The 57,268-nt window shown below is 70.9% G+C and carries 45 protein-coding genes, 1 tRNA gene and 2 pseudogenes (1 of these 48 running past the window's edge); 22 read left to right on the forward strand and 26 right to left on the reverse strand.

Features of this window, described 5'->3' with window-relative positions; all coding sequences use genetic code 11:
* The 3 genes in view from ACIBCM_RS25190 to ACIBCM_RS25200 are tightly spaced (each overlapping or abutting the next) and all read left to right on the forward strand, a layout consistent with a single transcriptional unit that may run on beyond the window.
* On the forward strand, positions 1-1,129 hold the 3' portion of the coding sequence (locus tag ACIBCM_RS25190) for an ABC transporter substrate-binding protein (RefSeq protein ID WP_399246844.1). It extends 143 nt beyond the left edge of the window; only the last 1,129 of its 1,272 coding nucleotides appear in the window; its start codon lies off the left edge, out of view; it ends in the stop codon at positions 1,127-1,129.
* Entirely contained in the window at positions 1,126-2,085 is a 960-nt protein-coding gene (locus ACIBCM_RS25195) for a carbohydrate ABC transporter permease (RefSeq protein ID WP_399246846.1), read from the forward strand. The genes ACIBCM_RS25190 and ACIBCM_RS25195 overlap by 4 nt, the downstream gene beginning before the upstream one ends.
* Complete coding sequence (locus ACIBCM_RS25200) at positions 2,075-2,917, forward strand: carbohydrate ABC transporter permease (protein WP_399246848.1); 843 nt, start codon at positions 2,075-2,077, stop codon at positions 2,915-2,917. Before ACIBCM_RS25195 ends, ACIBCM_RS25200 begins: the two co-directional genes overlap by 11 nt.
* 733 nt (positions 2,918-3,650) lie before the next feature.
* Here the strand turns inward: ACIBCM_RS25200 and ACIBCM_RS25205 are convergent.
* The 5 genes from ACIBCM_RS25205 to ACIBCM_RS25225 all read right to left on the reverse strand — a co-directional run bounded on the left by ACIBCM_RS25205 (position 3,651) and on the right by ACIBCM_RS25225 (position 9,099).
* Complete coding sequence (locus ACIBCM_RS25205) at positions 3,651-4,067, reverse strand: hypothetical protein (protein WP_399246850.1); 417 nt, start codon at positions 4,065-4,067, stop codon at positions 3,651-3,653.
* Between the two features lie 440 nt (positions 4,068-4,507).
* Positions 4,508-5,041, reverse strand: coding sequence for an isochorismatase family protein (locus ACIBCM_RS25210; protein ID WP_399246852.1), 534 nt, complete (start codon positions 5,039-5,041; stop codon positions 4,508-4,510).
* A 598-nt stretch (positions 5,042-5,639) separates the two neighbouring features.
* Complete coding sequence (locus ACIBCM_RS25215) at positions 5,640-6,248, reverse strand: DJ-1/PfpI family protein (RefSeq protein ID WP_399246854.1); 609 nt, start codon at positions 6,246-6,248, stop codon at positions 5,640-5,642.
* A gap of 644 nt (positions 6,249-6,892) precedes the next feature.
* A complete protein-coding gene (locus tag ACIBCM_RS25220; protein ID WP_399246855.1) occupies positions 6,893-8,203 on the reverse strand; it encodes an FAD-binding oxidoreductase in 1,311 nt (436 codons plus the stop codon).
* Entirely contained in the window at positions 8,200-9,099 is a 900-nt protein-coding gene (locus ACIBCM_RS25225) for an LLM class flavin-dependent oxidoreductase (RefSeq protein WP_399246856.1), read from the reverse strand. Before ACIBCM_RS25225 ends, ACIBCM_RS25220 begins: the two co-directional genes overlap by 4 nt.
* A 64-nt stretch (positions 9,100-9,163) precedes the next feature.
* On the opposite strand from ACIBCM_RS25225, the gene ACIBCM_RS25230 reads away from it, so the two are divergent.
* Complete coding sequence (locus tag ACIBCM_RS25230; RefSeq protein WP_399246858.1) at positions 9,164-9,511, forward strand: winged helix-turn-helix transcriptional regulator; 348 nt, start codon at positions 9,164-9,166, stop codon at positions 9,509-9,511.
* Positions 9,512-10,033: 522 nt separating this feature from the next.
* Here the strand turns inward: ACIBCM_RS25230 and ACIBCM_RS25235 are convergent.
* Together ACIBCM_RS25235 and ACIBCM_RS25240 are read right to left on the reverse strand one after the other, a co-directional pair.
* Complete coding sequence (locus ACIBCM_RS25235; protein ID WP_399246860.1) at positions 10,034-10,864, reverse strand: alpha/beta fold hydrolase; 831 nt, start codon at positions 10,862-10,864, stop codon at positions 10,034-10,036.
* 578 nt (positions 10,865-11,442) lie between these two features.
* The gene (locus tag ACIBCM_RS25240; RefSeq protein WP_399246862.1) at positions 11,443-12,258 is read right to left on the reverse strand and encodes an alpha/beta fold hydrolase; all 816 of its coding nucleotides are present in this window, start codon (positions 12,256-12,258) and stop codon (positions 11,443-11,445) included.
* 245 nt (positions 12,259-12,503) lie between these two features.
* Between ACIBCM_RS25240 and ACIBCM_RS25245 the strand changes: the two genes are divergently transcribed.
* On the forward strand, positions 12,504-13,091 hold the full coding sequence (locus ACIBCM_RS25245) for a CGNR zinc finger domain-containing protein (protein WP_399246864.1): 588 nt from the start codon (positions 12,504-12,506) through the stop codon (positions 13,089-13,091).
* On the opposite strand, the gene ACIBCM_RS25250 is transcribed toward ACIBCM_RS25245, so the two are convergent.
* Positions 13,061-13,282: a hypothetical protein gene (locus tag ACIBCM_RS25250; protein ID WP_399246866.1), complete on the reverse strand. Its 222-nt coding sequence runs from the start codon at positions 13,280-13,282 to the stop codon at positions 13,061-13,063. The genes ACIBCM_RS25245 and ACIBCM_RS25250 overlap by 31 nt on opposite strands.
* Before the next feature lie 109 nt (positions 13,283-13,391).
* A pseudogene (locus ACIBCM_RS25255) lies at positions 13,392-13,709 on the reverse strand (hypothetical protein); the annotation flags it as partial.
* Between the two features lie 576 nt (positions 13,710-14,285).
* On the opposite strand from ACIBCM_RS25255, the gene ACIBCM_RS25260 reads away from it, so the two are divergent.
* The 5 genes and pseudogenes from ACIBCM_RS25260 to ACIBCM_RS25280 all read left to right on the forward strand — a co-directional run bounded on the left by ACIBCM_RS25260 (position 14,286) and on the right by ACIBCM_RS25280 (position 20,954).
* On the forward strand, positions 14,286-15,962 hold the full coding sequence (locus ACIBCM_RS25260) for an FAD-dependent oxidoreductase (protein ID WP_399246868.1): 1,677 nt from the start codon (positions 14,286-14,288) through the stop codon (positions 15,960-15,962).
* Positions 15,959-17,434 carry an ATP-binding protein gene (locus ACIBCM_RS25265; protein ID WP_399246870.1) on the forward strand — a complete coding sequence of 492 codons (1,476 nt, stop codon included), beginning with the start codon at positions 15,959-15,961 and terminating at the stop codon, positions 17,432-17,434. The genes ACIBCM_RS25260 and ACIBCM_RS25265 overlap by 4 nt, the downstream gene beginning before the upstream one ends.
* Positions 17,431-17,784, forward strand: coding sequence for a UBP-type zinc finger domain-containing protein (locus tag ACIBCM_RS25270; RefSeq protein ID WP_399246872.1), 354 nt, complete (start codon positions 17,431-17,433; stop codon positions 17,782-17,784). Before ACIBCM_RS25265 ends, ACIBCM_RS25270 begins: the two co-directional genes overlap by 4 nt.
* Before the next feature lie 378 nt (positions 17,785-18,162).
* A pseudogene (locus tag ACIBCM_RS25275) lies at positions 18,163-18,846 on the forward strand (hypothetical protein); the annotation flags it as partial.
* A gap of 356 nt (positions 18,847-19,202) precedes the next feature.
* Positions 19,203-20,954, forward strand: a complete 1,752-nt coding sequence (locus tag ACIBCM_RS25280) for a protein kinase (protein WP_399246875.1) — start codon at positions 19,203-19,205, stop codon at positions 20,952-20,954.
* Positions 20,955-21,521: 567 nt separating this feature from the next.
* Here the strand turns inward: ACIBCM_RS25280 and ACIBCM_RS25285 are convergent.
* Positions 21,522-21,595, reverse strand: a tRNA-Thr gene (locus tag ACIBCM_RS25285).
* A gap of 175 nt (positions 21,596-21,770) precedes the next feature.
* On the opposite strand from ACIBCM_RS25285, the gene ACIBCM_RS25290 reads away from it, so the two are divergent.
* The 4 genes from ACIBCM_RS25290 to ACIBCM_RS25305 all read left to right on the forward strand — a co-directional run bounded on the left by ACIBCM_RS25290 (position 21,771) and on the right by ACIBCM_RS25305 (position 26,999).
* Entirely contained in the window at positions 21,771-22,907 is a 1,137-nt protein-coding gene (locus ACIBCM_RS25290; protein ID WP_399246877.1) for an ABC transporter ATP-binding protein, read from the forward strand.
* A gap of 357 nt (positions 22,908-23,264) precedes the next feature.
* The gene (locus tag ACIBCM_RS25295) at positions 23,265-23,687 is read left to right on the forward strand and encodes a hypothetical protein (protein WP_399246879.1); all 423 of its coding nucleotides are present in this window, start codon (positions 23,265-23,267) and stop codon (positions 23,685-23,687) included.
* Between the two features lie 75 nt (positions 23,688-23,762).
* Positions 23,763-24,485 carry an NDP-sugar synthase gene (locus tag ACIBCM_RS25300; protein WP_399246881.1) on the forward strand — a complete coding sequence of 241 codons (723 nt, stop codon included), beginning with the start codon at positions 23,763-23,765 and terminating at the stop codon, positions 24,483-24,485.
* Positions 24,486-24,995: 510 nt separating this feature from the next.
* Complete coding sequence (locus ACIBCM_RS25305; RefSeq protein ID WP_399246883.1) at positions 24,996-26,999, forward strand: 1,4-dihydropyridine esterase; 2,004 nt, start codon at positions 24,996-24,998, stop codon at positions 26,997-26,999.
* A gap of 465 nt (positions 27,000-27,464) precedes the next feature.
* Here ACIBCM_RS25305 and ACIBCM_RS25310 read toward each other — a convergent pair whose 3' ends face one another.
* The 7 genes from ACIBCM_RS25310 to ACIBCM_RS25340 form a co-directional block, all read right to left on the reverse strand.
* Positions 27,465-29,123 (reverse strand): DoxX family membrane protein, encoded by a 1,659-nt coding sequence (locus tag ACIBCM_RS25310; RefSeq protein ID WP_399246885.1) that lies wholly within the window; start codon positions 29,121-29,123, stop codon positions 27,465-27,467.
* Between the two features lie 669 nt (positions 29,124-29,792).
* Positions 29,793-30,743, reverse strand: a complete 951-nt coding sequence (gene rlmB / locus ACIBCM_RS25315) for a 23S rRNA (guanosine(2251)-2'-O)-methyltransferase RlmB (RefSeq protein ID WP_399246887.1) — start codon at positions 30,741-30,743, stop codon at positions 29,793-29,795.
* 98 nt (positions 30,744-30,841) lie between these two features.
* Entirely contained in the window at positions 30,842-32,242 is a 1,401-nt protein-coding gene (gene cysS / locus ACIBCM_RS25320) for a cysteine--tRNA ligase (protein ID WP_399246889.1), read from the reverse strand.
* Positions 32,243-32,331: 89 nt separating this feature from the next.
* Complete coding sequence (locus tag ACIBCM_RS25325) at positions 32,332-32,736, reverse strand: PPOX class F420-dependent oxidoreductase (RefSeq protein ID WP_399246891.1); 405 nt, start codon at positions 32,734-32,736, stop codon at positions 32,332-32,334.
* Positions 32,737-33,076: 340 nt separating this feature from the next.
* Positions 33,077-33,601, reverse strand: a complete 525-nt coding sequence (gene ispF / locus ACIBCM_RS25330; protein ID WP_399246893.1) for a 2-C-methyl-D-erythritol 2,4-cyclodiphosphate synthase — start codon at positions 33,599-33,601, stop codon at positions 33,077-33,079.
* The gene (gene ispD, locus ACIBCM_RS25335) at positions 33,591-34,346 is read right to left on the reverse strand and encodes a 2-C-methyl-D-erythritol 4-phosphate cytidylyltransferase (RefSeq protein WP_399246896.1); all 756 of its coding nucleotides are present in this window, start codon (positions 34,344-34,346) and stop codon (positions 33,591-33,593) included. The genes ispF and ispD overlap by 11 nt, the downstream gene beginning before the upstream one ends.
* A 340-nt stretch (positions 34,347-34,686) precedes the next feature.
* Positions 34,687-35,169: a CarD family transcriptional regulator gene (locus ACIBCM_RS25340; protein WP_003953493.1), complete on the reverse strand. Its 483-nt coding sequence runs from the start codon at positions 35,167-35,169 to the stop codon at positions 34,687-34,689.
* An 861-nt stretch (positions 35,170-36,030) separates the two neighbouring features.
* Here ACIBCM_RS25340 and ACIBCM_RS25345 point away from each other — a divergent pair.
* Positions 36,031-36,750 carry a DUF461 domain-containing protein gene (locus ACIBCM_RS25345; RefSeq protein ID WP_399246898.1) on the forward strand — a complete coding sequence of 240 codons (720 nt, stop codon included), beginning with the start codon at positions 36,031-36,033 and terminating at the stop codon, positions 36,748-36,750.
* 401 nt (positions 36,751-37,151) lie between these two features.
* Here the strand turns inward: ACIBCM_RS25345 and ACIBCM_RS25350 are convergent, their stop codons facing one another.
* Both ACIBCM_RS25350 and ACIBCM_RS25355 read right to left on the reverse strand, forming a co-directional pair.
* Positions 37,152-37,832, reverse strand: a complete 681-nt coding sequence (locus ACIBCM_RS25350; RefSeq protein WP_389271287.1) for a response regulator — start codon at positions 37,830-37,832, stop codon at positions 37,152-37,154.
* Positions 37,829-39,355: a sensor histidine kinase gene (locus ACIBCM_RS25355; protein WP_399246900.1), complete on the reverse strand. Its 1,527-nt coding sequence runs from the start codon at positions 39,353-39,355 to the stop codon at positions 37,829-37,831. The genes ACIBCM_RS25350 and ACIBCM_RS25355 overlap by 4 nt, the downstream gene beginning before the upstream one ends.
* A 196-nt stretch (positions 39,356-39,551) precedes the next feature.
* Here ACIBCM_RS25355 and phoU point away from each other — a divergent pair, with 196 nt between their 5' ends.
* Together phoU and ACIBCM_RS25365 are read left to right on the forward strand one after the other, a co-directional pair.
* Positions 39,552-40,229 (forward strand): phosphate signaling complex protein PhoU, encoded by a 678-nt coding sequence (phoU, locus tag ACIBCM_RS25360; protein ID WP_399246902.1) that lies wholly within the window; start codon positions 39,552-39,554, stop codon positions 40,227-40,229.
* A 1,600-nt stretch (positions 40,230-41,829) separates the two neighbouring features.
* Entirely contained in the window at positions 41,830-42,702 is an 873-nt protein-coding gene (locus ACIBCM_RS25365) for a metallophosphoesterase (protein WP_399246904.1), read from the forward strand.
* A 162-nt stretch (positions 42,703-42,864) separates the two neighbouring features.
* Here ACIBCM_RS25365 and ACIBCM_RS25370 read toward each other — a convergent pair whose 3' ends face one another.
* Together ACIBCM_RS25370 and ACIBCM_RS25375 are read right to left on the reverse strand one after the other, a co-directional pair.
* Positions 42,865-43,575, reverse strand: a complete 711-nt coding sequence (locus tag ACIBCM_RS25370) for a type II toxin-antitoxin system Phd/YefM family antitoxin (protein WP_399246906.1) — start codon at positions 43,573-43,575, stop codon at positions 42,865-42,867.
* A 699-nt stretch (positions 43,576-44,274) separates the two neighbouring features.
* The gene (locus ACIBCM_RS25375) at positions 44,275-45,036 is read right to left on the reverse strand and encodes a phosphoglyceromutase (protein ID WP_389271278.1); all 762 of its coding nucleotides are present in this window, start codon (positions 45,034-45,036) and stop codon (positions 44,275-44,277) included.
* 176 nt (positions 45,037-45,212) lie between these two features.
* Between ACIBCM_RS25375 and ACIBCM_RS25380 the strand changes: the two genes are divergently transcribed.
* Entirely contained in the window at positions 45,213-46,622 is a 1,410-nt protein-coding gene (locus ACIBCM_RS25380; RefSeq protein WP_399246909.1) for an MDR family MFS transporter, read from the forward strand.
* Positions 46,623-47,009: 387 nt separating this feature from the next.
* On the opposite strand, the gene ACIBCM_RS25385 is transcribed toward ACIBCM_RS25380, so the two are convergent.
* Together ACIBCM_RS25385 and ACIBCM_RS25390 are read right to left on the reverse strand one after the other, a co-directional pair.
* On the reverse strand, positions 47,010-47,576 hold the full coding sequence (locus ACIBCM_RS25385) for a YbjN domain-containing protein (protein WP_399246911.1): 567 nt from the start codon (positions 47,574-47,576) through the stop codon (positions 47,010-47,012).
* Positions 47,569-48,981 (reverse strand): glycosyltransferase, encoded by a 1,413-nt coding sequence (locus tag ACIBCM_RS25390; RefSeq protein ID WP_399246913.1) that lies wholly within the window; start codon positions 48,979-48,981, stop codon positions 47,569-47,571. Before ACIBCM_RS25390 ends, ACIBCM_RS25385 begins: the two co-directional genes overlap by 8 nt.
* Before the next feature lie 509 nt (positions 48,982-49,490).
* Between ACIBCM_RS25390 and ACIBCM_RS25395 the strand changes: the two genes are divergently transcribed.
* The 4 genes from ACIBCM_RS25395 (at position 49,491) to ACIBCM_RS25410 (ending at position 54,985) form a co-directional block, all read left to right on the forward strand.
* Positions 49,491-50,282, forward strand: coding sequence for a class I SAM-dependent methyltransferase (locus ACIBCM_RS25395; RefSeq protein WP_399246915.1), 792 nt, complete (start codon positions 49,491-49,493; stop codon positions 50,280-50,282).
* A gap of 97 nt (positions 50,283-50,379) precedes the next feature.
* Entirely contained in the window at positions 50,380-50,775 is a 396-nt protein-coding gene (locus ACIBCM_RS25400; protein ID WP_399246917.1) for a hypothetical protein, read from the forward strand.
* A 707-nt stretch (positions 50,776-51,482) separates the two neighbouring features.
* Positions 51,483-52,610 carry an NlpC/P60 family protein gene (locus tag ACIBCM_RS25405; RefSeq protein WP_399246919.1) on the forward strand — a complete coding sequence of 376 codons (1,128 nt, stop codon included), beginning with the start codon at positions 51,483-51,485 and terminating at the stop codon, positions 52,608-52,610.
* Between the two features lie 1,094 nt (positions 52,611-53,704).
* Positions 53,705-54,985 (forward strand): PP2C family protein-serine/threonine phosphatase, encoded by a 1,281-nt coding sequence (locus ACIBCM_RS25410; RefSeq protein WP_399246921.1) that lies wholly within the window; start codon positions 53,705-53,707, stop codon positions 54,983-54,985.
* Positions 54,986-55,262: 277 nt separating this feature from the next.
* On the opposite strand, the gene ACIBCM_RS25415 is transcribed toward ACIBCM_RS25410, so the two are convergent.
* The 3 genes from ACIBCM_RS25415 to ACIBCM_RS25425 form a co-directional block, all read right to left on the reverse strand.
* Entirely contained in the window at positions 55,263-55,604 is a 342-nt protein-coding gene (locus ACIBCM_RS25415) for a DUF2516 family protein (RefSeq protein WP_399246923.1), read from the reverse strand.
* A gap of 115 nt (positions 55,605-55,719) precedes the next feature.
* Positions 55,720-56,556, reverse strand: coding sequence for a hypothetical protein (locus ACIBCM_RS25420; RefSeq protein WP_399246925.1), 837 nt, complete (start codon positions 56,554-56,556; stop codon positions 55,720-55,722).
* 26 nt (positions 56,557-56,582) lie between these two features.
* The gene (locus tag ACIBCM_RS25425) at positions 56,583-57,077 is read right to left on the reverse strand and encodes a helix-turn-helix domain-containing protein (RefSeq protein ID WP_399246927.1); all 495 of its coding nucleotides are present in this window, start codon (positions 57,075-57,077) and stop codon (positions 56,583-56,585) included.
* Positions 57,078-57,268: the final 191 nt, after the last annotated feature.

The following is a 57,268-nucleotide window of genomic DNA, read 5'->3' on the forward strand; positions in this document are numbered from 1 at the left end:
CGAGGACCAGCTCAAGCTCCTCGACTCGATAGCGGCCGCGTACCGGGCCGAGAACCCCGAGATCTCCTCGATCACGTTCGAGAGCCTGCCCTTCGAGGACTACAACACCACCCTGACCACCCAGATCGCCGGCGGCAACGCTCCCGACCTGGCCTGGATGGGGGACCTGTCGAAGGATCTGATCGCCTCCGACGCACTGGTCGGCCTGACCGACAAGCTGAAGGCGACCGACGGCTGGCAGTACGACGACCTGGAGGCCAGCGCGACCAAGGAGTTCACCCGGGACGGCACGCTGTACGCCTACCCGTTCTCGACCTCTCCGTTCGCGCTCTATGTGAACACCGACCTGCTGGCGAAGGCCGGGCAGAAGATCGACCCGAAGAACCTGACCTGGGACAAGGTCGCCGCGGCCGGTGCGGCCGTCAACGCAGCCACCGGAAAGGGCGGTTTCGTCGTCCGGGACTTCGACTACAAGTCGTGGAACATGCTGGCCACGGTATGGACCGGCTTCGGCGCCGCCGCGTGGAGCCCGGACGGCAAGGACTGCACCTTCACCAGCCCCGAGATGCAGCGGGCCTTCACCTTCCTGCACGACTCCGCGTTCAAGACCAAGGCCATGCCCGGCCCCGGTACGACGGCCGACTTCTTCGCCGGTGACTCCGCCTTCACCGTGGCTCAGGTCTCCCGCGCCTCGCTGCTCACCGGCAAGTTCAGGTACGCCCTGCACCCCCTGCCGGCGGGCCCTGCGGGCCGGCAGTCCGTGATCGGCCAGGCCGGAGTGGGCGTACTGACCGCCGGCAATCACCGGGAGCAGGCCACGGACTTCCTCGCCCATCTGACGAATCCCGCGAACTCCGAGAAGCTGGCGCAGTTCTTCCCGCCGCCGCGGAAGTCGCTGCTCACCGGCGCGAAGCTCGCCGCCAACAGCAAGGTGCTGACCGCCGCGCAACTGCAGGAGGCCGTGGTCGACCAGCTGCCGAACGCCGTCACCCTGCCCAACCACACCAATCCGGCCGAGATCGCCCAGAAGGGCAAGACCGCGCTGGACGCGATGTGGAAGCCCGACGCCGACGTCCCCGCCGTGCTGAAGTCGGTCTGCGACGCGATCGAACCGATCCTGGCCAAATGACCATGGCCAGCCCCACGAGGACGGCGGACGTCTCCCGGGCGCCGGCGGGCGCCCGGGAGCCCTCCAGGCCACCTTTCTGGACGACCCGCCGCAGAGATGTGCTCGCCGGCTATCTGTTTGTCGCGCCGCAGCTCGCCGGGGTCGTACTGTTCGTGCTGATCCCGGTCGGACTGGCGATCTGGTACAGCCTGAACGACTGGAACGTCTTCACCGGCAAGCAGACCTTCGTCGGAACCGACAACTACGCGGCCCTGGCGTCCGACCCCCAACTGCCCTCGGTGCTCTGGGCCACCGCCGTCTTCTGCGGCGGGGTCGTGATCCTGAACATCAGCCTGGGCCTGCTGCTCGCCGTACTGCTGAACCGGCGGTTCCGTGGAGCGACGTTCTTCCGCACCCTGTTCTTCTCCCCGGTCGTCGTCTCCGTGGTGGCGTGGACCCTGGTCTGGGGCTTTCTCCTCCAGGACAACGGCGGGATCAACGGTCTTCTCGACGCGGTCGGCATCACGGGACCGAACTGGCTACAGGAGGGCGACACCGCGATGGTGTCGGTCATCGTCACCCAGGTGATCCGCAGCGTCGGCGTCAATATGGTGCTCTTCCTGGCCGCCCTCCAGGGCGTGCCGTCGCACCTGTACGAAGCAGCCCGCCTCGACGGCGCGGGAAGCAGGGTGATCTTCACCCGGATCACCCTGCCGCTCATCTCCCCCACGGTGCTGCTGACCGCGATCATCACCGTCGTCGGCGCCCTCCAGTCGTTCGCGCAGATCGCCGTACTGACCGGTGGAGGCCCCGAGTTGAGCACCACCGTGCTCGTCTACTACGTCTTCCAGCAGGCCTTCGAGTTCAACGACATCGGTTACGGCTCGACGCTGGCCCTGATGCTGCTGTCCTTCGTCATGCTGCTGACCCTGGTGCAGTGGCAGCTGCGCCGGAAGTGGGTGTTCCATGAGCAGTAGGCCGAAAACCGCCCTCCGGCGGGCGCTCCTGGTGACGGCGCTCGGCGTCCTGGCGATCCCGTTCGTGGTGCCGACCATCTGGATGGTGGCGGCTTCGGTGAAGCCGCTGCCCGAGATCTTCAAGGCCCCGCCGTCCCTGTGGACCGACGACCCCACGCTGTCCGCGTACACCGAGGCGTTCAGCTTCCAGCCGTTCGCCCGGCAGTACATGAACAGCGTGTACATCGCCGTTCTGGTCACCCTGATCACCGTGCTGGTCTCCAGCCTCGCCGGATACGCCTTCGCCCGGATCCGCTTCCCCGGCGCCAACGCCCTCTTCCTGGTGGTGCTGGCCGGCCTCCTGGTGCCCAGCGAGGTGACGATCGTCCCCCTGTTCCAGATGTTCAAAGAGGCGGGGATGATCAACTCGCACTGGCCGCTGATCCTGGTCACCGCACTGGCCGCACCCTGCGTCCTGGCCACCTTCATCATGCGGCAGTTCTTCATCGCCCTTCCGGCGGAGCTGGAGGAGGCGGGCCGGCTGGACGGCCTCGGCCGCCTCGCGATCTGGTGGCGGATCTTCCTGCCGCTGGCCAAGCCGGCGGTGTCCGCGGTGGCGATCCTGACCTTCCTCACCTCGTGGAACCTCTATCTGGAACCCACCGTCTATCTCACCTCGCCGGAGCTGTTCACGCTGCCGCAGGCACTCACCCGCTTCACCGACGCCTACGGCGGAGAGATGTGGAACACTCAGCTGGCCGCCGCCACGATGACCGTCCTGCCCGTCCTGATCGTCTTCGTCATCGCCCAGCGCCACTTCGTCGAGGGCCTGGCACACTCGGGCCTCAAGTGAGCCTGAGCTCCGGTTACTTGGGGGGCAACCACGGGCCCTGCCCCGGGATGGGAGGAGGGCACCCACCGCGGTGGTTCCGGGCGGGTGACGGGGCCGGGCGCGCGATCCCGGGGAGCGCGCCGGTCCATGTCCGGCCGGTCCCTTGACACCCCGGGTGATGAACTCGGCCGAATGCCTCAATCGGTCCTGCCCGGGCCGGGGCCGGCTTCCCCCCGACGCCCTGCCGCACGTCGGGGACGTACGCGGTACGAAGGTGACTGCCGCAAGCGGGCTGTCGTCACGGCCCCTCGGGGTGATGGCCACCGTCGGCCGACGTCCAGGACCCGGTGGCCGACGCCCACCTGATCGACCGGACGGCGCGGCTGGATAGGCCGGCCCGGGCGGGTGAGTTGACTCCCGAGACCGCGGGTCGGTGAGATCCCGCCGACGGGAGCCTGCTTCAGCAGACCCGCCTCCGTGGCACGACACAACAAAATGCCCCCGGCCCGCCCCGAAGGGCGGACCGAGGGCACTCTCCACGAACAGCCGCCTCCCCCACACGGCTGCGTACAGCGACACCCTTGGCGCTGCCGTACCCGTCACCGCCGCGGGGTTCGGGCGTCGGGTGTTGCCCGCCCCGCCACCGCACACGGCTGTGCCCGGGTTGTGTTTCCCGCCCCCGTTTCCGGCAGACGCCGCGAGGAGGCCCGGAATTCCTGTCGGGCCCCCTCAGGCGGCGGGGTGTGCCTCGCCGTTACAGGACGGCCACGGTGAACGGCCGGTCGGCAGGGGTGCCGCTGCTGTCGCTGGTGACGACCGTGATGGCACCGGCGCTGTTGCCGCAGTAGGCGTGCGGTGCGCCGATGGCGGTGATCTCTCCGCGGAAGTTGCTGAGCGTGGCGACGATCGCCGCCGTGGAGAGGTCGGCGACGGCACGGCGGTTGACGTTGACGCAGTAGACGCCCCTGGCAGTCGTGCCGGTGCCCCGGGTGACGGAATCGACGTTCCTGGTGTCCAGAAGTGTGGCGTCGGCGGACACCTTCGCGGCGGCGCGGGCATAGGGAGCGTCGATGTCGGCGGCCGTGGCGGTGCCGGACAGGACGGTCAGCGACGTCACGGCGCCGAGGACGAGCGCGAAGGCGCGGCTGGTGTGGGGGGCTGAAGCTCGCATGGTCTTCCTCTTTCCCGGCTGTGGCCGCATCGGAGATGCCGACCCACAGCGGATCAGGATCGGGCCGGGACCGGCGGCCATCGCATCGGCCGTCCGGTGTGGACGTGCCGATCATGGAGCCGGGTGCGCCGCTTCCGCATCCGCACCGTCTACACAGATTGACCAAATCTGTCTGAAAGGTGACGTTTCAATGTGAGAGGGGCCCCGGGGTCTCACCTCCGTAGGAGCCAACGAGACCCGAAATCACCCACCCGTCCCCTCTCGTACGAGCGCATCCCGCTCACCGGAGGGGGCCGCGAAACCCGTGGATTATCCGGGCGCAGGCGGCGACTGCCGGACCGCCCTCACCCCCGCGGCCGACTCCCGCGCCCTCGCCGGCGCGCACGGCGTCGGCACCCTGCTCACCGGTACGCGTCACCGGCCGGGGCGGAGGTCCGCGTTCACGAAAGGAACTCGGGCTTCTCCACCACTCCGGTGGAGACCTGCGCCAACACGTAGTCGGTGAGCAGACCTGACGCGCCGCCGTGCCGTGACAGGATCTCGGTGACCGCCATCCGCTCCGCCGATGTGTAGTCCGGCGACCACTCGCTCAACACGGCGGCCCAGGTGATCGGCCTGGCCCCGGCCAGCGTCATCCGCGTCTTCCCGTCCTCGTGCCCCTCCCGTGAGACACCCGCCGAACAGTCGCTCACGAAGTACACCTCGTACCCGTCCTTGAGCGCGCTGAGGACGGTCTGCGCGAGGCAGACCTCGGTGGACAGTCCCGCCATCACCAGCCTGCGGCGGCCGGTGGCTTCGACCGCGGCCCGTACGCCGGCGTGGGACCAGGCGTTTGTGGACACCCGGTCGATCGGCTCATTGTCCGGGAACACCTCGCTGATCTCCTTGAAGATCGGGTCGGCGAGGATGCTGCCGGTCGCCCCGACCGTCGTGAGGACGGTCGGTACGCCAAGGGCCTTGGCCGTACGCGCCAACGCGGCGACGTTGTTGATCAGTTCGGCCTGCGAGGAGGGCCGGTCATGAGCGCGACGGCGGGCTGGTGGTCGATGAGGACGACGGCCGAGTTCTCGACCGTGAGTTCGTTCGGGTTTCCGGACACGTGGGTCTCCCTCGGTGAGTGCGGCAGCGGATTCGCCTCAAGCCGAGTGTCGCGGGGAGACGCCGACACCACATCGGTCAAGCAACCGCTCTTCCAGCGCACAGGGGCGGCACAGTCATGTGACCGAGTTCCGGAGGACGAGCCCGGTGAGCCTCATCGGTCACAGGGAAACCCACGGCCCACCGCGCATGAGGGCGGGCCGGCCGAACCCCGTCCACGGCCCCGGGGGCGGCCGACCGCCCCGAGCACGGGACGGTGTTCCGGTACACCCTGGCGGACACCCGCGGAGCCCCGCCCGGAAGGGCGTATCGCCGCGCGGCCCGGCGCCACGGCCCGGGTCTCCGGGGCCCTCCGGCACCTCGAACGGGACCCTGCGCACCCGGCGGAGGACCCCCCGCCTCCAGCGTGACCGTCGTGGCCCGGCAGTCCTCGCCGCCTCGCGGCCCCGGCGGCGGACGGAGGCGCCGCCGCCGTCAGCGTGGCGCGAGCGCGCCCGTCCGTACGGCATGCACGCCGCGCTCGACGGTCTCCTGCTGCTCGCCGACCGGAGCCACGTAGTCGAGGACGCCGCGCGCGGCCTCCTCGCCCAGCGTGCGCGTGATCACCCAGGTGGCGAGGTACTGGGACGCCAGACAGCCCCCGGCGGTGGCGACGTTTCCCCGGGCGTGGAACGGCGCGTCCAGCACGGTGACACCGCGGGCCTCGACGAACGGCCGGCTCGTCATGTCCGTACAGGCGGGCATGCCGTCCAGCAGCCCGAGGTGCGCCAGCACCAGTGCGCCGGAGCACTGCGAACCGATCAACTGGCGAGACGGGTCGAGCGGCAGCATGGAGAGCAGCCGGCCCTCGGCGACCACGTCGCGGGTCTTCACCCCGCTGCCGATCAGGACGACGTCCGCCTCGGACACGAACCCCATCGGGCGCTGCCCGGTCACCCGGACGCCGTTCATCGATGTGACCACGGGCGTCGGTGTCGTGATGAAGGCTTCCAGGCCGTCCTTGCGGCACCGGTTGATCAGTGCGGACGCGATAAAGCTGTCCAGCTCGTTGAATCCGTCGAAGGTGACCACGGCTACCTGCATCACAACTCCTTCAAGGACGGCGTCGGATGTCCAGTCTCGACGGGACGCCCACACGGGTCGAGAGCCAATCGCGCCTCGGCGGCCTGCCCGCCCCCGCTTCCGAGTCCGAGTGGCTCACCGCCCCGTCGAGTTCCCCCTTTCCGGCCCGCACGCAGGGGAGGTCGGGCAGTTGACGCACGGTCCCGTATCCGTATCCGTAGGCATGGGGCGTGACATTGACTGCCCCGGTTGGAGACGGTGTCCCGCAGAGACGGTGATGGCCCTGCGTGCCCCGTGGGGCCTCGCTCTCCCGGGGGACGGGCTGCGCTGGCCATGGCTCGTGTGGGTGACCGCCATGGGTCTGTGGGATCCCGGGACGATGTCGGCCACGCGCCAAGCCGTGCTCTGCGACAGTCTCGGACGGTACGCAGAGGCGTCGGAGGCGTCGGACACCTCCACTCGGGACTGTCTCGAACCGGAGAGGGGATCCCGAGCTGTTCAATCGTCGAGTGCATCGAGGCGGCCGCCGGGCCGGGAACACCCGGCCCCGCGCTCGCGGCCCTGGACCGCCTCGCCGGGTCGACCCGGCCGGGCACGACGAACAGCGCACGGGAGTCGTGGTGGCGGGGTGATGCGAAGAGGAGGCGAGGACGGGGGCACGGCGGTCAGGCCGCCGGCTGAGGGCGCAGGACGCCGTCGGGGTCGTAGTGGTTCCACAGGTGGGTGACGCGCGTGCCGGTCGCTCCGGGGTAGGCGCGGGCGAAGGAGGCTTCGTCGGGGGCGCTCTCGAAGTTCACGTAGGCCCCTTCGGTGTGCCGGGCGAGCGGGGCCCAGGCGGCGTCCAGCGTCGCGCGGCCGTCCGGTGCAAACGCCGAGGCGATGACGAGGGTGTTCTGGTGGCGATGTGCGAATGCCGTGGCCGAGGAGGCGGGATCGTGGCTCGCGCCGCCGAGGGAACGCAACTGGATCAGGACCGGATCGGAAGCGGCTGTCGCCGTGGTCAGGGCGCTGGCGGTGTCCGGGGTCATGCCGGTGAACAGTCCGTTGGTGGTGCTGGATCGCATCTGTCCGGTGTTGGGGTGCAGATGGCGTACGGGAACCAGTTCGGTGTAAGGGGTGATGTGGGCCTGCTGGACCATCACGTCACCGATGCCGAGCAGCGGTTCGAGGGTGTCCCGGATGACGGAGGGACTGTCCGAGGCCACGACCGCGGTGACGAACGCGACCGCGGTGGTGCCTTGCGAGGACAGCGTCACCGCCGTCGACAGCTCACGCGGAGACCGCTCCATGACCTCGGCCCAGCGCCGCAGCGTCTCCCCTGCCGGGTCCACCTCGACGACCAGGTGCGCGTGGCCGACGTCCCGCAGTTCCATGGCCTCTATCTCGAAGGCCACCGCGATTCCCGCGCCCCGGCCGGCTCCGCGCATCACCCACAGCAGGTCGGGCTCGTCCTCGGCGTCGGCGCGTACGAGTGTTCCGTCGGGCAGGACGACCTCCACGGCCCGGATATGGTCGACGGTGAGTCCGTACTGCCGGACCAGCCAGCCGACGCCGCCGCCCGTGGCGATGCCGCCGACGCCGACGTTGCCGTGGTCACCCGAGCTGATGGCGAGTCCGTGCGGGGTGAGCGCCTCAGCGACCCGGGCCCAGCGGGCACCCGACTCGACACGGACCAGACGGGAAGCGCGGTCGAGGACGTCGATGCGGTGGAGCGCGCTCAGGTCGATGACGAGCCCGCCGTCGTTGGTCCCGCTGCCGGACAGTCCGTGCCCGCCGCTGCGCACGGCGAGCCGGAGCCCCCTCTCCCGCGCGAGCCGCAACGCCGCCGCGACGTCGCCCGCGGACTCGGGCAGGACGACGGCGGCCGGACGGCCCACGGTGGTGTAGGTGGAGCGCAGCAGCCGGTAGCGCCGGTCGTCGGGCCCGACGACCTTGCCCGTCAGTTCGGCCGGCAGCGTGCCGAGTGCGGCGTTCACCGCCCGCCCCGCAGGGTGTCGACGCGCTCGCGGACCGCGGGCGCGACCTCACCGGCGAACAGTGCCAGCTGCCGCTCGGGGGCGGTGACGGGCCAGAAGACGAAGGTGTCGAAGCCCAGCTCCACCGTCCACTCGGTGAGGGTGTCCACCCACTGCCGCACATCACCCACGAGGCCGGGCCCGTCCCCGCGACCACCGATCACACCAATCACGTTGTAGACGCGCCGCAGCGACCTCGGGTCGCGCCCGGCGTCCACAGCCGCCTCGTCGATGATCCGCTGCCGGGACGGCACCTCCTTCGGCGGGACGTAGATGTTCAGCGGGGAGATCCAGCCGTCGGCGACCCGGCCGGTGAGGGCGAGCATCCTGGGCTTCTGGGCGCCGAGCCAGAGCTCGACGGGCTTCGGGGGTACCGGTCCGGCGCGGTAGCCGTCGACGGAGTGGTAGGGGCTGTGCAGTTGTACTGCGCCTCCGGACAGGGCCGCGCGCAGCAGCCCCAGGGACTCCTCGGCGTACGCCACCATGTCCTGGCCGCGCCGTGCCGGTCCGCCCATCGAGGCGATGGCGTCAGGGATGCCGCCCCCGCCGACGCCGAGCTGGATCCGTCCGTCGGTCAGCACGCCCAGCGACGCGGCGGCCTTGGCGAGCATCACCGGCGGCCGCAGCTGAAGATCGGCGACATCGGTGAGGAAGGAGACGCGTTCGGTGGCCGCGGACAGATGCGAGATCAGGGTCCAGGCGTCCAGATGGCCGGGCTGATAGGGGTGGTCCTGCACGGCGATGTAGTCGAGGCCCGAGTCATCCGCTCTGCGGGCGAGGAGCCGGGTCCCCGGCCAGACCGCGGAGGAAGGGTCGAGGCTCACTCCGAACGAGAGCGAGCGCTTGTCATCGGTCATGTGTCCACGGTGCCCTGGGCCACCTCCATGGCAAAACGAAGAGTAAGGCACTAATCTTCTATAAGTGAAATCCATTCATGACGACACCTGCCCCAGCTTCGAGGGCACCCTGGAGCTGATCGGGCGCCGCTGGACGGGCTCGGTACTTCAGGCCGCCGCCCAGGGAGCCCGGCGCTTCGGCGAGTACCGCGCCCTGATCGAGGGCATCTCCGACCGGCTGCTCTCCCAACGCTTGAAGGAACTCGACGCGGCAGGCCTCATCGAACGCACCGTCATCCCCACCACCCCCGTGCAGACCCGCTATGCACTGACGCCGGACGGCCATGCGCTGATCCAGGCCCTGCTGCCGCTCGCGCGGTGGAGCATGCGACGCACGGGTCCGAGGGGGGCACGACGGGTCCCATCGGCCTGACGTCCCCGCACCGGGCGACCGGTCCGTCCGGCCCGGACCCTGTCCGGAAGGACGGTGAACACGTCTGCGGCATCAGCCGCAGGCCGCGATCCGATCCACCCGCCGGAGGTTCCGGTACACCCAGCGCGCCCACAGGGGCGATCGCGAGGAGCCGCCCCCGGGTACGCGCTCACTCTCGCCGAGGCAGGCTGCACGGGCCGCCGCAGGAGCCCCCTTCCGCAGAAGAGCCGTCCCTTGCTGCCATGGACCGCCCGGCCAACACCCCCATGTGCCTGACACCCCATCAAATCGAGTGTCGCCCCGACGTCGGGACAACGCCCGCAACGTCCACGGCGGACATAAGGCACACCGACAAATCCGCAGACCGGTCCAGCAGTTGCCGGAGAACACCGACGACGGTGTCGACGCCATCGCGGCGGCCACCGGAATGGGTACCGCCACGACGCCGCGCCGCCAACATCAAACGCACCCCGCGCGTGCCTCCGGACGCCTACCGTCCGACGCTCCGCGCACGGACGGGGATCAGGAACGGATGAACGCGAGGATGTCCGGGTTGAGGACCTCCGGGTGGGTCGACAGCATCCCGTGCGGGTAACCCTCGTAGGACTTGAGCGTGCCGTTCTTGAGGAGCTTGACCGTCAGGGGCGCCGAGTCGTCGTACGGGACGACCTGGTCGTCCGTTCCGTGTGCGACGAGGACGGGCACCTCGATCTGGCGGAGGTCCTCGGTGAAGTCGGTCTCGGAGAACGCCTTGATGCATTCGTAGTGGGCGTTGGCCGCGCCCGTCATTCCCTGGCGCCACCAGTTGTCGATCAGGCCCTGCGACACCTTCGTGCCCGGGCGGTTGAAGCCGTAGAACGGTCCGGAGGGGACGTCGATGAAGAACTGTGCCCGGTTGCCGGCGACACCCTCGCGGAATCCGTCGAAGACCTCGATCGGCAGGCCGCCCGGGTTGGCCTCGGTCTTCAGCATCAGCGGCGGTACGGCTCCCACGAGCACCGCCTTGGAGACGCGGCCGGGCCTGGCACGGGCGACATAGCGGGTGACCTCGCCGCCGCCGGTGGAGTGGCCGATGTGGACGGCGCCGCGCAGATCGAGGGCGTCGGTGAGGGCCGTGACGTCCGCGGCGTAGGTGTCCATGTCGTGGCCGGTCGCGGTCTGGGTGGAGCGCCCGTGGCCACGGCGGTCGTGCGCGATGACCCGATAGCCCTGCGCCAGGAAGAACAACATCTGGTTGTCCCAGTCGTCGGCGCTCAGTGGCCATCCGTGGTGGAAGACGATCGGCTCCCCGTCACGGGGGCCCCAGTCCTTGTAGAAGATCGTCGTGCCGTCGTCGGTGGTGACTGTACCCATCGCTGGTTCTCCACTCGTCCGGGCGCACCCCTGCACGGCGAAGTCGGTGGGGGCACGCGTTCCTACGATCACGCCCCTCGGGCGCGGTCCGGATGCACCCGGCCCACGATACGCTCGGGCCGTGCGGGCCACATCCGTACGTTTTCGGGCTCTTCCTGGCGGAGAGACGGTTCTCTTCTCCGGAGTCCGCTTGCCGCCTCCGTGCCTTCGTGACGCCGTGCCTTCGTGACGCCGTGCCTTCGTGACGCCGTGCCTTCGTGACGCCGTGACGCCCGGGAGACCCCAAGAGTTCGATTGCTTCACGGCCCAGGGGTCCGTACCGCCTGGGCACGTCCCGCAGAACCCGCCTCACCCCAAGAGGCGCAACCCGCACCGCTTCACCCCTCTCTGGAGTACGGATCCCTGCAACGGGCGTCGCCTGTGAAGCTTCGGGACGCACGGCGGCGAACAGGGCGCCCGAATCCCCGCAATGGGGAGGCGCTCCCGATCGCGCACCGACGCCGACGCGGCCACCAGGCGGAACACCGGAGCATCGGCTGCCCGCGGGACCTTGCTCCCGGGTGGCTCCGGGAGGGGCCTCAGTTGGCCTTCCACCAGTCGGTGACGACCTCGGCGTACTCGACCGGGGCTTCCTCCCAGACGAAGTGACCGGCGTCGATGAAGTCGAGCTTGCTGTTCGGCAGGCGCTCGTGCAGGAACTCCGCGTTCTCCGGCGGAACCACCGCGTCGTGGCGGGCGGTGGCGATCTGGACCGGCGTCCGGATCTCCGGCAGCAGTTCGGCGAGCACCGGCAGGTCGGTGGGGTAGGCGCGGACATAGGCCATCTGGTCGACGAAGCGCCGGCCGACATAGGAGGCCAGGTAGTCCTCGCGGACCACGTCCGGCAACTCGTAGCCCTCAATGGTCTCCAGTGCGGCCGTCACGGCGGCCTTGGGCGGGTACGCCAGGTAGGGGGCGAGGTCCTCGTCGAGCACCCACTCCCGCAGAGGGCTGCCCAGGGCCAGCGGAACCGAGGTCCCGCCGGTGCCCACGACCAGGCTCCGGAACCTGTCCGGGTGCCGGGCGGCGGCGAACAGGGAGGCCGCGGTGCCGACGTCCGGGCCCACGACATGGGGCTTCTCCAGGCCGAAGGCGTCGGCGATCTTCACGATGAATTCGCCCATCGCGGCCGGGGACATCAGATCCTCGCGGAGTTCGGAGTGCCCGAAACCGGGCAGGTCCACGGCGGTCAGGTGCGCGTGCCCGGCCAGCCGCGCCCAGCCGGCGTCGTAACTGTAGAGACTCTCCGGCCACGGGCTCAGCAGCAGGGCCTCGCGCTCGCGGGGCGCCCCGCTCTCGGCGTACCGGACGGACAGTCCGTCGATCGTGCGGAACCGGGTCGTGATCTCGCTCATTGCCGTGTCCTCTCAGGTCTTGAGGGCGGCCGGGTCTTGAGGGGCGGCGCCAGGTCGTACTCCGCGAGGCCGTACGCGTCGAAGGCGCTCCCGGCGCCCCCTCCAGTACAGCCCGGAACCGCCGCCTCGCACCTCGCGAGCAGCCCTCGTAATGGCCTTTTCCATCTTGACGCTTACTTTGTAGCATGCGCCGCCACCATATGTAAAAGTCTTCAGGAGTTAGACCATGTGCTACGGTGCGGGGCATGGCCACAGACGAACGGACACGGCTCGAACCCCGGGTTCCCCCGGAGGCCGCGATGATCGTGAATCTGCTCAACTCCCGGCCGCACGGGGCGGGAGGCATGTTTCCCGACCAGCTCGACAACCCGGAGACGGCCGGAGCCCTCCTGAGCTCCTTCGGCCCGCCGGAGGCAACGGCCCCGACAGCGCCGACGACGCCCGTGGCGGAACGCGTGGAAGCGCTCCGCGGGCTGCGCACAGCCCTCCTCGGGATGGTCTGGCCGCAGAGCGCATCGGAAGCGGACGCCCGCCTGGCCGAACTCGACGCGTACGCGTCCACGATCCCCCTGCGCCAGGTCTTCTCGGATCCGGGGGAGGTGGGGCTGCGGCAGGTGGGGGGTGACCCGGCCGTCGGCGGCATCACTCGCGCGGTGGCCGTCCTCATGGCGGCCGACAAGTGGTCGCGTATCCGCATCTGCGACAACCCGTCGTGCCACCACGCCTTTTACGACGCCACGCGCAGCCGCACCCAGCGGTGGCACTCCTACGAGATGTGCGGCAACAAAGCCAATGTGGCCGCCTACCGGGCCCGCAGGAAGGCCGAATCCTGACTCCAGGGCCGGCCCGGGAGGACGAGATGGGCGAGGTCGGGGCTCATGACGCGGGGGAAGAGATCGGCTCGTGCGTCGTGGTCCGGGCGCCACAGGACCCTCGGCGCCTCGGAGTCGCGGGTGCCGGGACCCTCGGGGTCGGTCGGCGGCAGGCCGGGGCAGGAGGACATGACGGCCGGGTGCGGCGACATGGCGAGGACGGCAGTCGGCGGGCACCGGAACGTGCGGTGTTGGCGCGGAATCGGGCCAGACACCTCAGAAAGTCGTCTCCTCACTGACATCGGTGGTGCCGATGCCGGCCTACGCCGAGAAATCCGTCCACGAAGGCTTGAGTGTGCTCGCCGAGGGCGGGAGCCGGGCGGCGGAAGATCTCGTGGCCGGCGCCGAAGACGACGGGGAAGACGACGCCGAAGACGACGGGGAAGCGGGCCTGGGGGTGGCCCCTGTCTGTGTGTTGAAGAGGTCCCGGGCCAGGGTGTGGGGGTCGGTCAGGAGGTCGGTCGCGCGGGTGAGGACCGGTGCCCGGGGCGCGTCGATTTCCGTGAGGCGCTTGTGCCACCAGTCGTCGTCGCGGGCGGCGAAGACACGCCTCAGCAGGGTGTTGACCTGCTCCTTGGCCGTCGTGCGGCCGACGGCAGCGGCTGGTCACTCCCCAGCCCTGCGTGCCGGTTCCTACGTCAGGCCGCATACCCCTGGACGTACTCCGCGACGACCCTCTCCCGCTGCTCCCAACCACCTGTTCCGGGCCGACCGGATACTTTCCCGCACACCTTGGTCCGGCTGCCGACCGTGCGCAGCCGGTGGCTGCGCGTCCATGCACAACAGCGCGTCGCACAACGCGAACCACGCGTCGCTCCGCGCGGTCATGCAGGCGTACGGCTCCGATCGGAAGTGTGACACTTCCGCGAACGCATCCCGCGGGACGCGCTGATGCACCGAACTCATGACCACGGCCTTCGCGCTTTTCCTGCCTCCGTGACGGAGCAGGGATCGGATGAAGGCCGCCTTCGGATCCGCTGAACTGCGAGAATGCCGGTCAAGTCCGAGACGATTTCCGTGCCGGACCGTAAAGGACAAGCTCAGCGTGCCCGCGCCTGTGCGTCGGGGCGGTTCCCGGCGTTCGAACTTAGGATGGAGCTGAGCCGGCGGGCACCTCGCCGTGCCGGCTGTCCGGAGCACTCAGGGCGGAGAAGCATGGCGCAGGCCACCGACGCAGCTCGTACCGTCATCCTGACGGTGGACGACGACCCGGGAGTCTCCCGTGCCATCGCCCGTGACCTGCGGCGTCGCTACGGCGGCAGATACCGGATCGTGCGCGCGGAATCCGGCGAGTCCGGCCTTGAGGCGCTGCGGGAGCTGAAGCTGCGGGGCGATCTGGTGGCGGTGGTCCTCGCCGACTACCGCATGCCGCAGATGAACGGCATCGAGTTCCTGGAGCAGGCGATCGGCGTCTATCCGGGAGCGCGCCGTGTGCTGCTGACGGCATACGCCGACACCAACGCGGCCATCGACGCGATCAACGTCGTCGACCTCGACCACTACCTGCTCAAACCGTGGGATCCGCCGGAGGAGAAGCTCTACCCGGTCCTCGACGACCTGCTCAACGCCTGGCGCTCCAGTGACTACCGGCCGGTCCCGGCCACCAAGATGGTCGGACACCGCTGGTCGGCGCACTCCTCCCGGGTACGGGAGTTCCTGGCCCGCAACCAGGTGCCGTACCGCTGGTACGCCTCCGACGAGCCCGAGGGGCGGCGGCTTCTGGAGGCAGCCGGGGCCGACGGGCGCCGGCTGCCCCTGGTGCTCGCCCCGGACGGCACGGCACTGGTCGAGCCGGAGGCGCCCGAGCTGGCCGCCTATGTGGGGCTCGCGACGACGCCGACCGCCGAGTTCTACGACCTCGTCGTCATAGGCGGCGGCCCGGCCGGGCTCGGCGCCGCCGTCTACGGGGCGTCCGAGGGGCTGCGGACCGTGCTCGTCGAACGGTCGGCGACCGGTGGACAGGCCGGGCAGAGCTCCCGGATCGAGAACTACCTCGGTTTCCCCGACGGCGTCTCGGGCGCACAACTCACGGATCGCGCCCGCCGCCAGGCGAGCCGCTTCGGTGCGGAGATCCTCACCGCGCGCGAAGTCACCGGTCTCGACGCGAGCGGCGCAGCACGCGTCGTACGGTTCTCCGACGGTTCCGAGGTCGCCGCGCACAGCGTCATCCTCGCCACCGGTGTGTCCTACCGCCAGCTCCCCGCGCCGGGGTGCGAGGAGCTGACCGGGCGGGGCGTGTACTACGGCTCCCCCCTCACCGAAGCGGCATCCTGCGAGGGGCAGGACGTGTACGTCGTCGGCGGGGCGAACTCGGCCGGGCAGGCGGCGGTGTTCCTGGCGCGGGGAGCGAAGTCGGTGACACTGCTGGTGCGCGGGGAGTCGCTGGCGGCGTCGATGTCGTACTACCTGATCCAGCAGATCGAGGAGGCGCCGAACATCACCGTACTGCCCCGGACCGTCGTGGAGGCGGTACACGGCGAGGAGCACCTGGAGCGGCTGACCCTGCGGGACACCGCGTCCGGCAGGAGCGAGACGGTCGATGCCCAGTGGATGTTCGTCTTCATCGGCGCGGCCCCGCTGACCGAGTGGCTTGAGGGGACGGTGCTCCGCGACGAGCACGGGTTCATCCTGACAGGCCCCGATCTGACGCCGGACGGGCGGCCGCCGGGTGAATGGGAACTCGACCGGCCGCCCTATCACTTGGAGACCAATGTGCCGGGCGTGTTCGTGGCGGGTGACGCGCGCTCGCAGTCCGCGAAGCGCGTGGCGTCCGCCGTCGGAGAGGGAGCCATGGCCGTGATGCTCGTCCACCGCTATCTGGAGCAGTCATGAGCACCCGGGACCTGCCCTGCGACCCGTACGAGATCGGCTCGCTGTTCCTGTTCGAGAAGCTCTCCCCCGACCAGCTCGGCCGGTTGTGCGCCGAGGGGCGGGTGGAGCGGTTCGAGCCCGGCCCGGTGTACGCCGAGGGCGATCCGGCCACCTGCTTCTACGTGATGATCGAGGGGACCGTCGTGCTGTCCCGGCGGGTCGGCGGCGACGACGTGGAACTCAGCCGCACCTCGCAGCGGGGAGTGTACGCGGGGGCGATGCAGGCGTATCTGGGCGACCAGGTGCCGCAGAGGTACAACAACGCGTTGCGGGTGACCGAGCCGACCCGGTTCTTCATCCTGCCCGCGGAGTCGTTCGCGGCCGTCATGGGGGAGTGGTTCCCGATGGCTGTGCACCTCCTGGAGGGGCTGTTCTTCGGCTCCAAGAACGCCCAGCGGACCGTCGGCCAGCGTGAACGCCTGCTCGCGCTGGGTTCGTTGTCCGCCGGACTCACCCATGAGCTGAACAACCCGGCCGCCGCCGCCGTGCGCGCCACGGCGACCCTGCGCGAGCGGGTCGGCAAGATGCGGCACGAGCTCGCGGTCATCGCCCACGACGCCTACTCGTGCGAAGCCCTGACCGCTCTGATCGAGATCCAGGAACGGACAGCCGAACGCGTCGCCAGGGCGCCGGTGCTGACCGCGCTGGAGGCATCCGACCGGGAGGACGAACTGGCCGACTGGCTCGACGACCACGGCGTCCCGGAGGGCTGGCGGATCGCGCCCACATTCGTCCAGGCCGGACTGGGCACGGACTGGCTGGAGCAGGTCGCGGCGGCGGTGGCCGAGGACCTCCTCCCGGGGGCTGTCGGCTGGCTCAACCACACCGTCGAGACAGAGCTGCTGATGAACGAGATCCACGACTCCACAGGCCGCATCTCCCATCTGGTGGACGCGGCGAAGCAGTACGCGCAGCTCGACCGCGCTCCGCACCGCGACGTGGACGTCCATGAACTCCTCGACAGCACCCTGCTGATGCTGGCGGGGAAGATCGGCCCCGGCGTGCGCGTGGTCAAGGAGTACGACGCCTCCCTGCCGGAGGTACCCGCCTATCCGGCGGAGCTGAACCAGGTGTGGACCAACCTCATCGACAACGCGGTGGCGGCGATCGGCACCGACGGCGGGGACGGGACCCTGACGGTCCGGACGGCCAGGGAGGGCGACCGGCTGCTCGTCGAGTTCCGCGACACCGGCCCCGGTGTCCCCGCGGAGATCCGGGGCCGTATCTTCGACCCCTTCTTCACCACCAAACCGGTGGGCGAAGGCACCGGGCTCGGGCTCGACATCTCCTGGCGGATCGTCGTCAACAAGCACCACGGAAGCCTCCAGGTCGAGTCCGTCCCGGGCGACACCCGGTTCCAGGTACTGCTGCCGCTCACCACCCCCGAACCCGAGCCGAAGACCGGCACCACAACGGCTGAGGAGCCCATATGAACGACATCGAAGGAATCGACCCGAGCGTCCCGCCGAGCGGCACCGGCTGCGTCGAGTGCGACGCGCGGGGCGGCTGGTGGTTCCATCTGCGGCGCTGCGCCCAGTGCGGCCACATCGGCTGCTGCGACTCGTCGCCCGGCCAGCACGCCACCGACCACTGGAAGTCCACCGGGCACCCGCTCGTGCAGAGCTTCGAGCCGGGCGAGGCGTGGTTCTGGGACTACAACAGAAACGACCTGTACGAGTCGGGCCCCGCCCTCGCCGCTCCCGGCGACCATCCGGCGGACCAGCCGTCTCCCGGACCGGCCGGCCGCGTCCCGGAGAACTGGCAGAACCTGCTCCACCGCTGAGTCCGACCGGATCCGATGCGTGCGCGGGCACCCCGCCCATGCGTACGGCGGCAGAAGCCGGCGTCCGCGAGGTGGGGTTGGTCCGGACGGTGATCACCGGCGACATCGGCGTTCCCGCGTACCGTCCGAGAAGGCGGCCCGCGGGCTTCCGCGGGCCGCCGGCGCAGACTCCCCGGGGCACCGCTCCCGCACGGGAGACCGTGGGGCCGCGGGGCCCCGGTCCCGCACGGGAGGCCGTGGGGCCGCACCGCGGGCGCAAGGGCGGTGTCCGGGTGTGTCTCGTGCGCCCGGACACCGCGCGCTGCCTTCTCCCGTGGATCACCCGGCAGGCTTGACGGGTGTGATGGTCTTGACGGCCTGCTCGTATTGGTTGACGGTCTGCTCGTAGGTGACCGGCAACGCACACCCAACCCTGCGCTCGACAGGCTGCTTGAGCAGGCGCGATGGACGCGGACGCAACTGGCGCAGCAGGTCAATCGGCTCGGTCCGCAAGCGGGGTTGACCCTGACGTACGACCGGACGGCCGTCTCGCACTGGATCGCCGGTACGCCGCCGAAGCCGCAGGTCAGGCCCCTGATTCTCGAAGCCCTGCCCGCCCGGCTCGGCCGGCCGGTCACTCACAGGGAAGCCGGCCTGCAACGGGCGCCTTCCGCCGACGGATCCCCGCAGGTCGACACTGTGGAGGAGCTGATCGACCTGGGAAAGGCGGACATGGATCCCTCACGTCGCGGCGTTCTGGCCGCGACTCTGTTCTCTGCCGCACTCTCGGTCCCCGCGTTCCAGGCGAGCGCACGGGCCGCGGACGAGCCGGTAACCCCGGGCAAGGCCACCACCCGAATCGGCGCCTCCCAGGTCGCCTCGGTCCGTTCCATGACAGAGCGGATCGCGGACATCCTCGACGAATTCGGCGCAGGCCACGCCCGCCCCATGGCCGCCGCCTTCCTCGTCAACACCGTCGGCCCCTGGCTCAGAGCGCAGGCTTCCGAACAGGTGAAGACAGACATGCTCGCCGCCGCGTCGGATCTCACCTACCCGACGGGCTGGATGGCCATGTTCCGGCAGTAGCGGACGCCGGGGACGAACGCCGTGGCGAATGCCAGCCCCCTTCGCCACCTTGGTCTGCGCGAGGACCACTCGTGCGTCCGGCCGTCGGCGGTACGGCGGACGCCGGGAACCGCGCCGGAGCCGGAAGAGTCCCTCCCTCTGAACGGCCGTGACACGGACAGCCGGTGACGATGGAGCCCTGCGCTGCGGAGCGCACCCGGCCACGGGGACGGGCCGCGTACCGGCTGTGCTCCGGGGCAGCCTGCCGGGGCCGGGGGGCTGTCTGGACGGGGGCTGTGGGGGTCGGGCAGGGTGTGCGTCGGCGGCTGCGGGGCCGGGGTTGTCCGGGGAACTCGCGTGGGTGGGGGTCGGGTATGGCGTTGCGGGTGCTGGCGGGGCGGTATGAGTTGCGGGAGTTGCTGGGGCGGGGCGGGATGGGCCAGGTGTGGGCCGCTTTCGACACCGTCATTCACCGGCGGGTGGCGGTGAAGCTGCTGCACCGTGCTGCGGGAGGGATTCCGGAGGATGTGGCCGTGGGGCTGTTCTTCCGTGAGGCCCGGATCGCCGGGGCGCTGAGTCATCCGGGGATCGTGACCGTGCACGACATGGGGCGTGACGGTGAGGGCGGTGAGCTGTATCTGGTGATGGAGCTTGTTGCGGGGCGGGATCTGGGGGTGGTGCTGCGGCAGGACGGTCCGCCGGCGGTGGCGCAGGCGGTGGGCTGGGCCGTGCAGACCGCGGAGGCGCTCGCGGTCGCGCATGCGGCGGGGATCGTGCACCGGGATCTGAAGCCGGAGAACCTGCTCCTGACGCCGCAGGGCCGGGTCAAGGTGCTGGACTTCGGGATCGCCCGCTATCTCGCCACCGTCACCACCGCCAGCCGGGTGGTGGGAACCCCCGCCTACATGGCGCCCGAACGCCTCCGGGGCCAGGGCGGGCCCGCCGCCGACCTCTACGCCCTCGGGTGCGTGCTCTACGAGCTGCTGACCGGACGTCAGCCCTTCCACGGCCTGGAACCCTGGGCGCTGATGTACGCCCACGCCCAGCAGACCCCCGAACCGCCCGGCACCCACCGCGAGGGGATACCGGCCGCGCTCGGCGACCTCGTCCTCACCCTCCTCGCCAAGAACCCCGACCACCGACCGCCCACCGCAGACGCCACCCGCACCCTCCTCCTCACCACCCTGAACGACACCGGAAACAGCCCACGCCCCGCCACAGCCGACCGGCACACCGCGGCCACCCAACCAGCCCCGGAACGCAGACCATCCCGACGAACCGCCCCCGACCCCGCGAACAACCCAAACAACCCCGCACCCGGGAACGGCACCACGCCTGAACCCGACACCGCACCCGGGCCTGATACCGGACCCGCGGCCACGCCCCGCCCGGCCACCGCTCCCCCGCCGCCCGGCAGAACGAAGCCGTCCACCCAACCCGGCGCCCCCGCCGAAGACACCCCCGGCAACCGTGACAACCAGCCCGGGAAAGCCACGGACCCCGCCGCAGCCGTCATCGAATACGCCGCACTCCTCTCCGAGCAGATCCGCGCCCTCGGCCCCGACCACCCCCACACCCTCACCAACCGCCACAGCCTCGCCCACTGGCAAGGCGAAGCAGGGGACCCGGCCGCAGCCGCCATCGGATTCGCCGAACTCCTCCCCCACCAGATCCGCGTCCTCGGCCCCCACCACCCCCACACCCTCACCAACCGCCACAGCCTCGCCCACTGGCAGGGCCAAGCCGGGGACCCGGCCGCAGCCGTCACCGGCCTCGCCGAACTCCTCCCCCACCAGATCCGCGTCCTCGGACCCGACCACCCCCACACCCTCGCCACCCGCCACCAGCTCGCCCGCTGGCAGGGCCAAGCCGGGGACCCGGCCGCAGCCGTCGCCGGATTCGCCGAACTCCTCCCCGACGCGACACGCGTCCTGGGCCCCGACCACCCCGACACCCTCCTCACCCGCCACAGCCTCGCCCACTGGCAGGGCCAAGCCGGGGACCCGGCCGCAGCCGTCGCCGAATACACCGCGCTCCTCCCCGAGCAGACACGCGTCCTCGGCCCCCACCACCCCGACACCCTCGCCACCCGCCGCCAGCTCGCCCACTGGCAGCAGCTGGCGTAACGCCCAAGCACGGCAGTCCGTACAGCCGCACGGCAACCACACTTCCCCGCAGAGAGGACCGAGACACCCGGCTTCCCGAGGAGGGATCTTCCCGGGAAAGGAGGCGCCCGTCCCGGGAAGCGGGCCGAAGCCAGCCCCAAGATCACTGATCTCCTGATCCCGGCACGGGCCGACAGCCCTCGGAGCAGCCCTGGCCATCGGCTCCGCGGCAGCACCACTGTCAGGCCAGGGCCGACGGACCGCCTTCAGCCAGTCGTTAACCCTCCGGCGCCCCTGGTGGATCAGTCGATCCGGATCAGCATGGCGTGACCGGTGGATGCGGCGCCCCGGAAGAACTCTGTCAGGGGAGTGAACAGGTCGCCGGCCACTCCAGTGAGGTAGGCGATTCCCAGATCTGGGGGTAGATCTCGGTCTTGGTGAGTTCGGAGGGCTCGACACCCTGAATGAGCTGGTCTTACGCCGCCCGGTGCAGGGTCTCAGCGGCCCGGAACGGGACGCACAGCACCACAGAATGCCCAGGACAACGAAAGACCCAGGTCAGAAGGTGTCCGACCTGGGTCACTACCGAGCCCCCTGTCGGATTCGAACCGACGACCTACGCATTACAAGTGCGTTGCTCTGGCCAGCTGAGCTAAGGAGGCAGCCGTAGCAGTGTAACCAACCGCCCGCCCCCGCCCCGCACGGAATATTCGTTCCCTCCTGATGCTGACAGAACAGAACTCGCCAGGTAGCGTCACCTGGAGTCCATACATGGACTACACCAATCCTTTACTCGGATCGTCCGGCACGTTCCTGCCGGTGGAGGGACACAGCACCATGGCCACAGTCACGTTCGACAAGGCGTCGCGCATCTACCCGGGCGCCACCAAGCCCGCGGTGGACAAGCTGGAGATCGCGATCGAGGACGGCGAGTTCCTCGTACTCGTGGGGCCGTCCGGCTGCGGGAAGTCCACCTCGCTGCGGATGCTCGCGGGGCTGGAGGACGTCAACGGCGGAGCCATCCGGATCGGGGACCGCGACGTCACGCATCTGCCGCCGAAGGACCGGGACATCGCCATGGTGTTCCAGAACTACGCGCTCTACCCGCACATGACCGTCGCCGACAACATGGGCTTCGCGCTCAAGATCGCCGGGGTCAACAAGAGCGAGATCCGCACCAAGGTCGAGGAAGCCGCGAAGATCCTCGACCTCACCGAGTACCTGGGGCGCAAGCCCAAGGCGCTCTCCGGCGGTCAGCGGCAGCGAGTGGCGATGGGGCGGGCCATCGTGCGGGAGCCGCAGGTGTTCCTCATGGACGAGCCGCTGTCGAACCTCGATGCCAAGCTGCGTGTCTCCACCCGTACGCAGATCGCCTCGCTCCAGCGCCGCCTCGGCATCACCACGGTGTACGTCACCCACGACCAGACCGAGGCCCTCACCATGGGCGACCGGGTGGCCGTGCTCAAGGACGGGCTGCTCCAGCAGGTCGACACCCCGCGCAACATGTACGACAACCCCGCGAACCTCTTCGTCGCCGGCTTCATCGGGTCCCCCGCGATGAACCTCGTCGAGGTCCCGATCACCGACGGCGGTGTGAAGTTCGGCAACAGCGTCGTCCCGGTCTCCCGTGAGGCCCTGACCGCCGCCGCCGACCGGGGCGACAGGACCGTCACCGTCGGCGTCCGCCCCGAGCACTTCGACGTGGTCGAGCACAACGGCGGCGCGGCCACCTCCCTCACCAAGGACGCCCAGGACGCGCCCGCCGGTCTCGCCATCTCCGTGAACGTCGTCGAGGAGCTGGGCTCCGACGGCTTCGTGTACGGCACGGCCCAGGTCGGCGGCGAGGCGAAGGACCTGGTCGTCCGGGTCGGCGGCCGGTCCGTGCCGGAGAAGGGCGCCGAGCTGCACGTCGTGCCGCGGCCGGGCGAGACCCACGTGTTCTCGACCTCGACCGGCGAGCGCCTCACCGACTGACGCCACCGGCGGCACCGGAACCGCGTACGACACCGAAGTGGTCCCGCCCTCCCGGCGGGGCCACTTCGCTCTGTGCCGGGTACGAAGCGCCGGCTGCCGGGCACCGGCGCCCACGCCATCGCCCGTTCCCCGCACTCCGCGCCCGGCACCTGGCACCTGGCACCTGGCACCTGGCACCTGGCACCTGGCACGACGACCGCAATGACCGCCGCGACGACCGCGATGTCGACAAATAACCGAACGCACCGGGGATTTTCGGGCTTCCGTCAACACGGAAATCGAAAAGGCCGTGAGGAATGTCCCCCGCCAGGGTGACTGAATGTCTCCAAATCATTACCGACCGCTACGCTCGCTCGCGTGACCCACTCAGCACGCCGAATCGGCCGCACTCTCGCTCTCGTCCTGCCCGTTGTCCTGGTGCTCTCCGGAACCCTCGCGGTCACCAGCGTCCCGTGGGCCGGGCAGTCGACGGAGTCGCAGATGCTCACCGCCTCCTCCCAGAACGTCTCCGTACGCGCCACCTCGCGCGCCCCGCAGGACGTCCTCCGCGACCGCCTCCTCGCCGAACTCCAGCAGAAGGACCCGGGGACCGTACTCACCCATCTCCAGCGCGAGGTGGAGGCACGGCCTTCGCTCGCCAGGCACTGCATGTCCATCGCCCGCGCCCTCGGGCGTGCCGCCGTCGAGCGTCTCGGGCCCACCCGCGCCCAGACGTACTCCAAGCCCGTCTGCGACACCTCCTTCGCCTCCGGGGTCGCCCAGCAGGCCCAGGGGAGCTGACCCGGGGCCCGGGGGCCCGCGCCCCCCGACGGCCTCGCGCCCCCCGACAGCCCCGCGCCGCATATGGTGCAGGGCATGCAAACGCCCATGCATCCGACGCAGGCCGTCGTCCTGGCCGGTGGCCAGGGTTCGCGGCTGCGCCCGTACACCGACGACCGCCCCAAGCCGATGGTCGAGATCCCGGGAACCGGGACCCCGATCATCGGCCATCAGCTTTCCTGGCTGGCCGCCGAGGGCGTGACCGACGTCGTCGTCTCCTGCGGCCATCTCGCCGAGGTCCTGCAGAAGTGGCTGGAAACCGCCGAACTGCCCCTGCGGGTCACGACGGTCGTCGAAACCGAACCCCTCGGCCGCGGTGGCGGGCTCAAGTACGCCGCCGCCCGCCTTCCCCACCCGGACCGGCCCTGGTACGCCACCAACGGCGACATCTGGACCCGGTTCTCGCTGCGTGAGATGGCCGCTTTCCACACCGAGCGCGACGCCGCGGCGACCCTCGCGCTCGCCCGCCCCCGGATTCCCTGGGGAGCCGTGGAGACGGACGCGTTCGGGCACATCACCGACTTCATCGAGTCGCCGCCCTCGCCGTATCTCATCAACGCCGGTGTGTACGTGTTCTCCGCGGCCTTCAGCGAGCTGCTGCCGGACCGGGGCGACCATGAGCGCACCACCTTCCCCGGTCTCGCCCGTGAGCGCCGTCTGGCGGGCTATCCGCTGCCGCAGGGGGCCTACTGGCGCGCGATCGACACCGCGAAGGACCTCACCGAGGCCGCCAAGGAACTCGCCTCCGGAACCGGCTGAAACGCCATCCGCACGCCCTCCGCACGCCCGCCCGCGCTCACCGGCGGACGGCGGCGGCGACAGGCCGCGCCCCCGGCCACCTGACCCGGGCGCGGCCAACAGCGCCCGTCCCGCCGCTCTCACCCGTCCTGCCGCCCTCGCCCGCCCCGTCACCCTCGCCCGTCCCACGTGCAGCCCGTCGGCGATGGGATCCGCCAGAGGCATGAACGGCCCGATGCCGGGGTGATCGCCGACCCGTCCTGTTCCCGGCGACAGGACCGGGTCGGCGTCCCACCCAGGGGAATCAGGGGAATCAGGGGAATCGGGGGAAATCGGGGGAATCGGGGGAGGCTCCACCGCGCACAAGGGATCCGCCACGTGCCCCCAAGTGGGCCTCACCGGGGCGCTGTTGGCGCTATCACTGGTCGATGGCGGCGACGCGGCGCTCCCCCACCGCACCTTCGTTCCGGGGGGAGGCGCACAAAGGAGCCCCCGCACACTCACAGCCCGCACACAGAAATGAGTACGGACGTGTACAGACAAGCGATCAACGGCAGAAGGGCAGCGGCGGTCGCCGTCGCTCTGTTAACGGCCCTGGGTTCGGCGGGAGGCGTCTCCGGACCCGCATCGGCACAGGGCACACCGCCCTCCCGGGCCATCGCCCCCGACACCGGAACCGACACCGACACCGGCACCGGCACCGGAACCGGCAGGAGCTTCACCCTGGGCACCGGGGACCAGGTGGTCGTCGGCGCGGACGGGAAGTCCCTCGGATACCGGCAGGCCAAGGGGCGCGAGCACATCCCCCTCGCCACACAGGTCTCCGACGGACGCACCTACGTGGTGCCCCTGGACGTGTCGAGGGAATTCGCGGCAGGCGGGCTCGACCGGCGGCGCTTCGACATCACCGGGCTGACCGGCGGAGCACCGGGCACCGCCGAGCCGGCGTCCAGGACCGCCGCCCCCGAGCCCGCGTCCCGGCCCGGGGGCGTCCCGGATGCCACCGCTTCCCGTCGGGGCACAGCCGGTAACCGGGCCGAGACCCATGAGCTGACGCTCCACTTCATCGGGCGGGACGGCAAGGTGGGCAAGAACTACGAGGCCCGGGTGGAGGGCGTCTCCGGCCCCGGCGCCGACACCGGCTTCAGGCCCGATGCCTCGTCCGGAACCGTCACTCTCCGGGTACCCGAGGGCCGCTACGTCCTGGAGGCCGTCAACGATCCCTTCCCCGAGGTCCGCGACGCCGGCTACGACCTGATCGTCCAGCCCTGGCTGGAGATCACCGGGAACACGACGGTGACCGTCGACGCCCGTACCGCGGAGCCGGCCAGATTCACGGTGCCGGACGCGAAGGCCGCTCCGCATTCCACGGCCGTGAGCTACCGGGTGGAGGTGGGGGACGACTCGGTCGGACTGAGCCTTCCCGTGCCGGGCCGGGGCGAACTGCGCACCGCACACCTCGGTCCGCCCGTCACGGACGGTTCGCTGACGAACGCGTGGGAAGCGATGTGGCAGCGGGGATCCACCGACTACAAGATCGTGCTCGGCGACCGGGTGGAACGCCTGGCCACCGGCATCACAAAGCACTTCCGCGATAAGGAACTCGCGACGGTGAAGGTCGGGATGGGTTCCTCCGCGCCGGGCACGACGGGATCGCTCCAGATACGCGGATACGCCCGTGGCAGTTGGTGGTCCACGTCACCGATGCGGCTGGAGAAGACACCGACGACCCGCACACTGCGGCTGTCGACGGCCGACGGGGCCTGGTGGCCCCTGGAGTTCGGACAGATCAGAGAGCTGCCGGACGGCGGCTGGATCTTCGAGACGAGCCACCGATTCGCGTCCGGAAAGTCCTATGAGGCGGGCCGGACCTACCGGGAAGCCTTCAACGCCGGGGTTCTCGCGCCCCTGACCGGCGACGACCACGGCGTGTTCCGTGAAGGCAACATCCTCCAGGGCCGTGTGCCGCTGCTGGCGGACGGTCAGGGACAACCGGGCTGGGTGAGGCTCCAGTCCGCCAGAACCAGGCTCTACCGGGACGGGGCACTGATCGGGGAGAACGACGATCCGCTGTCCGGAAGCAAGGGCTCGGCGTTCGTGGTGCCCCCGGGTGAGGCGATGTACACGCTGGAGACGTCCGTCGCCCGCGACCCGTCCGCCGGGACCGCCACCTCCCGACTCGACGCGAGCTGGACGTTCCGCTCGGGGGAAACCGCCGCGATGGAGCGGATCCCGCTCTCGGCCGCGCGATTCCTCACCCCCGTCGATCTCGCCTCCACGGCTCCGGCGGGCGCCCGCCAGTCCGTCGCGGTCGAGCTCCAGGGGCCGGCGGCACTGCCCGGGAAGCTCTCGTCGCTGGAGGTCCGCGTGTCGTACGACAGGGGTGAGACCTGGAGGAAGGTGACCGTCCGGAAGCTCCGATTCACGGTCGCGAACCCGGCCGAGGGCAAGGGGATCTCCTTCAGGGCCGTGTTCGGGGATACGGACGGCAACAAGAACACGGTGTCCGTCATCGACGCGTACTACGGACGGTAGCCCACCGCCCGCACGCCGCTGACCGGAACACCGCTGACCGGAACACCGGCGCCCCGACGGTCCGCCGCGTGACCGTGGGACGCAGGCGGCCGCAGGAGCCCGTCGCACCCCGAGGGACGCTGTGGGCGAGTAGGCTCCGTGCGTGACACCGACGCCGGTCTCCCGGAACCGGTCGAGTTCCGGGAGGCCGACGTCCGTCGTTCGGGGAGCGGGGCGGTGGCGCCGTACGTCGTCATGGAGCCGGGGAGATTCCGTCCGAGACGGGTTCGCCATGCGGGCCGCGTTGCCCGACCGCCCCTGCCCCTCACGCACAACGCCCGTCCCACCCACACCGCGCCCACCCACCCCTCACAGCACTCCGCCCCGCAGGACGACCCGCGAGGCGGAGACGGTACGGGCCGGCCGAACGGCGACGACGGCGGCCCGGGCCGTGGCCGCCCTTCCGGCGAGCGCGCGGAGCCGGGTTCAGCCCAGGAGGCCGCCGATCACACGGCCGCCCGAGGTGCCGTTGTTCTCGGCGCCGCCGCCCGTGGAGGAGCCGCCTCCGGAGCCGCCGCTTCCGGCGCCGCTGCCCGTATTGCCACCGCCACCGCCACCGCCGCTGCCGCCGTTGGAGGCGGGACCGGAGCTGCTGGACGGCGGGTTGGCGGGGGTGGTGCGCCCGGGGGCCGACTGACGGCCGGTGGCGCCCTGGGTCTGGCGGGGGCCCTCGCCGACCCGCCCGGTCTCACGGACCGTGTCTTTCGACGGCTGGGACTGCTTCTTCTCGGTGCCGCTGGAACGGCTCGCGGACGGCGACGGCTTGTCGGTGTCCCCGGTCGGGCCGGCCGACGTACGGCCGCCGGTGGGCCGGTCCTGCGGCAGCGAGGAGCCGGGCAGATGGTTGGTCGGGTCCTGGTTCGGGCCCGGCACGGTCACCATCTCCGTGGAGCGTACGGCCCCGCCGAGAACCGAGCCGATGAGCAGCGTCAGGCCGACCACGACGGTCGCGACCACGGCTCCGCGCCGCAGGACCCGCTGCCGCAGCTGCCACAGCTCGGAGCGCGGGCCGAGCTTGCGCCACGCCTCGCTCGCGAGCCGGCCGTCGACGGAGTAGACGGGGGCGCCCGCGATGATCAGCGGGGACCAGGCGGCCAGATAGATGATGTCGGGCGCGTCGTACGCCGGGACCGTCCGCCAGCTCACGGTGAGGATCAGCGCCGCCGACAGCAGCGCGCCGATGACCGCGGCGACCCGCTGCCAGAGGCCGAGGACCGTCAGCACGCCCACCACGACCTGGAGGAAGGCGACCGTGAGACCCGCGCCCACGGGGTGGGAGAGGGCGAAGTCGCGCAGCGGCTCGGCGAGGGCCCACGGGTGGAGGGAGTTGAGCCACTTCACCATGGAGCCGCGCTCGCCGCCGTCGAAGTAGACGGGGTCGCAGAGCTTGCCCATGCCCGCGTAGATGGAGATGAAGCCGAGGAACACCCGCAGCGGCAGCAGCACCACACCGAGGTTCATCCGGCGGCCGGGGTAGTACGCGTGCCGGACCGCGTCGTTGCCGTGCCGGTGCGGCCGGCCCGTGGTGACGGTCTCCTCCAGCTCGTCCTCGTACGCCTCCGGCCCGTACGGATGGTCGTCGTACGCGCCGACGGCCTGGCGCATCGGCGGCAGCAGCGGCCGGTCGTGGCCGCCGGAGGCCGGGGCGGTGACCGCGTGGGTGGGCTCGGTGTCGTCGGACAGGTCGACACGCGGGATGACCTGGGTCGTACCGCCGGTGTCGTAGCCGTCGTAGCCGCTGCCGCCGTATGTGTCGCGCTCGACGGTGGCAGTGGCGGTGCTGTTGCGCACGGCCTGGAGGAGCCCGGTCGCACCGGCGTCGCCGGGCGCGGACCGGCCGCTCCAGACGACGGGGGCGCGCCGCCGGGCCGGGGCGGGCCCCCGTCCGGCGGCACCGGCCGCCGCGACGGCGGGGATACGGGCGGTGTCCGCCTGGGCTCGTGCGGGGCGCGGGCTCTGGGCGAGCTGCACCCGGAAGCTGGCGTGGTTCACGATGACCTGCGCGGGGTCGCAGTGCACCTTGATCATGCTCAGTGCGGGCTGATCATCGAACCCGGGCCGGGGCGTTCTGGTGTCCACACTCATCTAACCGAGTGACATCGCGTTTGGACACTGCCGTGACGCGCCCTATCTGTCCGAGACCCGTCAAGCCCTGGTGAGAGGCCCGGAACGGGTCGATTCGCCCGGTGCAAGCCTGCCGCGCCGGGCCCTACGGTGAACCTCGGGTGCCGCGCTTGAACCGCCGTCCGGTTGACCGCCGTACGGCGCACCGGTCCGCCCTCCCGGCCACTACCGGATCGGACGTACGGCCCACCGCCCCGGGACGACCTCAGGGGCCCGCGCTTCCTCAAGCCCTCTGCCACCGGCGACCGGCCGGACCGGGAGCCCGTACGCCGCCGGACCGCCGCACCGGGACGGCGCTACGGCTCAGGCGTCTCGTGGGACTCCCCTGCCGCCGGCGACCCCGCGCCGGGGCACCTCGACACGAGGTGACCCGAGCGCGCCCGAGCACCCACCGGCGCCCATCGGCCCTGAGGGCGAGCAGCCTCTCCGCCCGCGCCTCTCTCCCCGTACCGCCACCGGACCGTCCGCGCGGACGCGGGTCCACGCGGACGCGGCCGCCGACGCCGGACCCAGCCGCCCCGACAGAGCCGCCCCACCCGGCCGGAGACCCCGGCCCGACGGACGCCCCGGACACGGCCGCCGCACCGAGCGTCGAACCCGGTCCCGCCCCGCCTCCGCGGGGCCCCGCGTTCAGTCGCGGTGCTTGGACGCCTCGTACAGGACGACTCCCGCCGCGACGCCCGCGTTCAGTGACTCCGCGCCCCCCGGCATCGGGATGCGGACGAGGAAGTCGCAGGTCTCGCCGACGAGCCGGGACAGGCCCTTGCCCTCGCTGCCGACCACGATGACGACGGGACCGCCGAGGGCGTCGAGATCGCCGACCTCGTGCTCCCCGTCGGCCGCCAGGCCCACCACCGTCAGCCCGGCCTTCTGGTACGACTCCAGGGCGCGGGTGAGATTGGTCGCGCGCGCCACCGGCGTACGGGCGGCGGTACCGGCGGATGTCTTCCACGCGCCCGCGGTCATACCCGCGGCCCGGCGCTCGGGCACCACGACACCGTGCCCGCCGAAGGCCGAGACCGACCGGACGACCGCTCCCAGATTGCGCGGGTCGGTGACCCCGTCGAGGGCCACGATCAGCGGGTCCTCGCCCTCGTCGAAGGCGGCCGCGGCGAGGTCCTCGGGGTGCGCGTACTCGTACGGCGGGACCTGGAGGACGAGCCCCTGGTGGTTGAGCCAGTTCGTCATCCGGTCCAGCTCGGGGCGCGGGGCCTCCATGATGTGGAGATTGCCCCGGCCGGTCGCGAGCCGGATCGCCTCGCGCACCCGCTCGTCGTTGTCGATGAACTGCTGGACGTAGAGCGTGGAGGCGGGCACTCCGTCCCGCAGCGCCTCGAAGACGGGGTTGCGGCCGACGACCATCTCGGACGTGCCCTTGCCGCCGCGCCGGGCGACCGGCCGGCGGGCCGCCTGCTTGGCCTTGGCGTTGGCGACGCGGTTCTTGACGTGTCCCTTGCGGGCGGACGCGGGCGGGGTCGGGCCCTTGCCCTCCAGGCCGCGGCGCCGCTTGCCACCGCTGCCGACCTGCGCGCCCTTCTTGTTGGACGTGCGGCGGTTCCTGCGCTGGCTGTTCCCGGCCATGACTACCTGTTTCCGTGAATCCTCGTTCTGCAGGATGCAGACCGTACGTATGTCAGTGTGCCGCCCCGGGGCCCGGGGCGGCACATCGGTCCGTGCGCTCAGCGCGGACCCAGTGTCCAGCGCGGGCCGTCCGGACCGTCCTCGATGACGAGTCCGGACTGCTGGAGCTGGTCGCGGATCGCGTCCGCGGTGCCCCAGTCCTTGCGCCCGCGGGCCGCCTCGCGCTGCTGGAGCACCAGCCGTACGAGGGTGTCGACCACGCCGTGGAGATCGTCGGGGCGGTCCGCGTCACCCGCCCACCGCTCGTCGTACGGATCGAGACCGAGGACGCCGAGCATGGCGCGCACCTCGGCGAGACGGGCGACGGCGGCTTCCTTGTCGTCGGCGGCCAGGGCGGAGTTCCCCTGGCGGACCGTGGTGTGGATGACGGCGAGGGCCTGGGGGACGCCCAGATCGTCGTCCATCGCCTCGGCGAAGGCGAGCGGCACCTCGGACGCCGGCTCGACCGGTCCCCCGGCCTTCTCGCAGACGCGCTGCATGAAGCCCTCGATCCGCGCGAACGCGGACTCCGCCTCGCGCAGGGCCTCGTCGCTGTACTCGATCATCGAGCGGTAGTGGGGTGTCCCGAGGTAGTAGCGCAGCACGATGGGCCGCCAGCGCTTGACCATCTCGGAGACGAGCACCGAGTTGCCGAGCGACTTGGACATCTTCTCGCCGCTCATGGTGACCCAGGCGTTGTGCACCCAGTAACGGGCGAACTCGTCCCCGTACGCCTTGGCCTGCGCGATCTCGTTCTCGTGGTGCGGGAAGATCAGATCGAGGCCGCCGCCGTGGATGTCGAACTCGGAGCCCAGGTACTTGTGCGCCATGGCGGAGCACTCCAGGTGCCAGCCCGGCCGGCCGCGTCCCCACGGGGTCTCCCAGTCGGGCTCGCCGGGCTTGGCGGCCTTCCAGAGGGCGAAGTCGCGCGGGTCGCGCTTGCCGGTCTCGCCGTCGCCGGAGGGCTGGCGCAGATCGTCGAGGTCCTGGTTGGAGAGCTGGAGGTAGCCGGGGAACGACCTGACGTCGAAGTAGACGTTGCCGTCGGCCTCGTAGGCGTGGCCGCGCTCGATGAGGCCGCGCATCATCTCGATCATCTCGGTGATGTGGCCGGTGGCGCGCGGCTCGTAGGTGGGCGGCAGGCAGCCGAGGGCGTGGTAGCCGTCGTTGAACGCGCGCTCGTTCTCGTATCCGATGGACCACCAGGGGCGGTTCTGCTCCGCCGACTTCCAGATGATCTTGTCGTCGATGTCGGTCACATTGCGGATGAACGTAACGTCGTAGCCGCGGTAGGTGAACCAGCGGCGCATGATGTCGAAGTTGAGCCCCGACCTGATGTGCCCGATGTGCGGGGCGGCCTGCACGGTCGCGCCGCAGAGGTAGATCGAGACGCAGCCCGGCGTGAGCGGGGTGAAGTCACGGATCTGCCGGGCGCTGGTGTCGTACAGGCGAATGGTCACGCAACAAGGGTAGTGGGCCGGTGGCAGTGCCCCGCGACCCTTGCGGGCCGCGGGCGCAACTTTGTGTCCCCGTGACTGCGCCGGGTGGCTCAGATCCGTCCCACGACCTTGCGGGGGGTGATGCGGACGACCACGCGGGGGGCGTCCTCGCCCGCGGTGGGGTTGAACTCGGCGTACTTCTTGCCGACGTACTTCAGGGCCAGTTCGTCGATGAGCTCGGGGCCGCCCTCGGTGGTCAGCTCTGCGATGCCGCGGATCTCGGCGTAGGTGTAAGGGGCGTCGAACGGCTGGACGACGACCGTCACCCGGGGGTCACGGCGCAGGTTCTGCTCCTTGCGGCGGCCGATGGTGGTCGAGACGAGAAGGTCGTCGCCGTCCCGCTTCACCCACACCGGCGACACCTGAGGGCTGCCGTCGGGCTGGATGGTGGCGATGTTCACGAAGACAGGGCCGTCGAGCAGCGTCTTGAGTTCGTCCGAGAGTGCGGCAGACATGCGGTGTGCCTTTCTGGGCGTTCGATCGGTGGGCTTCGCTGTGCTTCCGGGTCGTGCTTCCGGGGCTTCCGGGTCGTGCGTCTGGCTTTCGGGTCGTGCTTCGGTCGGTCGGGCTGCGGTTGTGCCCGGGCGGGCTGCTTCCGGTCCCCGGTCCGTCCGGCTCCGCGGGTCCGGGCGGGGGCGCGTCGGACCGATGGTGCCAGTCCCCGGCCCGCTTCCGGTGGGTGACGGATCAGTGATCGATTGTTACGGGTACCCGCCCGGTGAACCACTCCACACCCGCGGCTATTTCCCTGCCCCGGGAAAACCGGGGGCGTTCGCACCGTGGAGACCCCCCGCGTTACGCCGTACGGAACACCAGCGCCGTGGCGACGGCCGCGAGCCCCTCGGCCCGACCGGTCAGTCCCAGCCCGTCCGTCGTGGTCCCCGATACGGACACGGGTGCCCCGACCGCCGCGCCCAGGACCTTCTGCGCCTCGTCGCGCCGCTTGCCGATCTTGGGCCGTACGCCGATCACCTGGATGGCGACATTGCCGACCTCAAAACCCCCGGCCCGTACGATCCGCGCGGCCTCGGCGAGCAGGGTGACGCCCGACGCGCCGGACCACTCGGGCCGGGAGGTCCCGAAGTGGGCGCCGAGATCACCGGCGCCCGCCGCGGAGAACAGCGCGTCACAGGCGGCGTGGGCGGCGACATCACCGTCGGAGTGCCCGGCGAGACCGTCCTCGCCCTCCCACAGCAGTCCCGCGCACCACAGCTCACGGCCGGGTTCGAAGGCGTGGACGTCGGTGCCGATGCCCACCAGGGGGACGGGGAACGCCGGCGGGGCGGACGGGATCCGCGGGCCGGGTGCCTCAGAAGCCATCGTTGGCCCTCCTGCGGGCGAGTACGGCCTCGGCGAGGACGAGGTCGAGAGGACGGGTGACCTTGAACGCCTCCTCGTGGCCCGGTACGACCACGACGGGCCGGCCGAGCCGCTCCACGAGGCCGGCGCAGTCGGTCGCGCCCTCGCCGTCCGCCTCCACCGCGCGGTGCGCGGTGACGAGGGTGGCGCGGTCGAAGCCCTGCGGGGTCTGTACGGCGCGCAGCCGGGACCGCTCGGGGGTGGCGACGACGGGTTCGGGCGCGCCCGCGTCCCCGGGCGGGTTCGGCGCGACCTCCTTGACGGTGTCCGCGAGCGGCAGCGCCGGCACGACGGCCGGTGCCCCGTCCCGTACGGCCTCGATGACCGAGTCGACGGTGTCCACCGGCACCAGCGGCCGGGCGGCGTCGTGGACGAGGACGACGGAGATGTCGTCGGGGAGGGCGTCCAGCCCGAGGCGTACGGACTCCTGCCGGGTCGCGCCGCCGGGGACGACCACGACATCGGTGCGCTCCGGCAGTGTGAGGTCGGCGAGGAGCGACTTCACCCCGGTGGCGTCCTCGGGCGGTGCGACCACCACCACGAGCCGGACCGCGCGGGACGCGGCCATGGCCCGTACGGCGTGGACGAGCATGGGGGTGCCGTTGAGCGCCCGGAGCGCTTTCGGGGCACCGGGGCCGAGCCTTACGCCCCGGCCGGCCGCCGGGATCACCGCTGCGGTACGGGGCGTGAGCGATTCGTCTGACATCGGTTGCACTCCGGCAGGTTTGTTTCCTCGGCCGACATGGGTATGGCCACAGCGTGCCGGGCGCGACGCCTTGACAGGCCCTTCCGTGACCATTGGTCTGCGCCAGCCGCCCCGGGCCCGGCACACCGCAGGATCAGCGCGCGCAGTTGTCCGTACATGATGCACATGGCCGAGGCGGGCGTCTGGGCAGTGTCCGAATGTCGTCTGTGCTGGAGGGGTGCCGAAGGACCGATCGCTGTACGACTGTGGTGGAGAGACAGACATGCCGCAGCGCCCGGCAACAGGACCGTGATCAAAGGCGATCACCGATCATGTCAGCGGGCACCGCGGCATTCGTGTGTCAGGACGCGAGGACCTCGTCGAGCAGTGCCTCGGCCTTGTCTTCGTTGGTGTTCTCCGCGAGAGCGAGCTCGCTCACCAGGATCTGGCGAGCCTTGGCGAGCATCCGCTTCTCTCCTGCGGACAGACCGCGCTCGCGCTCACGACGCCACAGGTCACGCACCACTTCGGCGACCTTGATGACATCGCCGGAGGCGAGCTTCTCGAGATTTGCCTTGTAGCGACGGGACCAGTTCGTCGGCTCTTCGGCATACGGTGCGCGGAGCACCTCGAAGACCCGGTCGAGCCCGTCCTGACCGACCACATCGCGCACGCCCACGAACTCCGCATTGTCCGCCGGCACACGAACCGTCAGGTCGCCCTGGGCGACCTTGAGCACCAAGTAGGTCTTGTCCACGCCTTTGATCTGGCGAGTTTCGATGGCCTCGATCAGCGCGGCCCCGTGATGGGGATAGACCACGGTGTCGCCAACCTTGAACGTCATGTGACAGGTACCCCTTCCGTGGCTATCCAGGGTAACACGGATACGGCTTCTTCTGAATGGCGTTTTCGCAGGTCAGGGCATATCTCGGGGCTTGACAACAGCGACAGGAACGTGCTGCGGGCGACTTGCGGAACCGGGTATTCGCAGGTCGGAGCCGCTGTGCGGACGGACAGAAACGCCCACGTCACACCTGCCGGGACACCCCTGAAGGCGGGTGAACGTCCCGATTTGCCTGGTTCTTGGTGGTGAACTTCCCGTACTCCGTTCGGTGGTCGGTCACCCGTACGGACGGACGGACGCGATGAATCCGAATTGATCATCGAAGGCCCCCCGGGGCACTCCGTCAATGAATGCGAGCACCAAGGAGAATTGATCACCGCGGATATCACCGGCGATATCCGAACGCGTGCCAAACAGCGTGTTCGAAAGCCCGCGGGCGTGCCCCGGGATGCCCGCGGGAAGCAGGTGTCCGGGCGGCGGCAGACGGGGGACGAAAGGCGGACGGGGGACCTCCGGGAGACCCGGGGCAAGGACACCGGCGGGCACCCCGGGCCCCCTGCGGGCGCTCCGGCGGGCCGACGGGGGCACGCGCGGGGCCCCGGCACCCCGCGAGCGCGCGGAAAAAGGCCGGAACCATAGGGGCCGGGAGCCCTCGCGGAGCCCGTATGAGGAGCTCCATGAGGGGCCTCTCATCGAAGGGGCGGGTCGGGTGCGGGCCCCGAGCAGGGGCTCTGTAATCTGTGGACGAACTGACGCCGTCCCGGCCGGTATCGCGAACTCACGCGGTCCCGGCCGCTATTGCGCCACTCCAGCAGGACCGTCCCACCGCCAGATCCGTACGCGCAAGGAGTTGCCGCCGCCGTGAGCCTCCCCCTTACTCCGTCCGGGGGCGCCCCTCGCCTTCGGCGCGGCGCCCTCGCCGTGACCGCTGTCGCGCTGTCCTTCACCGCCCTCACCGCGTGCGGCGCGGGCAACAACGCCCAGACACTCGGGGTCAAGCCGGACACCGCGTTCGCGACGGTCGACGACATCAGCGTCCAGAACGCGAATGTGATCACCCAGCCCAAGCCGGGCGCGGCCGGTCCCGCGGTCGTCTCCGCGACGATCTTCAACGCGGGTACCAAGGACCAGACGCTCGACTCCGTCACGCTGCCCGGCGGCGCCACGGTGAAGCTGAGCGCGGCCGGCGGCCCGGGCGCGATCACCGTGCCCGCCGAGGGATCGGTCGTCATCGGCGGCAAGGGCAACGCCTCCGCGGTGATCGACAACGGCGAGACGCTGACGGGGAACATCGGCGGGGTGCAGGATGTCGTCTTCCGGCTGAGCGACACCGGCGAGGTGAAGCTCCAGGCGTTCGTCGTCCCGGCCTCCCGCGACTTCGTGGACTTCGGCCCGAGCAGCCTGCCGACGCGGCCCGCGTCCCCGGCGGCGAGCCCCGCCGCAAGCCCGGGTGGCTCCCCCGGCGCGACACCGGCCGGACAGGCCGGCTCCGAGGGAGAGTCGCCGGCGTCCGGCAGCGCCTCGCCCGACTCCTCGTCGGACCCTTCGCCGGACTCCTCCTCGGCGCCCGCGAACGGCTGAGGCGAAACGCCTGAGGCGGGGCCGCGTACGACCCGCTTCACAGCGCTCCACAGAGAGGGGCGTCCCACCGGTGTTCCGGTGGGACGCCCCCTCTTCCATGGGCGCGGGCCTTCTGCGGGCAGGTGAGCCGTGGGCGCCTGGTGCCGTGTGGGGCACAGGCGCGGTCCGAGGACGGCCGGCCCGTACGGGGTCCGCGCGGTGGGCGGGCCGGGCGCGGTACGGCGTACGCGTACCGGCACGGGTTCGGCCACCCCGGCGAGAGCCCGGACGCGGGACCGGGGCCGTACGCGGGCGGTGCGGCTCATGCAGTGCGGCCCGCGCAGTGCGCACGAGGGCTTACGCGGGCACGGTCCACGGCTCCGGCCGGTGTCCCGGTCCGGGACGACGGCCGGTGTCGCCGGTTACGGCTCGAACTTGTAGCCCAGGCCGCGCACGGTCACCAGATATCTGGGAGCCCCCGGATCCGGCTCGATCTTGGCGCGCAGGCGCTTGACGTGGACATCGAGGGTCTTGGTGTCACCCACGTAGTCCGCGCCCCACACACGGTCGATGAGCTGCATCCGGGTCAGCACCCGGCCCGCGTTGCGCAGCAGCATCTCCAGGAGGTCGAACTCCTTCAGCGGCAGGTCGACCTTGCCGCCGGAGACGGTGACGACATGGCGGTCCACGTCCATCCGGACCGGACCGGCCTCCAGGGCGGCCGGAGTGATCTCCTCGGGCTCGCCCCGGCGGCGCAGCACCGCGCGTATCCGGGCGACGAGCTCCCGGGACGAGAAGGGCTTGGTGACGTAGTCGTCGGCGCCGATCTCCAGTCCGACGACCTTGTCGATCTCGCTGTCCTTGGCGGTCACCATGATCACCGGGACGTTCGAGCGGCCGCGCAGCTGGCGGCAGACCTCGGTGCCCGGCAGTCCGGGCAGCATCAGGTCGAGGAGGACGAGATCGGCGCCGTTGCGCTCGAACTCGTCGAGCCCCTCGGGCCCCGTGGCCGCCACGGCGACTTCGAAGCCCTCCTTGCGGAGCATGTAGGACAGGGCGTCGCTGAATGATTCCTCATCCTCGACGACGAGCACTCGGGTCACGGGAGGGCCTCCGGGGCAGGGATGTCGGTGTGCGGATCGTGGTCGTAAGGCCGGTCGGAGCCGTAAGGCCGGTCGGTCTCGTACGGCCGGTGGGAGTCGTACGGCCGGTCGTGGCCGTCACGGCGGCCGGGACGGTCACGGTGGTCGCGGCCGCCGTGGCCGTCATCAGGGTCCCGACCGCTGCTCTCATGAACGTGGCCGTGGCCGTGGCCATGGCTGCGGTCGGGAGCGTGGTTCCGGTCGGTGTCGTGGGGCGGGTCGCCGACCTCGTCGGCGTGATCCGGGCCGGTGTGCGGGCCGGAGGCCGGTTCCGGGCCGCCGGCCGAACCGCCGGGACCGGCGGAACGGCCGGAGCGGTCGGAACGGTCCCGCGCGGCTCCCGCCTCGGGAAGCCGCAGGGTGAAGGTGGAGCCCTGGCCTTCGGTGCTCCACACCGTGACCTCCCCGCCGTGCGAGGCGGCCACGTGCTTGACGATCGCCAGTCCGAGGCCGGTGCCTCCGGTGGCGCGGGAGCGGGCGGGGTCGACGCGGTAGAACCGTTCGAAGACCCGCTCGCGGTCCTTCTCGGAGATCCCGATCCCCTGGTCGGTGACGGCGATCTCGATGAGGGGCCCTCCCGGCGCGGGCACCCGGCGGGCGGAGATGCCCACGCGGGTGCGGGCCGGGGAGTAGTTGACCGCGTTCTCGACGAGATTGCCGAGGGCGGCGGCGAGCTGGCCGCGGTGTCCCCAGATGTGCAGGTCGGCGGTGCCGCCGGCGGCCATCGTGATGTTCTTCGTGGACGCCGGGTGCCGGGAGCGGTCGATGGCCTCGGCGACCAGTTCGTCCACCCGTACGGGCTCCGCGTCGGCCAGCGGGTGGTCGTTCTGCACCCGGGAGAGGTCGATCAGCTCCTGGACGAGACTGGTGAGCCGGGTCGCCTCGATCTGCATGCGCCCGGCGAAGCGGGAGACCGCCTCGGGGTCGTCGGAGGCGTCCATGACCGCTTCGGAGAGCAGGGAGAGCGCGCCGACGGGAGTCTTCAGCTCGTGCGAGACGTTCGCGACGAAGTCGCGCCGTACCGCTTCAATACGGCGGGCCTCGGTGAGATCCTCGACGAGGAGCAGAACCAGCCGGGAGCCGAGGGGCGCGACCCGGGCGGAAACGGCGAGGGCCTCGCCGCGCCCGGTGCCCCGGCGGGGCAGATCCAGCTCGACCTGTCGGATCTCGCCGTCGCGCCGGGTGTCGCGGGCCATGTTCAGCATGGGCTCGACCGTCAGCTTTCCGCCACGGACCAGTCCCAGCGCGTACGCCGCCGAGCTGGCCTTGACGACGGAATCGCTCTCGTCGAGGACGACGGCGGAGGAGCGCAGCACGGACAGGACCGTGTCGACACCGGGCGGCAGCACGGCGTCGGTGTGCAGCGAGGTACGGGTCGGCCTGCGCTGCTCCCGCTCGCTCCAGCGAAACGCCAGCACGGCGATGACACCGGTCAGCAGACCGGCGATCGCTGCCGCTGCGGCGACCGCCGCGTTCACGTCCATGCATCCAGGTTAGGCGTGGTCAAGGTGGTGGTCCCGGCCGAACGGCTTCAGCTGCGGGACTCGTCGCCCAGAGTTCACCGAGGGGATAGTGCCGGTTCATTTGCGAGGGAGGGGCCGGACTCCTTGCGGACAGAACGTGGGAGCGTGGGAGTCCGAAGCCCCACCCGGACCCCCGGCCACCTAGAGAGGGAACTCCATGCGGGACGCGTACCACGAGGAACTGGACTCGATCGGCGAGGGCCTGGTCGAGATGGCCCGGCTGGTCGGGTCGGCGATCGGGCGCGCCACGACGGCCATGCTCGACGCCGATCTGAAATTGGCCGAAAGTGTTATCGCCGCCGACCAGAAGGTCGACGATCTCCAGCACGATCTGGAGGCGCGGGCGATCGCCCTGCTGGCACGGCAGCAGCCGGTCGCCACGGATCTGCGGATCGTGGTGACCTCACTGCGGATGAGCGCGGACCTGGAGCGTTCGGGCGACCTGGCCCAGCACGTGGCCAAACTGGCCCGGCTCCGCTTCCCTCAGTCCCCGGTGCCGCGCGACCTCCAGGCCACGATCCTGGAGATGGGCCAGCTGGCGCAGCGCCTGATGGCGAAGGCGGCGGAGGTGATCATCACCAAGGACGTCGATCTCGCGCTCCAGCTGGAGACGGACGACGACGAGATGGATCTGCTGCACCGCACGCTCTTCCAGCATCTGATGGACGACCGCTGGAAGCACGGCATCGAGACGGCTGTCGATGTGACGCTGCTCGGCCGTTACTACGAGCGGTTCGCCGATCACGCGGTGTCGGTGGCGAAGCGGGTGGTGTACCTGGTGACGGGCGAGCACGCGGACGAGCTCCAGCCGGTGACACCGGTGGAGGGCGCGTAGCGGAGTCCGGGGGCCGGCGGGGATACGTTTCGTCACCCGGGGAGCAGCGGGGGTGGGTGGTTCCACCGACGGTCGCACGGGTGCCGGAGTGTCACGGGTGCCGGAGTGTCACGGGTGCCGGAGTGTCACGGGTGCCCGGAGCGTACGGCCCCCGCCGGACGGCTCGGTTGGGCGCCGTAAGGCTCCCCGTCGGTCGGTCGGTCTCGGTGAGGCGCGTGCGCTCCGCCGCGGATCGAGCCGGTGGGACGCGTAGGGCTCTCCGTCGGTCGTCCCGCATGAGGCACGTACGCGATCCCGGCCGCTCGTGTCGGTGGGGTGCTCCTGGCTCACGCCGGTCGTCCCGGTCGCGGACGTACGGTTCCCGCGGGTCGGGTGGCGTGGTGCGTGCGTTCGCCGCGGATCGGGTGGGGTGCGTGCGTTTCGCCGCCGCCCGCGCCGGTGGGGCACGTACGGCTTCCGCCGGTCGTCCCGGCCGGGCACGTACATACGGATCCCCGCCGGTCACGCAGGAGCGGACGCGTGCGGCCCGGACCACGGCGGGGGGGGGCGCGTGAGGGGGCCGCCGGCAGGGCGCGTACGGCCTCCGCCGGTCCCGCCGGGGAGAGCGCGGAAGGCCCGGCCCATGGGCGGCCGTGCCTCAACGCGCTGTTGATGCGCCCACCACGCCGGGCATGACATGGCCAGAGGCGGCTTGTCCCGCATACGCCCCTGTGCCCATGAGCCGTACGGCCGCGAGCGCGTCTCGGTGCCGTACGCCCACGAGGAGGAAGCCCCATGCCAGATTCCCCCACCCCACAGCCTCCGGCGGAACCCCCCGCCGACGTCGTCCACCTGCCCGTCCTCGGCGCCTGCGGCTGCGGCCCGGGCTGCGGCTGCGGCTGCCAGTCCGGGGGGCCGTGCCAGTGCGGCGGCTGCTGCGGCTGACGCCCGCCCCTGCCGCCAGGCGCCCGACCACCGACGCATCCGAGGGCCCGCCCGGTCACCTGACCCGGGCGGGCCCGCACGCTGACCGCCGACGGCCGGTACCGCCGGCGCCGGGACCCGTCCCGCCCGGGGCGATCGCTGCCGGACGTCCGGGGGGCGGTGCCGACCCGGGCCACGGTGCCGGAGGCGGCGGGCGGCGGGCGGCCCGGATCGTACGCGGGCATTCGGCGCGGGACGCCACCTGGCCATCCGGACACCCGGACCGGGACCAAGTCCTTCAGGAGAAGCACCCCGGCAGACGACCGCGTGGAGTCGCCGACGGACCAACTCAAGCCCGGGGCAGTCTTATTCGGTCGCGGTGCGGGCGGGCGCCCCGGTACCGTCGGCTTTGACATACAAGAAAGTTCCCAGCCGCCCGTCATCGTGGAACCGCTCTTCGAGGGGCTCGGCGCAAGGATCGAGTTCCAGCCGGTGACGGACACCGAGAACATACGGAAGTCCTTGCCGCGGTGGGGGCCGCCGCCGATCCGGCCGAACGGCCCGGGCATACGAGTCCGGGCCCGGACGTACGGGATCGCAATCGGCGTGAAACCGCGAAACGGGGGCGGCCGTAGGGGCGGCCGTCCACCGGCGACGAGAGCCGCGGGGCGAGGGAGCACAAGGGGGAAGGCAAGAGTTGAAGGTCGCGTTTTTCGGAGATGTCCATGGTTGCGTACTGCACGCGCTCGGCGCGGCGGTACTGCTGCAGAACCGTCGGGCGATCAAGCTCGACGCAATGATCCAGGTGGGGGATCTGGGAGCCTTCCCCTCACCCGAGCGGTGGGACCGGGCGAGCCGGCGCTTCGGGGCGGACCACCCCGCACAGAACGACTTCTTCCGGCTGCTCCGTCCCTCGTCGTCGCTGACCGAGGCCGTGGGACTCGCCCTGGGGCAGCTCCCGCCGTTCCATTTCGTCAGCGGCAACCACGAGGATCACCCCTGGCTGGCCACCCTGCACGGGGAGGCGGACTCGGCCGGGGTGACGCCGGTGGACCCGTTGGGCGCCTGTCACCATGTCGCCTGCGGGCACGTCATCGAGATCGCCGGCCTGCGCACGGCCTTCCTCGGGCTGATCGAATCGGAGGGGATGGACCTCGACCCGGAGGCGTACGACCGGCTGCTCGCCGCCGAACCGGGCAGCGTGGACGTCCTGATCACCCACGACGGCCCCTACGGCATGTCCGAGTGGCGCGGAGTCCGCCAGGGCTCGCCCAAGCTGACCGCGCTCATCGAGCATCTGCAGCCCCGCCTCCATGTAAGCGGCCACTACCACCATCAGAACGGCCCCCGCCACTACGGACCGACCGTCTCGTACGCCCTCGCCCAACTGGTCGGCCCCAAGGCGGACCGCAGGACCGCCGAGCCGATCAATCCCCGGCAACAGGTGGCGGCCGGGAGCATCGGTCTGCTCGACACCGAGACGTACGACTTTGAATACATCCACGACGCTTGGCTCGCCGACGTCAACGGCGACGCCCTCGACCTGGCGGGCCTGATCGCCGCGGGCTGATCTCCGCCCTGCGCCACCGTTCCCACCTGAAGGTCGGCATACGAAAGCCGGGGCGGTCGGGGTCACAGGCCCGGGTCGTTCCCCGGCGGACGTCTGTACAGGTTCGGCGGCCGTCGGTCACCGAACCCGTCATCATCACCCGCAGAAGCGATCATGCTTCATTCATTCTCCACCGTTGCGCACAAATTCTTCGGCGAAGTACATCCACCCCTCAGCCTCGCCTGCCCGGCCGGCAAAGAGATTGATCAAGTCGGCGGCAAAATATGTGGCGTATATCCATGTATGAAGCTCCTCGTCACAGAGTGGAACTCCTAGAGAATTCCTCCAGTCTTGTGGAAGTTCCCCCAACTGGGTCGCCCAAATCGTTCCGGCAACCAGCGGAATGGTTTTGTCGTCGATTCCGGAATCCTCCTTGGTCAACAGAAGTTTGGCTGCGATCAACTCCGCCAATGACACTCGATCCGGGGACTCTTTCCCTTCGTCGTCAAGCAGCTTGATTCTTCCGTTCTCTGAATATTCGTCAAGCTTGCTTGCGAAGCAGAAGAGAAGTGTGGCGATCCCGCCGGCGAACTCCGCCCTGCCATTCCTCCATGCAGTCGAAGCATCCGGCAAGGGGACCGGATTGTCCGAGAGTGACAGCAGGCCCTCAATCACGCGGGTAGCACTTTCGACGTCACCCGGGTAGGCCATCACGTCCTCAAGTGTCCGCCTCTGAAGATCTTCAGCCCCTACCAGGGCTGCCACGCGACGCCCATGCCTCGTCAGGTGAACGACACTTCCCTGCTCAACCTTGCTCACGAGATTGCTGAAGTCACGCCGAGCCTCACGAATCCCGCATTCAAAGTCTTCTGCCTCCTCCATTGCTGCACACATGGGAACACGGTAGCGATGTCTCCACAGTGGTGAAAGGTCGACGACACGAGGGTGTGTACACATGTGTACACACCCTCGCTTGAGTTTCGTCCCTGCTCATTTCAGTCTGAGGTGACTGGGAGCAGGGACGAAGCAAGCGCGATTTCCGCCGGCTTCACTCAATGCCGTGAGGGGAAGATGAGATGCGTTTTTATTTGCGGTGGCGAGACGGGAACGGAAGGTGTCGGCACAGGTTCCCTACAGCCGTGGCAGCAGCCCTCGCCGTCACTCAAGGATTTGTTTATTTTCTTGCTCCGGCAGCAGGCGCCGCGGCTGCGGCTGCGGGAGCCCTCTACCTCGCTCTGCTCGGCGCCACACGAAGCCGGGCGTGCCGATGCGAAAACTGTGGGACGGACGACCCGGCTGACACCTGAGGGCTGTCCCGTGGGCGGCAGGCTTCGAGCTTTACTGCCGGCCCGTTGGAAAGGAGCCGGCGCGAACACGGTGAACCTTTCCGGCCACCGCGCTGATTCCAGACCAGAGACCCGGACACTCTGTCCGGGTCTCTCTCCTTTGAATACCTCGTGCTCGCGCAGGTTCCCGGAACCGCGCCAGGCCGGCCACCCGCCCTACGACCCGCTCTGTACGGCAGGCCCGCACGACGACAAGCCCCCCACCCGCAAAAACGCGCAGGCAGGGGGCTCAAGGAACGAGAAGGGGCTACTTCTTCTTGCCCTGGTTCTTGACCGCCTCGATCGCCGCCGCCGCCGCGTCCGGGTCGAGGTAGGTGCCGCCGGGGTTCAGGGGCTTGAAGTCGGCGTCCAGGTCGTAGGCGAGAGGGATGCCGGTGGGGATGTTCAGGCCGGCGATGGCCTCGTCGGAGACGCCGTCGAGGTGCTTGACCAGCGCGCGCAGGGAGTTGCCGTGGGCGGCGACGAGGACCGTGCGGCCGGCGAGGAGGTCGGGGACGATGCCGTCGTACCAGTACGGCAGCATCCGGACGACGACGTCCTTCAGGCACTCGGTGCGCGGGCGCAGCTCCGGCGGGATGGTGGCGTAGCGCGGGTCGTCGCTCTGGGAGAACTCGGTGCCGTCCTCAAGGGGCGGCGGCGGGGTGTCGTACGAGCGGCGCCAGAGCATGAACTGCTCCTCGCCGAACTCGGCGAGCGTCTGCGCCTTGTCCTTGCCCTGGAGCGCGCCGTAGTGGCGCTCGTTGAGGCGCCAGGACCGGTGGACCGGGATCCAGTGGCGGTCCGCGGCGTCCAGCGCGAGCTGGGCGGTGCGGATGGCGCGCCGCTGGAGGGAGGTGTGCAGTACGTCGGGGAGCAGACCCGCGTCCTTCAGCAGCTCACCGCCCCGGACCGCCTCCTTCTCGCCCTTCTCGGTGAGGTTGACGTCCACCCAGCCGGTGAACAGGTTCTTCGCGTTCCACTCGCTCTCGCCGTGGCGGAGGAGGATCAGCTTGTACGGTGCGTCGGCCATGCGTACGAGCCTAGTGGACGGCCTCCGAGGTCTCCGAGGCCGTCTCGATTGACGGCCGGCGTCAGTCGGCCGGTGGCCGGAGCCTCGCTAGGCGTAATGTTCAATCACCCCACAAGGCCCTTACACTCAGGGGCGTCGACGAGCCGCTGACCCGCCGAGGGCCACTGGGGGGATACATGTCCGTTGCCGGACAGCGCACGGCCGGTCTGCGCCGTGCCGTGCGGGAGGGCGTGTCGGGGCTTCCCCGGGAGTTCTGGTGGCTGTGGACGAGCACGCTCGTCAACCGTCTCGGGGGTTTCGTCGCGACCTTCCTCGTGTTGTACCTGACGTTCGAGAAGGGGTACTCGCCCTCGTACGCCGGGCTCGTCGTCTCCCTGTACGGGCTCGGCGGCGTCGTCTCCTCCCTCGGCGGCGGGGTGATGGCCGACCGGCTGGGACGGCGGCCCACCCTGCTGATCGCCCAGGCGTCGACCGCCGTCTCCGTCGCGCTGCTGGGTCTGGTGCAGCACCCCGTCGCGATCGCGATCGTGGCCTGCGTCGTGGGCATGGCGTCCCATGCCTCCCGTCCGGCCGTGCAGGCGATGATGGCCGACATCGTGCGCCCCGAGGACCGGGTGAGGGCGTTCTCGCTCAACTACTGGGCGATCAACCTGGGCTTCGCGGTCTCCGCGATCGCCGCGGGCTTCATCGCCGAGTACAGCTATCTCGTGGGCTTCCTCGGTGAGGCCGTCATGACGATGGCCTGCGCGATTCTCGTCTTCGTCAAGCTGCCGGAGTCACGGCCCGAGCGGCCGACCGCCGCCGCCGGAAAGGCGGAGCCGGACGTCGGTCTCGGGACCGTCCTGCGCGACGGACGGTTCATGAGCGTCGTGGGGCTGTCGTTCCTGATCGCGCTGATCTTTATGCAGGGCATGACCGGCCTGCCGCTGGCCATGGGCGAGGCCGGGTTCTCCTCTTCCGACTTCGGCATGGCCATGGCCCTCAACGGCGTACTGATCGTCGTCCTCCAGATCCCCGTCACCCGCTTCATCGAGCACCGCGACCCCCGGCGGCTGCTGACCGTCTCCTCTCTGCTCGTCGGATACGGCTTCGGCCTGACCGCATTCGCCGGGTCGTCGATCGGGATGTACGCGCTCTCGGTGACCGTCTGGACCGTCGCCGAGATCGTGAACGCGCCGACGCAGACGGGCCTGGTGGTACGGCTCTCCCCGCCCCACGGGCGGGGCCGCTACCAGGGCATGTACACGATGACCTGGTCGGTCGCGACGCTCCTCGCCCCGCTGATCGCCGGTGTGGTGATCGACGGGTACGGGGCCGGATGGCTGTGGGCGATATCCGCGCTGCTGGGGACGGTGGCGGGGCTGGGCTACTGGGCCCTGCTGCGGAATCTGCCCCGGGAAGAGAATCCTCCCCTGGACGAAGGGAACGAAGGGGAAGGGGAAGGGGAAGGAGAGGCTGAACGGCAAGCGGAGGCGGATGCTGTCAGGAAGGCGCTGCCCGCGGAGCCGATCGGTCCAGCGGGGGCGGTGGCCACCGGCTCCCCGAACGGCGACGGCGGACCGCCCGCCGCCGGGACCACCTCCTGAGCACCCGGCCGTCGGTGCCGGTGCCGGGTGACGCGTAACGGTGCCAGGTGTCACTGAGGGTGTCGGCGTGGACCGCCCGCTGATGGTGAGGAGCCGGCGTCCGACGGCGTCCGGCGCGCCCCGGAGCGGCCGATGCCCGGCGGCACGGACGAAGGCTGTTTCCCCTCCTCCCCGGGGGCTCGCCGACACCCGGGGAGGAGGGGAGGTCCGGTGCCCCGGCACGACCGGGTCCCTGAAGGTGAACGGCGTTCAGCGGCGCGCCGGTGCCGAGCATGTCATGGCACGGCGGCGCACAAACAGGTGTCACACGGGTCTTACGGGGGCGCCAGGGGGCGTATGCCACCCTCGGCTCTCGGTCCCCAGTCCCCAGCCGTCGGTCCCCAGTCCTCAGCCCTTGGTCAGGTTGGTGAACGCGTCGAGGTTGCGCGTCGACTCACCCCGCGAGACCCGCCATGCGTACTCCTTGCGGATCGCGTTCGCGAAACCCAGTTCGAGGAGCCGGTTGAACGCGCCGTCCGCCGCCTCCAGGACCGAACCGAGCAGCCGGTCCAGCTCGTCCGGTGTGATCACGGAGAGCGGGAGCCTGCCGGTCAGATAGATGTCGCCGAGCGGGTCGATCGCGTAACTGACGCCGTACAGCCGCAGATTCCGCTCCAGCAGCCAGCGGTGCACCCCGGCGTCGTTCTCGTCGGGGTGGCGGATGACGAAGGCGTTGATGGAGAGGGAGTGCTTGCCGACGCGCAGGGAGCAGGTCGTGGAGAGCTTCCGCGTGCCGGGGAGGGTGACCACGTACGTACCCGGGCCGGGGTGCTCCCATGCGAGACCGGCATCGGTCAGCGCCTTCTCGATGATCTCCGGCGCCCTGTCCGCGGCCTCGGCGGGATCGGCGGGCTGGGCGGGATCGGCGGGCTCCGCGGCCTCGGCGGGATCGGCGGGCTCGTGTGCGTCAGCCATGGTGGGAGCGTACCCGCCGGCGGTGTTCGTTCATCGCGGCCGTATAGACGTCCGCCGTCGCGGACGCGGCCGTGTCCCAGCCGAAGGACTCGGCGTGACGGGCCGCGGCAACGCCCATCCGGGTGACCAGGGCCGGATTCACCAGGAGCCGGTGGAGGGCGTCGGCGTAGTCGGACGGGTTGTGGCCGGGTACGAGGATGCCGGTGACCCCGTCCCGTACCGCGACCGGCAGCCCGCCGACCGCCGCCGCGACGACGGGGGTGCCCGACGCCTGGGCCTCGATCGCCACCAGGCCGAAGGACTCGCTGTACGAGGGCATCACCAGCGTGGACGCGGCCCGGAACCAGTCCGCGAGAAGATCCTGCGCCACGGGCGGATGGAAGTGCACGACGTCCGCGATACCGAGGTACGCGGCCAGTTTCTGCAGGCCCTCGGGCCTGGCGAGGCCGCTGCCGCTGGGGCCGCCGACGATCGGGACGTACAGCCGGGGGCGCAGGGACGGTTCGCGGACCAGCAGCTGCGCGATGGCGCGCAGCAGGATGTCGGGGGCCTTGAGGGGCTGTATCCGGCCCGCGAAGAGGGGGACGAAAGCGTTCTGGGGCACTCCGAGCCGGGCCCGGGCAGCTCTGCGGCCGCCCTCGAAGCCCGAACCGGAACCAGAGCGGCGGGCGGAAAGGGAACCGGAACCGCTGAATGGGGCGAGGGCCCGGTCGGGGCGGAAGCGGTCGAGGTTCACTCCCGGGTGCACGACGGCGACCTTCGCCGGGTCGGCGTCGTAGAAGCGGATCAGCTCGTCCGCCTCCTCGGCGGTGTTCGCGATGAGCCGGTCGGCGGCGTCCACGATCTGTGTCTCGCCGATCACACGGGAGGTGGGTTCGGGCAGATCGCCCTCGGCGAGAGCGGCGTTCTTGACCTTGGCCATGGTGTGCATGGCGTGGACGAGCGGGACGCCCCAGCGCTCGGCGGCGAGCCAGCCGACATGGCCGGAGAGCCAGTAGTGGGAGTGGACGAGATCGTAGTGTCCGGGCCGGTGGCGGGCCCAGGCCTGCATCGTGCCGTGGGTGAAGGCGCAGAGCTGGCCGGGCAGGTCCTCCTTGGCGAGACCCTCGTAGGGGCCGGCGTCGACATGGTGTACGAGGACTCCGGGCGCGAGTTCCACGCTCGGACGCAGGCCGCCCGCGGTCGCCCTGGTGAAGATCTCGACCTCGATGTTGATGGCGGCGAGGCGTTTGGCGAGCTCGACGATGTAGACGTTCATCCCGCCCGCGTCTCCCGTGCCCGGCTGGTGGAGGGGGGAGGTGTGCACGCTGAGCATGGCGATCCGGCGCGGCTTGCGGTGGCCGACGGGGAACCTGAGCCGGGGAGCCACGAAACCGCTGGAGATGCGGGAGACGTACTGGCTCACGCGAAGGTCCTCCTCGCTCCGGGCAAGCACACTGCGGGCACGGCGCAGTGCGGGCACATTCGGGTGCCGACTCCGCACAACAGCGGATTTCCATCTTCCATTTCCGGGACCTCGGCGCTTTGCCAAATCATTACCATTGGTAGTCGTGGCGGGCTGCTCCGGGGTGGTTCGGAGGAGGCTGAGGGAGTGCGCGGGGGCGGTGGCGGGGGACCTCGCGTGGGGGCCGTGCCGGCCGAGCCCGGACCGGACCGGACCGGGGCGGGGCGGTGGCGGATCATGGGCGGAGTCGCGGCGGGCCGGGGCCGGAGGCGGGCCGGAGCCGGAGTGGGGGACCAGGGCCCGAGCGGCGGCGGACCAGGGCCGGGTCCGGTGGGCACGCAGCGGACCCGGTGGGAGCCCGTGCCGGACCCGGGGCTCGGTGGGCCGCGCCTCGGCAGGTCGGGGGCCGGGGCGGGGGCTGGGGGGCGGGGCGGAGTGGGGTCCCGGCCGCTGCGCATACCCTCGCTTGCATGAGCACCCGCCCCGTCGGCACCGCCACCCGCGGGACGACCAACCCCAACCGGCTGCGCCGGATGGACCGCTGGATCGCCGCCGTCCACGGCCCCGCGCTGCGCCGCAGCGACCGGCCGCTGGCCGTCGATCTCGGGTACGGGGCCGCCCCCTGGACCACCCTCGAACTGCTGCGGCGGCTGCGTGCCGCCGACCCCCGCTGCTCCGTCACCGGGATCGAGATCGATCCGGAGCGGGTCGCGGCGGCGAAGCCGTACGAGGAGGAGGGGCTGCGCTTCCGCCATGGAGGCTTCGAGATCCCGGTGGAGGGCCGACCGGTACTGATCCGGGCGGCGAACGTCCTGCGTCAGTACGAGGAGGGCGAGGTCGCCGATGTCTGGGCGCGGCTGTGCGGACGGCTCGCACCGGGCGGACTGCTGGTGGAGGGGACCTGCGACGAGATCGGGCGGCGGCACGTCTGGGTGGCGCTGGGGCGCAGGGGGCCGCGCACGGTCACGTTCGCGACCCGGCTCGGTTCGCTGGACCGGCCGTCCGACCTCGCGGAGCGGCTGCCGAAGGCGCTGATCCACCGCAACGTTCCGGGCGAGCCGGTGCACGCGTTCCTCCGGGACTTCGACCGGGCGTGGGCCGCCGCTGCCCCGTACGCCTCGCTGGGCGCGCGCCAGCGCTGGATCAGGGCCGTACGGGATCTGCGGGCCGACTGGCCGCTGGCGGACGACAGCCGACGATGGCGGCAGGGCGAGGTCACCGTCGAGTGGTCGGCGGTCGCGCCCCGGGCGGGGACGGCGTGAGGCGCACGTCAGACACCTCACGGCACCGAGCAGTCGAGCCGGCGGCCGTGGGTCCCGGGGTAGCCTGCCTGATCGTTCGATATGTGGGGGCAGGCTCGTGTTCCAACTTCCCGAGGGGTCATGGTGGGACTGGGACGTCGTCGAGTGGAACGCCGGCCGGGTGCGGCTGGGCGCGGGCTCTGACCTGTCGTACCACCACGGTCTGGAGCTGGTCTTCGGCGACCCTGTCTTCGTCATGTGTCCAGCCGTCTTCCACGATCCGGCGTTCCGCGAGCCGAAACCGGACGAGGTGCGGTCCGTTTCCCGGCAGGTCGGCGAGACACCCGCGGTGCTGGTCGCGTTCGAGGCCGACGCGGGTGGCCCCGAGCCCGCTTCCGGACTGATCGCGGCCGGCCGGCTCGAAGTCGTCCAAGGGGTCGTCTTCCGCTACTGGCGCGAGGATCTGGCGCCTGGCGAGCGTCTGGCCCCGTGGGTGCGGCCCCCGGACGCGTGACCATCGGTCACCGGCCTGTGCGGCCGCCACGCTGACATCTCCCCCTGCGCCCGGCAAGACGATGCCCTCGCCGAACGGGCGATGAGCCTTGAGGCAGTGGTGAAGCTGACCGAGCATGCGGTTGAAGAGGTTGCGCTGTCCAGCGGCGCCCCGGTCGCCGTGATCGTCACGGCGACAACGGACACCAACCCCCTGGCCCCACCCCGCTGTCGACGAATGAGGCACATAAGAAACAAGGCACGTAAGACACGTGAGAGGGCGCGAACAGGGCTGCCCGAGGCATGAGTCGAGCCGCCCTGGGAAGGACGGGACAGTCCCGGGAAGAACAGGACGGCCCCGGGAGGGCAGGACGGTCCCGGGGAGGGCAGGACGGTCCGCGCAGGCTCGGGGAGCACCGGGTGACCCGCCTCGCGGGGGCCGGGGGCGGGGCGAGGCATCGTGGGGAGCGGGCGGGAGCGGGCGGAACAGCCGGGCGGGGCACGGGACGTACACGCACTCCCGCGCACCCCCGATCGAGTGAACGAACGTACGAGTGGGGAACATGCGGGACCGGCCGTTCGTCACTGACAGGTGGGAGTGATCGACTGGGGGTGGGCGATCTGCCGTACGGCTCTGTCACTTTGCGGGATGCCGTGGCACCATCACGGCAGCGTTCATAAGTTACTGACGGTAAATCAGATGTTGCGGGAGTTGGAGAAGGGGGAGTCGTGAACCGACGCCATGTTGCCGCCGCCGCGATCGCTCTGGTCTGCGCGCTGACCGTGCCCGCGGTCGCCGGGACGGCTCTTGCCGCGCCCGCCGCGCCAAGTGCTCCCGGCAGCCCGGGGATTGGTCAGGCACCCGGCGCTCCCCTTGTTCCCGAGCCGACAGCCCCCTCGGGCAGCCCCTCCCCCACCGGGAAGAAGTCCCTGGAGGAGATCCGGGTGGAGCTGGAGACCCTCTACCACCAGGCGGTTTCGGCGACCGACGCGTACAACCTCGCGAAGGAGGACGCCGAGCGCCAGTCGGCGGAGATAGTGAAGCTGGCGAAGGAGACGGTCAAGGCCCAGGCCCGTATCGACGACCTGAAGAACCGGGCGGGGGCGGCCGCCCGTGCCCAGTACCGGGGCGGCGGCCTGCCGCCCGAGGCGCAGTTGATGCTGACGAGCGACCCACAGCTCTTCCTCGACGGCGCCGGACGGATACAGCAGGGCCAGAAGGCCACTCGGGACCTGCTGCGCGAACTGAAAACCACTCAGGGCGAGTTGGCCTCGTACAGCGAGGCGGCCGGCGGCCAGTGGAAGGAACTGGAGGCCAACCGCCTCAAGCAGGCCAAGGCCAAGAAGGAGATCTCCACCAAGATCGCTGCCGCGGAGAAGATAGAGAGCCGGCTGGAGAAGGAGGAGAAGGCCCGCCTCCTGGTCCTCGAACGGCAGGCGGCGGACAAGGCCCAGACCAGCTGGCTGAATTCGGGCGCCATGAAGGACGTCGGCGGGACGGCGACCGGACAGGGCGAGAAGGCGGTCGCGTTCGCCACGGCGCAGATCGGCAAGCCGTACGAGTGGGGAGCGGAGGGCCCCGGTTCGTACGACTGCTCGGGGCTGACCTCCCAGGCGTGGGGCGCCGCCGGCCAGGGCATCCCGCGCACCTCGCAGGAGCAGTGGCGTCAGCTGCCGAGGATCGACGTCAAGGACATGCGGCCCGGCGACCTGATCATCTACCACGCGGACGCGAGCCATGTCGGCATGTACATCGGCGACGGCGCGATAGTCCACGCCCCCCGCCCGGGCCGGACGGTGACCATCGCGGGCGCCGGTTCGATGAAGATCCTCGGAGTGGTACGCCCGGACAGGTGACGGTTTCCGCCGAAGGTGAGGCCGGGCCCGGTACAGGGCCCGGATCCGGCAGGAGGCGAGGGCGGGCGCCGAGGCCGGGGTCGGGCCGCCCGTGGGCCAAGGTTGGGGGCAGTGCCTGGGCCCGGATGCGGGGATGAGCGCGGTACGTCCGGGGGCGGGGACACCCATGGGGGCGGGGCCTCCACGGCAGCCGGGCCCGTGGGCTGGCGCGACGAGCCGGGCCTCGGTCTGAGGTCGCCCATGGGCCGGGTTCCCCGGGCCGGGCCCTGGGAGCCGGGTTGGGGCCGTGGCCTGTGGGCCGTGGGCTGGACTCTGAGTGCTGGGTTCTGGCTTCCGGGTCCTGCGCGGCGGGGTCGGCGGGCAGGGCCTCGTGGGAGCAGGGAGCATCTGCACGGGGGTTGCGTCCTGGGGAGCGGTGTACGGGTTCCCCGACCGGCACGCCCGGGCCCGCCCTCGGCACCAGGGGGACGGTGCACTGACGCCTACCCTCGGGCCCCAGCCCCGGGACACGGCACCCGGAACCCCGAACCGGAACTCTCCGCGCGCACCGGAGTCCGCCTTCGGCACCCGGCGCCCGGCCTCGGCACTCACCATCGGCGCGCCGGCCAGGTCCGTCGGTCGGATCCATGGTGGGGGCGCCCTCGGCACCCGCCCCCGGCACCCACGCGTCACCCGGAACCCCGCCCGGTGCCTGCACGCGTACCGGAGTCCGCCTTCGGCACCGGCGCCCTGTGCCCAGAGGCCGACCTGAGCCCGCCCGCCCCGGCACCCGGCGTCCATCCTGGGCGCCCACGCCCTCGGGGCGCCCCTGCGCCCCGGCCGGGTCCTCCGCCCCGGGCACCTCCCGTACACAATCCAACAATCCGGGCATATCTGGCGCGATGGCGCGCGCAACGCATCTCCGGGGCACCCCCGGAGGCGTGATGTTCGTCATGACCGGGGCACCAACTGCCCGCCCATCACACGCATATACCGACGGCCCCGTATCAAATGCCATTCCACTACTGCGGGGCCAAACGCTATGGTCCCCTGTCTGGCGGGATGTCGATCGCCGTGCCGCCACCCCTCGGGGGGAGGGAAAGGAAACCGGACCCATGCCCGTACCCGTACCGCGACAGAGGAAGGCTCCCGTCGCGGAGACCGCCCATGCCGGCGCCGGAAGTGCTTCCGGCGTGCCCGGCGGCAGTGGTGTCTCGCCCGGTGATCTGACGCTTCTGGTGATCGAGGACGACCCGGCGGGCACGTTCCCGGTCCCCGAGCCGCCGGATACCGGTGCGACGGTCCCCCGTGTGCGTATCCGTACCGCCCGCAATCTCACCGAGGCCGAGCGGCTGCTCACCGACGACGTCGACTGCATACTCCTCGACCTCGCGCTGCCCGGCTCGGGCGAGGACGGGCTGGGCCTCCTGCGGCACGTACTGCGGCTGGCGCCCCGGCACGCGGTTCTCGCGCTGACCACGTCGGGCGACCAGGAGCGCGCGGCCGAGGCCGTACGGGTGGGGGCGCAGGACCATCTCTTCCGTGATGAGCTGGACGGGCGGCTGCTGAGCCGTACGGTCCGGTACGCGGTGGAGCGCAAGCGCGCCGACACGGCCCAGATGAAGCTCGCCGAGTCCCGGCTGCGCGCCCAGGAGAACGCCCGGCTGGAGCGCGGTCTCCTGCCCACTCCCCTGCTCCAGGGGTCGAATCTGCGGTTCGCGGCCCGTTACCGGCCCGGCCGCTCGCGCGCGCTGCTCGGCGGGGACTTCTACGACACCGTCCGCACCCCGGACGGCACCGTCCACGCGATGATCGGCGATGTATGCGGGCACGGCCCGGACGAGGCGGCGCTCGGTGTGGAGCTGCGGATCGCCTGGCGGGCGCTGACGTTCGCGGGCCTGTGCGGGGATGAGCTGCTCTCCACCCTTCAGCAGGTGCTGGAGCACGAGCGGGAGAGCGACGAGATCTTCGCGACGCTGTGCACCGTCGACATCGCCCCGGACGGCCGGCGCGCGGGCCTGTGTCTGGCGGGCCATCCGTCGCCGCTGATCACGCGCGAGGGGCGGGCAGCGCAGCTGCTGCCGTACGAGAGCGGAGGGCCGGCCCTCGGACTGCTGCCGCGCGCCCGCTGGCCGCGCCGCCAGGTCGAGCTGGGCGGTGCGTGGGGCCTGCTGATGTACACGGACGGGCTGATCGAGGGCCGTACGGGACCGGGTGAGAAGCAGCGCCTGGGCCAGGAGGGCATGCTGGAGATGATCAACCGGCAGCTCGCCGCGGGGCTGGACGGGGAGGCGCTGCTGGAATCGGCGGTCGCGGAGGTGCGGGAGCTGAACGGCGGGGAGCTGACCGACGACCTGGCGGTACTGCTGCTGAGCAGGGCCCGGCGGAACGCCTGACGGGGGCCGGGACACGGGTTCCGTCCCGCCCGGCCGCAGCTCCGGGTCCCCGGGCCCCGGCCTTGGGGGGCCGGGTGTGCCACGCGGACGCTTCCGGCCCCGGCGGAGGGCTCTGAGCCCATTGGCGGGCGCTCTCCCGGCTCGTCGTCCACCGGCCCGGCTCGTCGTCCACCGGTCGGCCGGCGCGCGTACCCCAGTGGCTCGCGAGCCCCGGCGCCTCCCGGGCCCGGGAGGTGTGGGCTCGGATCAGCAGCGGGCCGGGCCCGCGCGGGGCGGGCTACCTGCCGCCGTTGTAAGGGCCGTAGGGGCCGTCGCTGCTGGAGCCCCCGCGCCTGCCGCCACCGCCGGTGACCTGCTTGAGCGCGGGCCGGACGTCGACGAAGAACACGATGCTCGCGATCAGTCCGGCGATCGACAGGAACAGCAGGTTCAGCGGGATCAGGTTCACCACGACGGCAAGGCCGAGAATGATCAGCCAGAAGCCCTTCGTCTTCTTGTCGGCAGCGCGGTAGGCGTCCTCACGAGCGAGGGCGGCCATGACCAGCGCGGTCACCGAGGTGACCAGAAAGACCAGCCCGACCACCAGCACGAGCGCGGAGTCGAATCCCGTGCGCAACATATTGAGCACCGCCTAGGTGAGTGATGAGTAGCGCCTCCGCCAGCCAAGGTACCTGGGGTACCAGGGAAACGGACCGGACCCCGTAAAGGTGCCCGGTCCGCCTCCCGCCACACGCCTACTTGGCGGGCGGAGCGGTCTTCTTCGCGGCGGGCTTGCGGGGCGTGGCCCGGCGGGGCGCGGGCGTCTTCTTCGTCTCGGCCCCGGCCTCCGTCTTCACCTCGGCCCTGGCGGCAGGCTTGGCGGCGGGCTGGGCCTCGGCGGTCTTCGGCTGAGCGGCCCTGGGCTCGGACTTCGCTTCGGCCTTGGCCTCGGTCCTGGCCGCCTCGGCCTTGGCCGGCTCTGCCTTGGCCGCCGGCTTCGGCTCGGACTTGGCGGCGGCGGCCTTCGGCTGCGCGGTCCGGGACTGGGCCGTACGGGCCTGCGCCGTACGGGGCTGAGCGGTGCGGGCCTGCGCCGTGCGGGGCTGGGCCGTACGGGGCTGCGTGGCCCTGGGCGTGGCCTTGGGCTCGACCGCGACGGCGATCTCGGCGATCTCCTCGGCGGTCTCACCCCGCCACTGCCGTACGGTCTGCTCACCGTGCTCGGCGACGCGCTCGTAGGTCTCACGGGCCTTGACCGCGTACTCGGCGGCCACTCCGACACCCCGCAGCGCGAGGTCTTGGGCGGTCTCGCCCAGCTTCTTCAGATCGGCGTCGAACCCCCCGATGACCTCGTTGACCTTGGCCTGAACGGTGGCCTGGGCCTCCTTCGCCTGGACGGTCACCTTCTCCTGCACGGCCTTGGGGTCGGTGTTGCGCAGCTCCTCGATCCGCCCGGGGGCCTCGGCCGCGAGCTGCTCCAGCAGCGCGGGAACCTTCCTGGCCCGCTGGACGGCGAGGTCGGCCGTGCCCGCCGCGAAGTAGAAGGGGGTCGGGTCGCTGAACGTCTTGCGCAGGTCATCGGTGATGGCCATGGGAGTGGTCCTCCTGGAACGCGAAATCAGTGTGAGGGTTGGCTTGCGGCCGGTCCCGCGTCGCCGCCGTCGCCCCTGCGGGCGTCGTCGGCCGCGGTGGCCGGGTCCGTGGTGTCGTGATCGGCTCGAGCGGTGGGAGCGGCTGGGGCGGCGGCATCCGGGCCCTCCGTGACCTCGAATCCGTTCTCCTTGCGGAAGGACTCGTAGATCTGGAGCAGAACGGCCTTCTGCCGCTCGTTTATGGAGGGGTCGGCGATGATCACGGCACGCGTCTCCAGCTCGTCCCGGTCCCGCTCGTCGAGAATCCCGGCCCGCACGTACAGCGTCTCGGCGGAGATCCGCAGCGCCTTGGCGACCTGCTGCAACACCTCCGCGCTCGGCTTGCGCAGCCCGCGCTCGATCTGGCTCAGATACGGATTGGACACCCCGGCGGCATCGGCGAGCTGCCGCAACGACAGCTGCGCGCTGCGCCGCTGCTCGCGGAGGTACTCACCGAGATTGCCGACGTTGAGTGATGCCATGTTTCCGATGGTGCACAACCTTGCTAACTATTGCAAGCAAGTGCTTGCAAAAGTGTGCCAGACCACGGACGGGGCAGCTGTGACTGCTCGCGACAGCTGTCACTTCGCAGCGCTGGTTGGCATGAGCCAGCCGCCGCCCGCCGACGGCGAGCGCCGGGGAGGTGCGGGCCAAATGTGGATGCCGAGTCCTG

This window comes from Streptomyces sp. NPDC051018, from assembly GCF_044456085.1.
Taxonomy (GTDB): domain Bacteria; phylum Actinomycetota; class Actinomycetes; order Streptomycetales; family Streptomycetaceae; genus Streptomyces.

Excerpts from the sequence above, each read along its gene's own strand:
- ACIBCM_RS25340 (WP_003953493.1), bottom strand. The coding sequence starts at position 35,169 with ATGACGTTCAAGGTTGGCGACACCGTGGTCTATCCCCATCACGGGGCC.
- ACIBCM_RS25200 (WP_399246848.1), top strand. The coding sequence starts at position 2,075 with ATGAGCAGTAGGCCGAAAACCGCCCTCCGGCGGGCGCTCCTGGTGACG.
- ACIBCM_RS25250 (WP_399246866.1), bottom strand. The coding sequence starts at position 13,282 with ATGTCGCCGCACCCGGCCGTCATGTCCTCCTGCCCCGGCCTGCCGCCG.
- ACIBCM_RS25375 (WP_389271278.1), bottom strand. The coding sequence starts at position 45,036 with ATGGCCGACGCACCGTACAAGCTGATCCTCCTCCGCCACGGCGAGAGC.
- ACIBCM_RS25395 (WP_399246915.1), top strand. The coding sequence starts at position 49,491 with ATGAGCACCCGCCCCGTCGGCACCGCCACCCGCGGGACGACCAACCCC.
- ACIBCM_RS25300 (WP_399246881.1), top strand. The coding sequence starts at position 23,763 with ATGCAAACGCCCATGCATCCGACGCAGGCCGTCGTCCTGGCCGGTGGC.
- ACIBCM_RS25310 (WP_399246885.1), bottom strand. The coding sequence starts at position 29,123 with ATGAGTGTGGACACCAGAACGCCCCGGCCCGGGTTCGATGATCAGCCC.
- ACIBCM_RS25280 (WP_399246875.1), top strand. The coding sequence starts at position 19,203 with ATGGCGTTGCGGGTGCTGGCGGGGCGGTATGAGTTGCGGGAGTTGCTG.
- ACIBCM_RS25385 (WP_399246911.1), bottom strand. The coding sequence starts at position 47,576 with ATGGCTGACGCACACGAGCCCGCCGATCCCGCCGAGGCCGCGGAGCCC.
- ACIBCM_RS25380 (WP_399246909.1), top strand. The coding sequence starts at position 45,213 with ATGTCCGTTGCCGGACAGCGCACGGCCGGTCTGCGCCGTGCCGTGCGG.
- ACIBCM_RS25290 (WP_399246877.1), top strand. The coding sequence starts at position 21,771 with ATGGCCACAGTCACGTTCGACAAGGCGTCGCGCATCTACCCGGGCGCC.
- ACIBCM_RS25240 (WP_399246862.1), bottom strand. The coding sequence starts at position 12,258 with ATGAGCGAGATCACGACCCGGTTCCGCACGATCGACGGACTGTCCGTC.
- ACIBCM_RS25325 (WP_399246891.1), bottom strand. The coding sequence starts at position 32,736 with ATGTCTGCCGCACTCTCGGACGAACTCAAGACGCTGCTCGACGGCCCT.
- ispF (WP_399246893.1), bottom strand. The coding sequence starts at position 33,601 with ATGGCTTCTGAGGCACCCGGCCCGCGGATCCCGTCCGCCCCGCCGGCG.
- ACIBCM_RS25265 (WP_399246870.1), top strand. The coding sequence starts at position 15,959 with ATGAGCACCCGGGACCTGCCCTGCGACCCGTACGAGATCGGCTCGCTG.
- ACIBCM_RS25270 (WP_399246872.1), top strand. The coding sequence starts at position 17,431 with ATGAACGACATCGAAGGAATCGACCCGAGCGTCCCGCCGAGCGGCACC.
- ACIBCM_RS25410 (WP_399246921.1), top strand. The coding sequence starts at position 53,705 with ATGCCCGTACCCGTACCGCGACAGAGGAAGGCTCCCGTCGCGGAGACC.
- ACIBCM_RS25225 (WP_399246856.1), bottom strand. The coding sequence starts at position 9,099 with ATGACCGATGACAAGCGCTCGCTCTCGTTCGGAGTGAGCCTCGACCCT.
- ACIBCM_RS25415 (WP_399246923.1), bottom strand. The coding sequence starts at position 55,604 with ATGTTGCGCACGGGATTCGACTCCGCGCTCGTGCTGGTGGTCGGGCTG.
- phoU (WP_399246902.1), top strand. The coding sequence starts at position 39,552 with ATGCGGGACGCGTACCACGAGGAACTGGACTCGATCGGCGAGGGCCTG.
- ACIBCM_RS25195 (WP_399246846.1), top strand. The coding sequence starts at position 1,126 with ATGACCATGGCCAGCCCCACGAGGACGGCGGACGTCTCCCGGGCGCCG.
- ACIBCM_RS25235 (WP_399246860.1), bottom strand. The coding sequence starts at position 10,864 with ATGGGTACAGTCACCACCGACGACGGCACGACGATCTTCTACAAGGAC.
- ispD (WP_399246896.1), bottom strand. The coding sequence starts at position 34,346 with ATGTCAGACGAATCGCTCACGCCCCGTACCGCAGCGGTGATCCCGGCG.
- ACIBCM_RS25425 (WP_399246927.1), bottom strand. The coding sequence starts at position 57,077 with ATGGCATCACTCAACGTCGGCAATCTCGGTGAGTACCTCCGCGAGCAG.
- rlmB (WP_399246887.1), bottom strand. The coding sequence starts at position 30,743 with ATGGCCGGGAACAGCCAGCGCAGGAACCGCCGCACGTCCAACAAGAAG.
- ACIBCM_RS25205 (WP_399246850.1), bottom strand. The coding sequence starts at position 4,067 with ATGCGAGCTTCAGCCCCCCACACCAGCCGCGCCTTCGCGCTCGTCCTC.
- ACIBCM_RS25215 (WP_399246854.1), bottom strand. The coding sequence starts at position 6,248 with ATGCAGGTAGCCGTGGTCACCTTCGACGGATTCAACGAGCTGGACAGC.
- ACIBCM_RS25420 (WP_399246925.1), bottom strand. The coding sequence starts at position 56,556 with ATGGCCATCACCGATGACCTGCGCAAGACGTTCAGCGACCCGACCCCC.
- ACIBCM_RS25370 (WP_399246906.1), bottom strand. The coding sequence starts at position 43,575 with ATGTGTGCAGCAATGGAGGAGGCAGAAGACTTTGAATGCGGGATTCGT.
- ACIBCM_RS25260 (WP_399246868.1), top strand. The coding sequence starts at position 14,286 with ATGGCGCAGGCCACCGACGCAGCTCGTACCGTCATCCTGACGGTGGAC.
- ACIBCM_RS25355 (WP_399246900.1), bottom strand. The coding sequence starts at position 39,355 with ATGGACGTGAACGCGGCGGTCGCCGCAGCGGCAGCGATCGCCGGTCTG.
- ACIBCM_RS25245 (WP_399246864.1), top strand. The coding sequence starts at position 12,504 with ATGGCCACAGACGAACGGACACGGCTCGAACCCCGGGTTCCCCCGGAG.